A 56,289-nucleotide genomic window follows, 5' to 3' on the forward strand; every position below is an offset into this window, starting at 1 on the left:
CCTGCGGCGCGCAGGATGCTCGTTCGCTCAGCGCGACCCCTCATCCGTCAGCCTGCGGCTGACACCCCGGATCAAGTCCGGGGCAGGCTCTTCTCCCGCAAGGGGAGAAGGACGCACAGCGACCAGAACGCGGAAGATGGATCCGCCCTAGCCCAGCCGGAACGGGACCGTGCGGCGCTCGTGCTCGGGCACGTTCAGCCGCCGGTCCACGGGCGGGAAGGCGCGCTGGGCGCAGTCGTCGCGCTCGCAGATGCGGCAGCTCACGCCGATCGGCGCGGCGGGGCCCTTCAGGTCCACGCCCTCCGAGTAGACCAGCTCGTGCGCATGGTCGATCTCGCAGCCGAAGCCCAGGACGTAGCGCCGGTCGGGCCGCAGATAGGCCTCCGACCGCTTCACCACCGCCCGCGCCACGCAGAGGTAGCGCGTCCCGTCCGGCATCGCGGCCACCTGCACCAGGAAGCGGTCCGAGGCCGCCGCCGCGTCGTGGACGTTCCACAGCGGGCAGGCCCCGCCGAACCGCGCGAACTGGAAGCGCGTGGCGCTGTGGCGCTTGGTGATGTTGCCGGCGTAGTCGAGGCGGACGAAGTAGATCGGCGTCCCGCGCTGGCCCGGCCGCTGCAGCGTCGAGAGCCGGTGGCAGACCTGCTCCAGGCTGGCGCTGAAGTGCAGGGCGAGCTGTTCCACGTCGTAGCGCCGCTCGCGCGCGAAGGTCGCGAACCGGCGGTAGGGCATGATCAGCGCGCCGGCCGCATAGTTGCCCAGCCCCACGCGGCAGACGTCCACGGCTTCCCGGCTGCGGAACCGCGCCCCGGCCAGCTCGGTGTCGATCTCCCCGGAGAGGTTCGCCACGGCCACGTGGTAGGCGAGCTGGAACACCCGCGTGGCCGGCGGCTGCGCCACGTTCAGCCAGAGCACGTTGGCCGCCGGATCGAACCGGCGCATCACGTCGTCCATCGCCGCGTAGCGGACGTCGACCCCCATCCGCTCGCGCACGTACATCTCGAGCAGCATGTCGGCGGGCCCCGGCTGGTCGAGGCCGATCTCGCGCGCCAGGTCCTCGGCCGCGCGGTCGAGGCTGTCGACGTAGTTGTCCTTGAAGTGGAAGAAGTCGCGCACCTCCTCGTAGGGCAGCAGCGAACTGGCGGCCGTCGCCTCGTCCAGGGCCACGGCCTCCTCGGTCAGCTTCAGCCGCTCCGACAGGCGGTGGTTCGCGCGGTGCAGGTCGAGGAAGCGCCGCGCCAGGCCCGGCGACTGCAATGCCACGTGGCGCAGCTCGCTGAGCGGGATCGCATCGCCCATCCCGGCGCTCTCGGCCACCGCCTCGCGCAGGTCGGCGATCAGGCGCTGGTCGTTGTCGGCCTCGAACAGTTCGGCGGGGGCGTGGAAGGTCGCCATCAGGCCCGCCAGCACCCGGTCGGTCACCGGCCGCTGGTTCGCCTCGATCTGCGACAGATAGCTGACCGAGATGCCCAGGTGCTGCGCGCAAGTCTCGAGCCGCCAGCCGCGCTGAGCGCGCAGCGCGCGCACCTTGGGGCCGACGAACAGCTTGTAGCGCATTTCACAATTTCACAAATCGAGCGGCGTGGGCGGCCAATTCTTCGCACGATCTCGGTTGAAACCCAATGGTCCGTAACGGCACCTTGGCCCCCGCACAGACCTCAACGGGTATCGGCCGGCCTCCGCAATCTTGTGGAATGGTGTGGCCATGGGATGCGAGACATGATGGACGACAACCTCCGCCACCTGCCGCGCCTGGGCATCGCCGGCGCGATGCGCCTCTACGGCATGACCGCCCGCGCGCTCCGCTTCTACGAGGAGCGCGGGCTGATCGAGGCCCGCCGCGACCGCCAGAACGCGCGCTTCTACGACCCGGCCGCGCGGCGGCGGCTGGAGTGGATCTCGCGCCTGCGCCGCGCCGGCGTGGGGCTGCCCGAGATCGAGGCCGTGCTGGAGACCGAGGGCGAGGCCGAGGCCCGCGCCCTGGCCGTCGACACCCTGGCGGCCCGCCGCGCGAAGCTGGCGGCCGAGATGGCGGCCCTCGACGAGGTCATCGGCGACCTCGGGCGCCCGGAAACGCCCCGCCGCCTCGCCGCCTATAGCTGATCCGCGCGCACCGGCCCCCGTTGGCCGCAGCCTGACGGATGAGGGTTGGGCTGAGCTGGCGAGCGTCCTGCGCGCCGCAGGCGCCGTCATTTGGAACCACGAACGAACACGAAGACACACGAACGCGTCGGGGACGATCTGAGCGCCCCGCCGCGATCATCTGCGGCCTGTTCGTGTGCCTTCGTGTTCGTTCGTGGTTGAATCCAAGCGGCGCTGACGCGCCCCCGGAGCCGAAAGGCTCGCGCCACCTTAGTGGCGGAACACGCGCACGCCGGTGAACACCATGGCGACGCCCCGCTCGTCCGCGGCGTCGATCACGGCCTGGTCGCCGATGGAGCCGCCCGGCTGGATCACCGCCGTGCAGCCCGCGTCCGCGGCCTGGAGCAGGCCGTCCGGGAACGGGAAGAACGCCTCCGACGCGCAGGCCGAGCCCTTCAGGTCCAGGCCGAAGTCGGCGGCGCGCAGGGCGGCGATCCGGGCCGAATCCTTGCGATTCATCTGCCCCGCGCCGATGCCCAGCGTCTGGCCGGCCTTGGCGTAGACGATGGCGTTCGACTTCACGTGCTTGGCCACGGTGAAGGCGAACAGCATGTCGCGCACCTCCTCGTCCGTCGGCGCGCGCCGGGTGACCACCTTCAGGTCGGCCGGCGTCAGGCGCGCCGTGTCGCGGCCCTGCACCAGGAAGCCGCCGGCGACCGACTTGAAGGTCTTGCCCGCCCGGTTCGGGTCGGGCAGGCCGCCGGTGACCAGCAGGCGCACGTTCTTCTTCTTGCGGAAGAGGGCGACCGCGTCGTCGTCCGCCTCGGGCGCGATCACCACCTCGGTAAAGATCTCCAGAACCTGCGCCGCGGTGGCGGCGTCCAGCCGCCCGTTCAGCGCCACGATGCCGCCGAAAGCGCTCGTCGGGTCACAGGCCAGCGCGCGCCGGTAGGCGTCCAGCATCGTGCCGCCGGTGGCGAGGCCGCAGGGGTTGGCGTGCTTGATGATCGCGCAGGCCGGGCCGGCGGCCGGATCGAACTCCGACACCAGCTCGAACGCCGCGTCGGTGTCGTTGATGTTGTTGTAGCTGAGTTCCTTGCCCTGGAGCTGGGTCGCCGTGGCCACCCCCACCGTCGGGTTGGGGAAGCGGTAGAAGGCGGCGTCCTGGTGCGGGTTCTCGCCATAGCGCATCGTCTGCGCGAGCTGGCCGCCGACGGCGAGCCGCGCCGGGGCGAACTCGCCCAGCTCGGCCGCGAACCACGAGGCGATGGCGGCGTCATAGGTGGCCGTGCGCGCATAGGCCCGCGCCGCCAGCGTCCTGCGCAGGCCCAGGCTGGTCGCCCCGTCCGCCGCGAACTCGGCCAGCACCGCCTCGACGTCGCCGATCTCGGTGCAGACGGCCACGTAGCCGTGGTTCTTGGCCGCCGAGCGGATCATCGCCGGCCCGCCGATGTCGATGTTCTCGACGCAGGTCTCGAAGTCTGCGCCCGCCGCCACCGTCTGCTCGAACGGGTAGAGGTTCACGTAGACGAGGTCGATGCCGCCGATCCCGTGCGCGTCCATCGCCTGCTTGTGCGCCGGCGCGTCGCGCACGCCCAGCAGGCCGCCATGGACGATGGGGTGCAGCGTCTTCACGCGGCCGTCCATCATCTCGGGGAAGCCGGTGAGCTCGGAGATGTCCTTCACCGGCAGGCCGGCGTCGGCGATGGCCTTGCGGGTGCCGCCGGTGGAGACGAGCTCGACCCTCTTGGCGGCAAGCGCCTTGGCGGCGTCGATCAGGCCGGTCTTGTCCGAGACGCTGATCAGCGCACGGCGCAGCGGCACGCGGTCGGGAGCAGGCGGGAAATCGGGCGCAGCAGGCACGGCATTCTCCTCAACGGTTCAAAGGGAATGCCCAGGCGCGCGGCGGAATATGGTCGCCGCGCTCCCCGGTGGTCGCCCACCTCCAGTCGCCAGTCACGCGGGATGGGCGCGGGTTACGCCGCGGCGGGCGGCGGGTCAACGGCCCGAGCCTTTCCCGGCGGGAAAGGCTCACACTTTTGCTTAGCTAGCTTCCCGCCTCGGCGGGAAGCTGCCGCGCAGGCGCGAGCTTCCACCGCACGCGGGCGCCGGAATCCGCCCGCCGCTGGCCGCGCAGCACCAGTTGGGCGCCGCCGCCGGCGCGGGGCTCCAGGGCGATGTCGAGGGCGTCGTTGCGCAGGATCCAGCCGTCGGCCTCGCCCTCCAGCCGCAGCAGCACGCTGCGCCTGTCCTGCGAGACCAGGGCGCGCACCCCCGCGTGCAGCGGGAAACGCAGCGCATAGGGGATGAAGTGGCGCCCGTCCGGCCCCTGGGCGCGGGCCGTGGGCGTGAGCCGATCCTCGCCGCGCAGCTCGCCGGCCAGGGTGTCCAGGTAGAGGCGGCGCTGGTGCATCGTGCCGTAGCGCGCCATCCAGCCGTGGTGGGCGAGGTCGAGCCAGAGCGCGCCGGGCGCCTCGTGCCGCTGGACGTCCACGACCACCTCGGCGTCGACCAGCCGCGGGCCGAGCACCGAACCCGGCGCGCCGGCCAGGACGCGCGCGGGCAGCTCGCCCGCCTCGACGGTCGCGGCGGCGCCGAGCCCGCGGCCCGCCGTGGCGTCGATCAGGCGGCGGCCGTGGACCAGCACCGACAGCGCCAGCGGCGCGACGCCCGCGCTCCGCGACCAGGCGCCGGCCGGCGGGGCGGCGACGTCGGCCGCCACCTGTATGTGGCGCGCATCGAGGCGCTGGTAGCCGCCCAGGCTGGCGGCGGTGGGCCGGTCGGCCGCCTCGTCCTGCGCCCGGGCGGCGGCGACGTAGGGCGCGCTCAGGGGCTGGCCCCCCTGGAACGCCGCGAGCCGGCCGTCGTCGAGGGTGAAGAACCGCACCGCGCCGGCCAGCCGGTCGATGGCGCGCTGCACGGCGTCGGGCGCGGCCATCCCGCGCTGGACCATCGCCTCGTCCAGGGTCTGTAGGTCGAACAGCAGCTCCAGCGCCAGGTCGGGCCGGCGCGTGGCGTGGCCGCCCTCGGCGTCCACGGTCTGCCCCAGCGCGCGGCCGAGCTTCGCCAGCGCCCGGTCCAGGAGCCTGCGTCCGCCCACGCCCCTCAGGGCCGCCCCGGCCACCGCCGCGCACGCCGCCCGCTCGGCTGCGTCGGCGACGTCGCCGGCGCCCAGCAGGTCGCGGGCCTGCCGCGCCAGGTCGGCGGCGAGCTGCGAGACCTCGGCCTCGGACGCCCGCGCCGCCAGCGCCGGGCCCGCGCAGGCCAGGTTGTAGACGCGGCGCGCCATCACCTCCGGCGCCCAGGCGAACCCGTTCCAGCGCCCGAAGCGCCGCCGCCACTCCAGCACCAGCCGCAGGCCCTCGCCCGCGCCCTCGGGCCCGGCGGCGATCAGCCCCGGCAGCCAGTCGAAGCGGTGCAGCGCCTCGGCGAAGGCGCGGCTGGGGCTGGGCCGGTCCCACGGGTCGCCGCGCACGCCGGTCGCCAGGGTCTGGCCCGCCAGCACGAAGGCGCCCGCCAGCACCGCACGGCCGGCCTCGACGTCGGGCGGGCGGAAGTCGCGCGGCGCGACGCCGAACCCGTCGGGCCGCGGCCGCGAGGTCGCCCAGCGGTGCAGGCCCGACGCGCGCCATTCCTCGGAGAGCGCGCGGCCCGCGCCCACGCAGAGCGCCAGGGCCAGGTGGCGGCCGGGGATGCGGGGGGCGCCGGCCAAGGCCGGGGGCGCCTAGCCGCGCAGGGCGGCGATGTTGGCGGCGTAGGCGGATGGGCCGCCGCGGAACACCGCGGTCCCCGCCACCAACGCGGTCGCCCCCGCCGCGATGCAGAGTTTCGCCGTCTCCGGCGTGACGCCCCCGTCGACCTCCAGCGGGATGTCGCGCCCCTCGGCGTCTATCATCCCGCGGAGCGCCTCGATCTTGCGAAGCTGGGAGTGCATGAAGGTCTGGCCGCCGAACCCCGGGTTGATCGACATGACGAGGATAAGGTCGATCTCGTCCATCATCCACCGGATCACACTGGGATCGGTCGACGGGTTGAACACCACGCCGGCCTTGGCGCCCGCCTTGCGGATCAGCTTCAGCGTCCGGTTCAGGTGCGGCCCGGCCTCCGGATGCACCGAGATGTAGTCGGCCCCGGCCTCGCGGAACGCCTCGATGTACGGGTCCGCCGGCGAGATCATCAGGTGGCAGTCGAAGGGCAGCTTCGAATGCGGCCGCAGCGCCTTCACCACGTCGGGGCCGATGGTGATGTTGGGGACGAAGTGGCCGTCCATGACGTCGACATGCACCCAGTCGGCGCCGGCCGCCTCGATGGCGGCGACTTCCTCGCCCAGCCGCGCGAAGTCGCTCGCCAGGATCGAGGGCGCGATGATCACGTCAGGCTTGGCCATGCGTCCCGCTTAACGTGATGCGCGCCGCCACACCACCTCCCGATGCTTCACCCCCGCTTGTCATCACCCAACAGCCGTCATCCCCCAAAAAGCTGTCATCCCGGTTTCGCGAAGCGAAGACCGGGACCCAACCATCAGGTGTATCGATGGTCGGAGGACGGCCCTGGCGGTCGGGGCCAGAGCACCAGCTCAGAGCACCCGACGGTTGGGTCCCGGTCTTGGGCTGCGCCCAAACCGGGATGACAAACGGTGGGGTCAGTTCTTCCGCAGGCGGGCCATGTAGAAGCCGTCGGTTCCGCCCTCGCGGTGGTGGGGCAGGATGCGCAGCGCGCCGTCGTCGCGCAGGCTGGCGGCGGGCGCGCCGCCCTCCCCCTCGGCGATCGGGTCGAGCGCGAAGCCGGGCGTGCGCGCGAGGAAGGCCGCGACCTGGCCCTCGCCCTCCTCGGGCTCCAGCGAGCAGACGCAGTAGACCAGCCGGCCGCCCGGCTTCACGCGCCGCGCGGCCGAGTCCAGCAGCCGCGCCTGGACGGCGGCGAGCTTGGGGATGTCGGCGGGGCTCGCGACCCACAGAACGTCGGGGTGGCGGCGGAAGGTGCCCGTGGCCGAGCACGGCGCGTCGAGCAGCACGGCGTCGAACGTGCGGCCGTCCTTCCACTCGGCCGCGTCGGCGACCACGACCTCGGCCCCCAGGCCGGTCCGCGCCAGGTTCTCGCTCACCCGCCTGATGCGGCCCGCCGAGCGGTCGAGCGCCGTCACCTTCGCGCCCGCGGCGGCGAGCTGCAGCGTCTTGCCGCCGGGCGCCGCGCACATGTCGAGGGCCGTCTCGCCGGGCTTCACGCCCAGCAGGCGCGCGGGCACGGCGGCCGAGGCGTCCTGCACCCACCACGCGCCGTCCGGGAAGCCCTCCCAGGCGGAGACGTCGCCCTTCCGGTCGCTGCGCTCGGTGGCGCCGGTGGCCTGGATCGTCAGGTCCGTCGCGGGCTCCAGCGGCACGACGGTGGCGATCGCGCGGGCGTCGGCCTCGCCGTAGGCCGCGCGCCAGCGGGCCGCGAGCCAGGTCGGCAGCATCAGGTCGGGATCGTCGAGGGCCGGCGGCTCGCGCGTCAGCCCCCGCAGCACCGCATTGACCAGGCCCTTGAACGCCTGGCCGCCCTTCTGCGCGGCGACGAGGTCGACCGTCGCGCCGACGGCGGCGTGCGCCGGCGTCTTCAGCACGAAGAGCTGCGCCACGCCCAGGCGCAGCGCATGCACGATCCGCTCGGGCGGCGGCTTCTTCAGCCGCGACTGCAAGGCGGCGTCGATGGCGCCCAGGTGGCGCAGCGTCGCCATCACCACCGCCCGGGCGAAAGCCCGGTCGCGCGGCGCGAGCGCGGCCAGGGCGGGGTGGCTCAGCCCTTCGTCCAGCCCGGCGCGGCGCGCGAGCGCGGTCGCCAGCAGATCGAGGGCGGCGGCGCGGGCGGGCAGGCCTGCGGTCTGGTCGTTGGCGTCGGGGGTGTCGTTCACGGCGCGCGGCGTGTGCCCGCTTGGAGGTCCGCGCGCAAGCGCTTAAGTCAGGGGCATGGACGACGCCCCGCCCAACGCCGCGCCCGGCAAGGCGCTCCCGCCCGCCGCCCGCCGCGCCCTGGAAGAGGCCGAGGCCCGCCGCCGGGCCGAGCGCCCGGCCGCCGACCGGCCGCACGAGGACGGCGGCCCGAGAGGCCCCGAACCCACCCGCTTCGGCGACTGGGAACGCAAGGGCATCGCGGTCGATTTCTGAAGGTCGCACCCGGGAACAGGCCCGCCTCACGGCCGCCCCAAACAAGCGTTTGATGTTGCGCTAGGGAGCGCGTAGCGTACCCGACATACGAAAAAGCCGCCCCCCTTCCGAACCGGGGCGGGCGGCGGCTGGGAGGCGCGGCCATGGCGTGGGATTTCGAGACCGATCCCGAGTTCCAGAAGAAGCTGGACTGGATCGAGGACCTCATGCGCGAGGAGATCGAGCCGCTCAGCCACTTGGGGATGGCGGCCTACTCCACCGAGGGCCGCAAGCGGTTCATCAAGCCCCTGCAAGAGCGCGTGAAGGCCGAGGGCCTGTGGGCCTGCCACCTGGGCCCCGAGCTGGGCGGCCAGGGCTACGGCCAGCTCAAGCTGGCGCTGATGAACGAGAAGCTCGGGCGCAACAACCTGGCCCCCAGCGTCTTCGGCTGCCAGGCGCCGGACTCGGGCAACGCCGAGATCATCGCGCACTACGGGACCGAGGCGCAGAAGGAGAAGTACCTCTGGCCGCTGCTGAACGGCGAGATCCGCTCGGCCTTCTCGATGAGCGAGCCCACCGGCGGCTCGGACCCGCTGACCTTCAGGACCCGCGCGGTGCTGGACGGCGACGAGTGGGTGATCAACGGCGAGAAGTGGTTCTCGACCAACGCCCAGTATTCGAAGGTGCTGGTGCTCTATGCGGTGACCGACCCCGACGCCAGGGACCCCTACCGGCGCACCTCGATCTTCCTCGTGCCCACCGACACCCCCGGGGTGGAGATCATCCGCAACGTGGCCGTGGGCGCGGGCGGGCAGATCGGCGGCGGCAACGAGGGGTATGTCCGCTACAACGACGTGCGCCTGCCCTACGACGCCCTGCTGGGCGACCGCGGCGCGGCGTTCATGATCGCCCAGGTGCGGTTGGGCGGCGGGCGCGTCCATCACGCCATGCGCACCGTGGGCGCGTGCCGGCATGCGCTGGACCTGATGTGCCGGCGCGCGGTGTCGCGGACCACGCGGGACGGGCGGCTCTCGGACCTGCAGATGGTGCAGGAGCAGATCGCCGATTCGTGGATCGCGGTGGAGAGCTTCCGGCTCCTGGTGCTGCGCACCGCCTGGCTGATCGACAAGCACAAGGACTACCAGAAGGTCCGCAAGGACATCGCGGCCATCAAGGTGGCGATGCCGCAGGTCTACCACGACGTGGCGACCAAGGCGGCGCACCTGCACGGGGCGCTGGGCGTCTCCAACGAGATGCCCTTCATGCACATGGTCAATTCGGCCCTGGTCATGGGCATCGCCGACGGGCCGACCGAGGTCCACAAGGTGACCCTCGCCAGGCAGGTGCTGAAGGACTACCAGCCCGACAACGACCTTTTCCCCAGCTACCACATCCCGAAACTCCGCGAGGAAGCCGAGAAGCGCTTCGCCAGCGACCTGGACGAGATCAAGGCGGCGTATGCGGGGCGGCGGCGGGAGAACGCGTAGCGCTCCTACCTCTCTCACGTCATCCCGCGGCTTGTCCGCGGGACCCAAGATCGCGGAGGGTCGTGGCGACCCTCGGCGTCGCCGCCCGGGCCTCTCCTGCGCCTCGGAGTTCATGGGTCCCGCGGACAAGCCGCGGGATGACGTTTTGAGTGTGAGGGGCTGGATGCGGATTGCCTGCCGCAAGGTCGGGCGTGTCACCGGCTGGGTGGCGGAATTGCGTGCTGAAGAGGTTGAACCCCGTGACCGATCCCAAGCCCTGGCCCGTGATGTCGATCGACGAAGCGCATGCGCGCCTCACCGCGCCGGGGGCGCCGTTCGAGATCGAGGAGCAGGTGATCCGCGGGGTGCGGACGAAGACGTGGAAGAACGCGCCGCCGACCCTGCGCGACGTGTTCGTGAACGGCCAGCGGTTCAGGGACCGCGAGTTCCTCGTCTACGAGGGCGACCGCGCCACGTTCGGGAGCTTCGGCCGGGCCACGATCGCGCTGGCGCACCGGCTGCTGGCCGACGGGGTGCGCAAGGGCGACCGGGTCGCGGTGATCATGCGCAACCTGCCGGAGTGGGCGGTCGCCTTCTGGGCCGGGCAGCTCGTGGGCGCCATCGTCACGCCGCTGAACGCGTGGTGGACGGGGCCGGAGCTGGAATACGGGCTGGCGGACTCCGGGACGAAGGTGGCGTTCGTGGACGACGAGCGGCTGGGGCGGATCGCCGAGTCGCTGGGCGCGCTGCCGGGCCTCGAGAAGATCTACGTCGCCCGCCTGCCCGGCGCGATCGAGACCCCGCGGACCGAGCGGCTGGAAGACGTGATCGGCGCCGTGAACGACTGGGGGAAGCTGCCGGAGCTGGCGTTGCCGCAGGTCGAGCTGGGGCCGGAGGACGACGCGACGATCCTCTACACCTCGGGCACGACCGGCCGGCCGAAGGGCGCGCTGGGCACGCACCGCAACATGACGTCCAACATCGGCGCGGGCGGCATCTCGGGGGCGCGGAACTTCCTGCGGGCCGGCGAGCCGCTGCCGGAGATGGATCCCCTGAAGCTGCCGCAGCGGGTGAGCCTCCTGGTGGTGCCGATGTTCCACGCGACGGGGCTCTCGGCGACGCTCGGCCCCTCGATGAACGCGGGCGGCAAGGTCGTGCTGATGCGCCGCTGGGACGCCGAGCCGGCGATGAAGCTCATCCAGGACGAGAAGGTGAGCTCCACCGGCGGCGTGCCGACCATCGCCTGGCAGCTCATCGAGCATCCGGCGCGGGCGAAGTACGACCTGAGCTCCCTGGTGGCCGTCGCCTATGGCGGCGCGCCGTCCGCGCCCGAGCTGGTGCGCCGGATCGTCGAGGTGTTCCCGGGCAGCCAGCCGGGCAACGGCTGGGGCATGACCGAGACCACGGCCACCTTCACCTCCCACATGGGCGCCGACTATTCGAACCGCCCCGACAGCGCCGGCCCCGCCGCGCCGGTGGGCGAGATGCACGTGCGCGACCCCGCCGACGGCAAGACGATCCTGCCCGCGGGCAGCGTCGGCGAGCTGTGGGTGAAGGGCCCGCAGGTGGTGAAGCTCTACTGGAACAAGCCCGAGGCCACGGCCGAGACCTTCCAGGATGGCTGGCTGCGCACCGGCGACCTGGCGCGGATCGACGAGGAGGGCTTCCTCTTCATCATCGACCGGGCCAAGGACATGCTGATCCGCGGCGGCGAGAACATCTACTGCGTCGAGGTGGAGAACGTCCTCTACGACCATCCCGCGGTGATGGACGCCGCCATCGTGGCCATCCCGCACAAGACATTGGGCGAGGAGCCGGGCGCCGTCGTGCATCTGAAGCCCGGCGGGACGGCCACCGAACAGGAGTTGCGCGATTTCGTCCGCGCGCGGCTCGCGGCGTTCAAGGTTCCGGTGAAGGTGGCCTTCTGGCCCGAGACCCTGCCGCGCAACGCCAACGGCAAGATTCTGAAGACCGAGCTGAAGAAGGTGTTCGCGCCGGAGTCCGAAGTCGCGTGACTCCCGCTAGGTCGCCGCGCTAGCGCTACGCCATGACCCGGAAACCCGTCATCGTCGGCCTGGGCGGCACCGTCCGCGACGGCTCGTCCACCGAGAAGGCCCTGATCTGTGCGCTCCGGCGCGCCGAGGCGCTGGGGGCCGAGACACGGCTCCTGGGCGGGGCGTTCCTGGGGACGCTGCCGATCTTCGATCCGCGCCCGGGCGACGCGCACGAGGCGCAGGCGGCGCTGGCCGAGGCGATCCGCGGCGCCGACGCGGTGATCGTGGCCAGCCCCGGCTACCACGGCTCGATCTCGGGCGTGGTGAAGAACGCGCTCGACACCCTGGAGCTGACCGGCAAGGACCCGCGGCCCTACCTGAGCGGCAAGGCGGTCGGGACGATCATCACCGCGGCCGGCGGACAGGCGGGCGGCACGGCCTTGATGGCGCTGCGCGGGGTCATACATGCGTTGCGGGGCTGGCCGACGCCGTTCGGCGCCGCGCTCAACTCCGCCGCCGACCTGTTCGATGCCGGCGGCGCGTGCCGGGACGACCGGGACGCCTGGCAGCTCGACACCGTCGCCGAGCAGGTCGTGGAGTTCGCGAAGATGAAGGCAGCAAGCCCATGAAGCGCCCCTACCTCGTCCCGCCGGGCGCGACGCCCGATCCCGACAGCGTCTCGGGCGCGATCAGCCCGATCGAGGACATCATCGAGGACGCCCGCAACGGGCGGCCCTACATCCTGGTCGACGCCGAGGACCGGGAGAACGAGGGCGACGTCATCATCCCGGCCCAGTTCGCCACGCCCGAGCAGATCAACTTCATGGCCAAGCACGCGCGCGGCCTGATCTGCCTCTCGATCACCGGCGAGCGGGCCCGCGCGCTCCGCCTGCCGCCGATGGCCGCCGAGAACGCCTCGGGCCACGGCACCGCCTTCACGGTCTCCATCGAGGCGCGCGAGGGGGTGACGACGGGCATCTCGGCGCACGACCGGGCGCACACCATCGCCGTCGCCGTCGACCCCACCAAGGGACCGGACGAGATCGTCTCGCCGGGGCACGTCTTCCCGCTGGTGGCCCGGGACGGCGGCGTGCTGGTCCGCGCCGGCCACACCGAGGCCGCCGTCGACATCAGCCGCATGGCCGGGCTGAACCCCGCCGGGGTGATCTGCGAGATCATGAAGGACGACGGGTCGATGGCCCGCCTGCCCGACCTCGTCGCCTTTGCGCAACTGCACGGCCTGAAGATCGGCACGATCGCCGACCTCATCGCCTACCGCCGGCGCACCGAGCGGCAGGTGGAGCGGGTGCTGGAGACGCCGTTCGACAGCGCCTACGGCGGCCGCTTCCGGCTGGTGATCTACAGGAACTCCATCGACCAGACCGAGCACGCGGTTCTGACCAAGGGCCGGATCGACGCCGACAAGCCCACCCTGGTGCGCATGCACCGCGTCGACCTGGCCACCGACATGCTGGGCGCGGTGGAGGCGCGGCGCGAGTATGTGCCGAACGCCCTGAAGGCGATGGCGGAGTACGACGGGGCGGCGGTGGCGGTGTTCATCCGCGACTCCAACCCCCACTGGCTCTCGGAACGCTACGGCCAGCCGCAGGCCGACCACTCGTCGAACATCCTGCGCGACTACGGCATCGGCGCGCAGATCCTCCTCGACCTCGGCGTGCGCGACATGATGCTGCTGACCAGCTCGCAGACCGTGCTGCCGGGTTCGGCGGGCTACGGCCTCAAGATCGTCGGGCGCATGCCGCTCGATTGAGGCCCGGCTGGGCGCGAACGCCTAGCGGCTCTGCGGAAAACCGGGCATTTTGATCCAATCCGGTTCGAGGGACCCGGCGTAGTTGTCTATGCGCGTGAATGTCGCGCGGTCCGTGTTCACCTATTCCCTTAAGGAAAATAAGGGGATGGGCGAAGGTAGATTGAGGCGATGCCGGAAGCCGGTCCCGAAGCCCTGTCCGAGTCCGACCTGAGCCAGCGCCTGTTCGCCGGCGCGCCGGGCGCCTGCACATGCCCGGTGTGCATGGGCCAGGTCGTGACGCTGGACGCCGTGGCGCTGACCGGCGGCGATCCCGTCGCCTACCTGAACGCCGACGAGCGCGCGGGCGCGACCGTCAACGGCAAGCAGAGCTTCACCATCGACCGCGCCGGCCTCCAGATGACCGGCTTCGATCCGGCCACCATGGCCCCCTATGCCGGCTGGGGCGGCGTGGCGGGGAACGCCTTCACCGTGACCTACGCCTTCCGGTCCACCGCGCCCGAGCGGATGCCCAGCGACACCTCCGGCTTCTCGCGCTTCAACGCCCAGCAGATCTACGCCGCCGAACAGGCGATGCTGGCGTGGTCGGACGTGGCGCGGATCACCTTCGTGCGCGTGGGCTCGGGCGACAGCGGCGAGGAGGCCTATTCGAACCAGGCCGCGATCCTGCTCGGCAACTATTCCTCCGGCGAGTCGGGCTCGGCCGCGTTCGCCAACTACCCGGGCAGCACCAGCCCGAACAGCAGCGCCGGCGACGTCTGGGTCAACATCGGCTCGGGCACCAACGCGATCCCGAGCCCGGGCAACTACGGCTACGTCACCCTGCTGCACGAGATCGGCCATGCGATCGGGCTGGCCCACCCGGGCGAGTACAACGCCTCGGACAGCGGCGGGGCCATCAGCTACGCGAACGACGCCGAGTATTACGAGGACAGCCGCCAGTACACGGTGATGAGCTACTTCTCGGAGACCAACACGGGCGCCAGCTACAACGGCCGCTACGCGGCGGCGCCCCAGCTCGACGACATCCGCGCCGCCCAGATCGAGTACGGCGCCAACATGACGACGCGGACGGGCGACACCGTCTACGGCTTCAACTCGAACGCCGGGCGCGACTGGTTCATGGCGACCAACTCGTCCAGCCGGCTGATCTTCGCGGTCTGGGACGCGGGCGGCAACGACACCTTCGACTTCTCGGGCTACTCGCAGAACCAGTTGATCGACCTGCGCGAGGGCTTCTTCTCGAACGTGGGCTCGATGGTGGGCAACGTGGCCGTCGCCCAGGGCGCGCAGATCGAGAACGCCATCGGCGGCTTCGGCGCCGACACCATCAACGGCAACGCGCTGAACAACGTCCTGTCGGGCAACGCGGGCGCCGACCGCATCTTCGGCGGCGCCGGCGCCGACACCATCGACGGCGGCTCCGGTACGAACTACCTGCGCGGCGACGAGGGCGACGATTCGATCGTCGGCGGCTCCGGCTTCGACGACATCAACGGCAACATGGGCAACGACACCGCCTATGGCGGCGCCGGCGACGACTGGGTGGTGGGGGGCAAGGACAACGACCTGCTGTTCGGCGAGGCCGGGGACGACATCGTCTACGGCAACCTGGGCGACGACACCTGCCACGGCGGCGCGGGGAACGACATCGTGCGCGGCGGCCAGGGCGACGACTCGCTCACCGGCGGCGCGGGGAACGACTACGTCTCGGGCGACCGCGGCGACGACACCATGACCGGCGGCGCGGGCGCGGACACGTTCCACACCTCGGCCGACGCGGGCATCGACCGCGTCCTCGACTTCAACGCCGCCGAGGGCGACCGCGTGCTGCTGGATCCGGGCACCCCCTACAGCGTGGCCCAGGTGGGCGCCGACGTCGTCATCACGCTGGGCTCCCCGGCCGACCGGATGATCCTGGTCAACGTCCAGCTCTCGACCTTGCCCGACGGCTGGATCTTCGGGGCGTAGTTTCCCGTTTTCAGACCGCGATATCCGGCCTATATGGAAAAGCTCACCGCCCGGCCGAAAGGCCGGGCGCCGTTGTTTCGAGCCAAGAAAATCGGGCGATAAGAAAATGACCCAGATCCTGATGCCCAAGGCGACCGCCGTCTGGCTGGTCGACAACACCTCGCTCACCTTCGACCAGATCGCGGACTTCTGCGAGCTGCACCCGCTGGAGGTGAAGGGCATCGCCGACGGCGAGGTGGCGCGCGACATCCGCGGCGCCGACCCGATCGCCAACGGCCAGCTCAGCCGTGACGAGCTGGATGCGGCCGAGAAGAACGAGAAGTACCGCATGAAGGCCCAGAAGAGCCGGCACGCGGAGCTGCTGAAGCCGGTGAAGAAGGCCCCGCGCTACACGCCCGTGTCGCGCCGCCAGGACCGTCCGGACGCCATCGCCTGGTTCGTGCGCAACCACCCGGAAGTGCCCGACAGCCAGGTCGCGCGCCTGCTGGGCACCACCAAGGCCACCATCGACCAGGTGCGCAACCGCCAGCACTGGAACTCGGCCCAGATCAAGCCGGTCGACCCGGTGACGCTCGGCCTCGCCACCCAGCTCGAGCTGGACGCCGTGGTGAAGAAGGCCGCCGACAAGAAGGCCAGGGACGACGCGCGCAAGGGCATCGTCGAGCCGGAAGGCGCGACCCTGCGCCCCGCCTCCGAGACCGGCGTGGTCGAGGACGAGCCGGAACACGAGCCGGAAGTCGAACACACCGCCGAGTCGGTCTTCGCCGACGATCACGACGACGACGGCGACGAGGATTGAGCCGGAAAATCCCTCCCCTTCAGGGGAGGGACAGACCGCCTTGGCGGTCAGGGTGGGGAACAGGGGTGCGAGACCCAAGGCGCGGAGAGTGGTCCACACATCCCCACCCGTCTCGCTTCGCTCGCCACCCTCCCCTGAAGGGGAGGGATTGCGGGGGCGTTAGTGCACCTGGCCCCTGAGGGTCTCGATCTCTTCCTTCAGCCTGAGCTTCTGTCGCTTGAGTTCCTTGAGTCTGAGGTCGTCGGCGTAGGGCCTGCGCATCTCGTCCTGGATCGCTTGTTCCAGGGACTGGTGGCGGGATCCGAGCTCACGGATCCGGGCATCTAGCGCCATGGCGAAGAGCCTCCTCTCAGTTCATGCGGCTAGCGATTGAACACCTGCTTCCGCCGGCTGTCAGATCACATATGGTTGCACGCGGGGGCTGGAACCGAGGCTCCGGAGTCGGGGACGCGTACGCATGGCCAAGCCGGAAAAGCCGCGCCTGATCGTGGGGGTCTCGGGGGCGTCCGGGATCGCCTACGGCCTGCGCGCGCTGGACGCCTGCGCCGAACTCGGGATCGAGAGCCACCTGGTCATGAGCCGCTCGTCGGCGCTGACGCTGGCGCAGGAGACGGGGCTGACGCTCGCCGACGCCCAGGCCAGGGCCGCCGTGGTCCACAGGGCCGCCGACGTGGGCGCGTCGATCGCCTCGGGCTCGTTCCAGACGCTGGGGATGATCGTCGCGCCCTGCTCGGTGCGCACGATGAGCGAGATCGCCACCGGCGTGACCGCGTCGCTGCTGACGCGGGCGGCCGACGTCACCCTGAAGGAACGCCGCCCGCTGGTGCTGATGGTGCGCGAGACCCCGCTGCACCTGGGACACCTGCGCACCATGGTGCGCCTGGCCGAGATGGGCGCGGTGATCGCCCCGCCGCTGCCGGCGTTCTACGCCCGGCCGCAGTCGATCGCCGAGATGGTCGACCAGTCGGTGGGCCGCGCGCTCGACCTCTTCGGGCTGTCGTGGGCGCCGGTGAAGCGCTGGGGCGAGGACCTCGCTCCGCTGAAGGGCGAGGGCTGACCGTGGCGATCTGGGAATGGGTGCTGGAGGCGTACGGCCGGCCGGGCGTGCCGGAGGCGGCGCTGAAGCTGCAGGACGAGCACGGGCAGAACACGTCGTTCCTGCTGTGGGCGGTCTACGCCGAGGCCGGCGACGCCGGACTGCTGGCGCGCGGCGCGGCGGCGGCCAGGGCGTGGGATGCGGCGGCGCTGAAGCCCCTGCGCCAGGTGCGGCGCGACCTGAAGCCGGCGCTGCCGCCATTCGACGACGGCGCGCGGCTGGCGTTCCGCAAGGAGGTCAACCGGCTGGAGCTCGAGGCCGAACGGCTTCTGATGGAGACGCTGGCGGGGCTGTCCGACGGCCGCGGCGGCGCCGGGACGCTGGAAGCCCTTGAGGCCGCGAGCGCGGCGTGGGAGAGGCCGGCGCCGGCCGCGGCGCTCGCCGCGCTCGCTGCGGCGCTGGGGTAGGATCGGCGGACGATGATCGACTATTCGACCTTCACCGAGGAGGCGCTGGAGGCCCGGCTGAAGGACCTGCGCCAGGACCACGCCGACCTCGACGCCGCCACGACGGCGCTGGCGGCGGCCGCGGTGCCGGACCTGATCGTGATCGGCCGCCTGAAGCGCAAGAAGCTCGCCCTCAAGGACGAGATGGCCAGGATCGAGGACTTCCTGAACCCCGACATCATCGCCTGACGCCCTGCCTCTCCCGCTCGCGGGAGAGGGGGACCGCACGCCGAGCCCGGCGCATGCCGGGCGTAGAGCGGGGGGTGGAGAGGGAAAGCCTCCCCCACGATACCGACAACAGCCTGGTCGATCCGCCCTGCCGGCCGCTTGCCCTTTCCACCACTCGCTCTTCGGCGAGCGGTCCCCCTTTCCCGCAAGCGGGAAAGGAAGGGCCTACGCGATCTTGCGGAGGCGCTTGGCGGCGAACATGGCGGCGTCGGCTTCGGCGACGAGGGCTTCGGTGTCGGAGTCGGCGGCGATCTCGCGGACCCCGTAGCTGAGGCGGATCTGGGCGGTCTGGCCCGCGACGGTGATCGGGTCGCGTTCCAGCGCGTCGGCCAGCGAGGCGGCCTTGGCCTCGCCGACGGCCTGGTCGGCCTGCACCAGGATCACCGCGAACTCGTCGCCGCCCATGCGGCCCACCACGTCGCTCTCGCGGACGCTGGCGACCAGGCGCTCGGCGACCGCCTTCAGGACGGTGTCGCCCGCGGCGTGGCCCAGCCGGTCGTTGACCGCCTTGAAGCCGTCGAGGTCGAAGTAGACGAGGCTGGCGGGCGCGCCGTAGCGCTCGGCGAAGGTGCGGACGCGGGCCAGCTCGCGCACGAAGGCGCGGCGGTTCAGCAGCGGGGTCAGCGCATCGCGGTCGGCCAGGTCCTCGGCCTGCGTCAGCCGGGCCTTCAGGCGCCCGACCTCCTGGCGCAGGTCGTCGAGCTCGCCCAGCAACTGGCGGATGGCCGCCTGCACCGCCGGCGTCATCTCCGGCTCGGGGATGCCCAGCACCTGGACCGTGTCGCCCGTCCGCGCCGTGGCCGCCGTCGGGGCCGCGCCGGGCGCGCCTGGGCGCCGCCGCAGGGGCGAAAGGGGTTCGTTGCGCGCGCCGCCGACCTTCATGCGTGTCCCGTCAGATGGTTAACGGCATTCGAACCCGCCGCGGTTAACCAAATCTAACGGTCGCGGTTGTATGCGCATAGCCGGTGCGATACTTCGCCCGCTTCCGGGATTGGGGATTCCTCGAAAACGCCATGAGCGCGCCCGTCGCCATCATCATGGGAAGCCGGTCGGACTGGCCGGTCCTGCGCCATGCCGCCGAGATGCTGGACGCCCTGGGGGTCGCCTACGAGGCCAAGGTGGTCTCGGCGCACCGCACCCCGAAGCGCATGTTCGACTTCGCGACCGGGGCCAAGGCGGCCGGGGTGCAGGTGATCATCGCCGGGGCGGGCGGCGCGGCGCACCTGCCGGGCATGACCGCCTCGCTGACCGACCTGCCGGTGCTGGGCGTGCCGATCGAATCCAAGGCGCTGAAGGGCATGGACAGCCTGCTCTCCATCGTCCAGATGCCGGGCGGCATCCCCGTGGGCACGCTGGCGATCGGCGAGGCCGGGGCCAAGAACGCCGGCCTGATGGCGGCGCGCATCCTGGCGCTGTCGGACGAGGCGCTGGCCGCCCGCGTGGCCGAGTTCGCGGCCAGGCAGACCGCGAGCGTCTCCGAGGCGGTGGAATAGTGGCCGACTTCCCGCTCGCGCCCGGTTCGACCATCGGCATCCTCGGCGGCGGACAGCTTGGCCGGATGCTGGCGCAGGCGGCGACGCGGCTGGGCTTCGACGTGGCCGTGCTGGAGCGCGACGCCGACAGCCCTGCGGGCCGGGTCGCCACCCACTGCATCGTCGGCGCCTACGGCGACACTGCGGCGCTGGAGCAGCTCGCCAGGCTGGCCGCCGTGGTCACCTACGAGTTCGAGAACGTGCCGGCGCAGGCGGTGACGACCCTCCAGGCGCTGGGCGTCGAGTGCGCGCCGGGCCCGGAAGCCCTGGCCGTCGCGCAGGACCGCGTGGCCGAGAAGCAGTTCCTGAACGCGAGCGGCGTGGCGACCGTCGCCTTCGCCTCGGCCGACAGCGCCGCGGAGGCCGTGGCCGAGGCCACCGCCATGGGCGCGCCGCTGCTGATGAAGACCCGGCGCGAGGGCTACGACGGCAAGGGCCAGCGCTGGGTCGAGCATGCGGCCGACGCCGCGGCGGCCTTCACCGAGCTGGGCGGCGTGCCGGTGATCCTGGAGGCGCCGGCCGATTTCGTGCGCGAGCTGTCGGTGATCGCCGCGCGCGGCCGCGACGGCTCCACCGCGATCTACCCGCTGGCCGAGAACCACCACGAGCACGGCATCCTGCGCCGCACGCTGGCGCCGGCGAACGTGACGCCGAACGTGGCCTTCGAAGCCGAGAAGATCGCGGCGCGGGTGCTGAAGGGCCTGAACTACGTGGGCGTGATCGGCATCGAGTTCTTCGAGATGCGCGACGGCCGCCTGCTGGTGAACGAGTTCGCGCCGCGGGTCCACAACAGCGGGCACTGGACGCAGGACGGCTGCGCGGTCGACCAGTTCGAGCAGCAGATCCGCGCCGTGGCCGGCTGGCCGCTGGGGCCGACCCAGCCGCACGCCCGGGTCGAGATGCTGAACCTCCTGGGCGACGAGGCCGACACCTGGCGCAAGCTGGCCGGCGAGCCCGACAGCCGCATCCACCTCTACGGCAAGCGCGACGCCAAGCCCGGCCGCAAGATGGGCCACGTCAACAAGGTCAAGGCGCTGTAACCCCCTTCCTTTCCCGCTTGCGGGAAAGGGGGACCGCTCGCCGAGGCCGGCGCCAGCCGGCTGTAGAGCGAGTGGTGGAAAGGGAAAGCGGCCGGCAGGTCGGGGTGGACCGGGCTGTTGCCGATATCGTGGAGGAGGCTTTCCCTCTCCACCCCCCTCTCCCGCGAGCGGGAGAGGCAGGGCGTCAGGCGAGCAGGGTGGGGCAGTGCGGGACCGGAACACCTGCGTTTCGGGGTTGGCCAATCCCTCCGCTCTCAAGCCTGGGTCACGCTTCCCCACCCTGACCGCTGCGCGGTCTGTCCCTCCCCATCAAGGGAGGGAAGACACCTCCGGAATCGGCGTGCGATAGTCCGGGTCTCCGAGGGGGAGTCGCATGGCGTCTGGCGGCCTGCAGGGCGCGGTGAAGGGGCGGTCGGCGCCTGGCCAGCGCGGGCGCAAGCTCGGCCTGGCGATGGTCGTGCTGGCGGTGCTCAGCCTGATCTGCGGGCCGTTCTTCGTCGACGCCCTGGATCGTTCCGCGCCGGAAGTGCGCGACGGGGCCGTGAGCTACGCGGCCTACGGCCCGCTGACCGCGCCGGTGGCGCTGAAGGGCGAGTGGCGGGCGACCTGGCTTTCGGCCCCGGGCGGGACGCCGGTCGATTTCAGGATCGCCTCGCCCGGCGAGTGGAAGGGCGTCGAGACGCCCGCCGGCCCCGTGCCCATGGGCGCGGCGGTCAGCTACCGGCTGCACGTCGGCGGCCTGGAGCCCGGGCGCTACACCCTGTTCGTCCCCAAGATCTACGCCGGCCAGCGCGTCTACGCCGACGGGCGGCTGCTCTCGCGGAGCGGGACGTTCGGCCTGACGCCCGAGACGACCCGCTACCTCGGCCGCGTGCAGGAGGTGGTGATCGACGTCGCCGGGCGTGACCTCGACCTGCGGCTCGACATGGCGGCCTTCCACCACCGCGAGAACGGCATGCCCGAGCCGCCGGTGTTCGGGCTGAGCGAGCCGATGAGCTACTGGATCCTGCTGGACTGGATCCGCAGCCTGCTGCTGATCGGCTCGCTGCTGCTGCTGGCGTGCCTGGCGTCGGTGATCTTCGTGTTCCGGCCCGACGACCGGGTGGCGATGTACCTGGCGCTGGGCTCGATGAGCCTGCTGCCGCTGGCGGCGACGCTCAGCCACGACAACCTCCTGGCCATCGCCATGCCGGGCGTCCCGTTCGGCGCGATGATCTCGTTGCAGATCCTGGCCACGACGGCGGCCCTGTCGGCGGCGCTGGCCTACGCCAACGAGCTGTTCCCCAGGGAGAGCCCGAGGTGGCCCTACCGCATCCTCCAGGGGCTGAACGGCGCGCGCTTCCTGGTGTTCGCGGGCCTGGCCGTCACCGGCCACGTGATCCTGCTCTCCGAGGCCTCGGCGGCGGTCTACCTCTTCCGGATCGTCACCCTGGTCTACATCCTGGGCGTCGTGATCTGGGCCACGGTGCGACGGCGCGACGGCGCGGTGCTGTTCCTGATCGGCCTGGGCGCGATGCTGGCCAGCATCATCTACTCGGACCTGACCATCAACGCCGGCGTGCCGCGGCTGCTCAGCCTGAACCTGCTGCCGGCCGGCATGCTGATGCTGCTGTTCACCCAGCTCGTGCTGCTGGCCGAGCGCTGGAGCCTGGCGATCGGGTCGGAGGCCAGGACCAACGACGACCTGCGCCGCCTGCTGGACGTGAACATCGCCATCACCAGCGAGATGCGGCTGGAGGCCCTGCTGGCCAAGATGGTGCAGGTCGCCTCGACGGTCACCCAGGCCGACCGCAGCTCGCTGTTCCTGTTCGACGAGAAGGCCGGCGAGCTCTGGAGCGTGGTGGCCGAAGGGCTGGAGGAGCGGCCGATCCGCTTCCCGTGCGACCAGGGGCTGGCGGGCTGGGTCTTCACCCATGGCGAGCTGGTGAACCTCTCCGACGCCTACGCCGACCCGCGGTTCAACAAGGCCATCGACGAGGACACCGGCTATCACACCACCAGCCTGCTGACGGTCCCGGTGATCACCCGCGACGGCCGGCGTCTCGGCGTCATGCAGGCGATGAACAGCCAGGAGCACCCCGGCTTCGACGCCGCCGACGAGGCGCGGATGGCCGCCTTCGCCGCCCAGGCCGCCGTCGCCATCGACAACGCCCGGCTCTTCGCCGACGTGGCCGCCGAGCGGAACTACAACGAGAGCATCCTGCGCTCGATGTCGACCGGGGTGGTGACGCTGGACCGCGACGTCCGCAGCGCCAAGCTGAACCCCGCGGCCGCCGACATCCTGGAGATCGGCCCCGACCGGCTGGAGGGCGCCGACGTGCGCGCCTGGCTCCAGGCGTCGAACCCGCGGATCCTCGCCGAGATCGACGCGGTGGCCGCGAGCGGCCGGCCGCGTTCGCTGCTGGACGCCGACGTGAGGACGGCGAGCGGCGAGACCATCTCGGCCAACCTGTCGATCGTGCCGCTGGTGGGCGAGCTGGGCGGCCTCGTGATCCTGGTCGAGGACATCAGCGAGGAGAAGCGCATGGAGTCGGCCATGCGCCGCTTCATGAGCCAGAAGGTGGTCGACCAGATCCTGGAGCACGACGGGGACGACCTGCTGTTCGGCGTGTCGTGCCGCGCCAGCGTGCTCTTCGCCGACATCCGCAACTTCACGGCGCTGGCCGAGAGGTTGCAGCCGCGCGAGACGGTGGACATGCTGAACGAGGTCTTCGCCGACCTCGTCGAGGCGGTCTCGGCCAGCGACGGGGTGCTGGACAAGTTCCTGGGCGACGCGGTGATGGCGGTCTACGGCGCGCCGCTCCCGGCCCCGCGCGACCCGCAGAACGCCGTCGAGAGCGCGGTCAACATGATGGCCATGGTCGCGGCCCTCAACGAACGCCGCCGCGACCGCGGGCGCGAGGAGCTGCGCCTGGGCGTCGGCATCGCCACCGGCGACGTGGTGGCCGGCACCATCGGGTCGCTGAAGCGGATGGACTACACCGTGATCGGCGACAGCGTGAACCTGGCGGCGCGGCTGCAGCAGCTCACCAAGGTCTACCAGGTGGGCGTGATCATCTGCGAGCACACGGCCGCGGCGCTGGACGGGACGATGCCCCTGCGCGAGCTCGATACGCTCCGGGTGCGCGGGCGGCGGCGGTCGGAGAAGGTGTTCCAGGTGCTGACCGGCGATCCGGCCGCGCGCTCGCCGGCGCTCGCCGACTACGGGCGCGGGCGCGAGCTCCTGGCCGGCCGGCGCTGGAAGGAGGCGGTGGCGGCCTTCGAGGCGGCCGTGGCGGCCGATCCCGACGACCGGCCCTCGATCCTGCTGCTGGAGCGGGCCCGCGCGCTGGCCCGCCGCCCGCCGCCCAGCGACTGGGACGGCGTCTGGGGCCTGGCCGACGCCGACGCGGCTTAGGATCGGAGACCGGTCGACTCCCAGGAAACACGAGATACGTCATGGCCCGGACAAGCCGGGGGATGACGATCAGGGGGATGATGGAGGCAGCAGCCTAGCGCCCGTATCGAACGCGGCCCAGCGCGCCGGCGGCCTCGGCGAGCCACTGCTCGGGGCGGAGCTTCGTCGTCGCCTTCCATTTTTCGAAGCGCATGACGTCGTCGATGCGGCGGTCGACGAACGCCAGCGCCACCTTGCGGCCCTGGGTCATGCGGATGGCCATGGCGGACGACAGGATGCCGGCCAGGATCGCGCGCTTGGTGTAGTGGTTCTCGTCGGTGGCGACGTCGCCCGCCCAGCGCCAGAGGCCGTCGGCGCTCTCCCAGGCCAGCCGGCCGGCCAGCGGCAGGTTGGCGGGCAGCGCCAGGAACCCCATCCAGCGCCGCGTGGCCGGCTCGTCCCGGGCGGCGGCGTCGAGGCGGGCCTCCACCGCGCGGCGGATCTTCTCGCGGATCTTGAGGTTCGAGGCGTGGACGTCGCCCAGCGCCGCCAGCGCCCGCTCATCGTGCCGGCGCGACAGCAGGGCCGCGAGATCGGCCGCGCCGTGCGGGACCAGCAGCTCGGCCTCGGCGGGGCTCATGCCCGCCGCCTTCGCCGCCAGCCCCACCGTCCGCCGCGTCCACCCATGCGCGGGGGCCAGCTTCAGCGCCTCGTCGAGCAACTGCTGCTCGGCGGCGGCGGCCCAGTCCTGCGCGGCGGTGGTCATGGCGGATGGTGTAGCGCGGCAAGAGCATCGGCGCACCTCCTCTCCCCTTCCCGGACGTGCTCATCCCGCCTCAACGTCTGCTCCCCTTCCCCCTACTCGGAACGTCATCCCCGGCCTTGTGCCGGGGATCCATGGTTCAGCCGACTTGGCGTCCTGCATTGGGCCGCGCAGCGCGGCCCAACCCTCGGCTCAAGACCCGCGGATGGATGGATCCCCGGCACAAGGCCGGGGATGACGTTCTGAATAGGGATGAATTGGGGAGAGGCCGGTGCAGGCGTAGCGCGGGTCCCATCACAATCGCAGGGGGCGCCGTGGACATGCCCTGCCCGTTCTGCTATCTCGCCGCGCTCTAAACCCGACGGGTGACACCTTCGGGCGATCCATATTTTGTTCGCTCGCCGCCTTTTGCCGGCTGAGGTGGGCGGCAGGCGTGCAAACAGGAGAAGTCCTCTGGTTCAGATTTTCGTCCGCGACAACAACGTCGACCAGGCCCTCAAGGCGCTGAAGAAGAAGATGCAGCGCGAGGGCTCGTTCCGCGAGATGAAGCGGCACGTCCACTACGAGAAGCCGTCCGAGAAGCGCGCCCGCCAGAAGGCGGAAGCCGTGCGCCGGGCCCGCAAGCTCGCCCGCAAGCGCGCCCAGCGCGAAGGCCTGATCGCGGCGCCGAAGAAGCCGTCGCGCTGAGCCGCGGGCTCTAAAAGCTGGCACATTTGATGCTTATGTGAAGGGCTGCGCCACCGGCGCGGCCCTTTTCGCGTATAGGGTCCAGGCGAGACGTCTCGTCGCGCCCGCCTCGCGTTAAGTGGTCTGTCAACGGTGGGCGTCCTATTTTGGGTCTCCTGGCGTCCGCCTTCGTAGGATTGGTCCTCGCATGAACCTCCGCAATCTCGTCATCTGGGGCGTCATCGTCGTCGTCCTGGTCGGGCTCTACAGCATGATGACGCAGGGGACCCGCGGCGGCGCCAACGCCGGCGAGCTCACCTATTCGCAGATGCTCTCCAAGGTGACGGCGGGCGAGGTGAAGACCGCGATCATCCGCGGGCCGACCGTCGAGATCCTCGACCAGTCCAACCGCCGCTACACGGCCACCACGCCGAACAACCAGGACGATCTGGTCCAGCGGCTCGAGAAGAGCGGCGCGAACATCACGGTGAAGTCGGGCGGCGGCGGCTGGATGGGCCTGTTGCTGAACTCGCTGCCGATCCTGCTGCTGATCGGCGTCTGGATCTTCTTCATGCGCCAGATGCAGGGCGGCGCCCGTGGCGCCATGGGCTTCGGCAAGTCGAAGGCCCGCCTGCTGACCGAGAACAAGAACCGCGTCACCTTCGACGACGTCGCCGGCGTGGACGAGGCCAAGGAGGAGCTGACCGAGATCGTCGACTTCCTGAAGGACCCGCAGAAGTTCCAGCGCCTGGGCGGCAAGATCCCCAAGGGCGCCCTGCTGGTGGGTCCGCCCGGCACCGGCAAGACCCTGCTGGCCCGCGCCGTCGCGGGCGAGGCCGGCGTGCCCTTCTTCACCATCTCGGGCTCGGACTTCGTGGAGATGTTCGTGGGCGTGGGCGCAAGCCGCGTGCGCGACATGTTCGAACAGGCCAAGAAGAACGCGCCCTGCATCATCTTCATCGACGAGATCGACGCCGTGGGCCGCCATCGTGGCGCGGGCCTGGGCGGCGGCAACGACGAGCGCGAGCAGACGCTGAACCAGCTCCTGGTCGAGATGGACGGCTTCGAGGCGAACGAGGGGATCATCCTGATCGCCGCCACCAACCGCCCCGACGTGCTGGACCCGGCGCTGCTGCGCCCCGGCCGCTTCGACCGCCAGGTGGTGGTGCCGAACCCCGACATCGTGGGCCGCGAGCGCATCCTGCGCGTCCACATGAAGAACGTGCCGCTGGCCGCCGACGTGGAAGTGCGCACCATCGCGCGCGGCACGCCGGGCTTCTCGGGCGCCGACCTCGCGAACCTGGTGAACGAGGCCGCCCTGATGGCCGCCCGCAAGAACCGCCGCATGGTCACCATGCGCGACTTCGAGGACGCCAAGGACAAGGTCATGATGGGCGCCGAGCGCCGGTCCATGGTCATGACCGACGACGAGAAGAAGCTGACGGCCTACCACGAGGGCGGCCACGCCCTGGTGGCGCTGAACGTCCCGGCCACCGACCCGGTCCACAAGGCCACGATCATCCCCCGCGGCCGCGCGCTCGGCATGGTCATGCAGCTTCCCGAACGCGACAAGTTCTCGATGAGCTACGAGCAGATGACCTCGCGGCTGGCGATCCTGTTCGGCGGCCGCGTCGCCGAGGAGATCATCTTCGGCAAGGACAAGATCACCTCGGGCGCCAGCTCCGACATCAGCCAGGCGACCAAGCTCGCCCGCGCCATGGTGACCAAGTGGGGCTTCTCCGACCGCCTGGGCTCGGTGGAGTACGGCGAGAACCAGGACGAGGTGTTCCTGGGCCACTCGGTCGCCCGCAGCCAGAACGTCTCCGAGGAGACCGCCAAGATCATCGACGAGGAGGTCCGCGGCCTGGTCGAGGGCGGCGAGAAGGAAGCCCGTCGCATCCTGACCGAAAAGCTCGAGGACCTGCACAAGCTGGCCAGGACGCTGCTGGAGTACGAGACCCTGACCGGCGACGAGATCGTGAACGCGCTGAAGGGCGTCATGCCCAACCGCGAGGAGGCCGACGTCAAGAAGCCCACGGGCCCGTCGGTGGCGGTCCCCATCTCGCCCAAGCCCAGCGCCGAGCCGGCGTAAGCTTCGGGACCAGAGCCGAGAGTTGGAGGGCGGTCGCAGCGATGCGGCCGCCCTTTTTCGTCCCTCCCTTTATGGGGAGGGACAGCTCGCCGCAGGCGAGCAGGGTGAGGGAGTCACGTTCCGGGCGCCCGCGCTCCGGGATTGGCCAACCCCCACCCGCCGAGTTCCGGACCACACTACCTCACCCTGGCCGCTGCGCGGCCTGTCCCTCCCCATCAAGGGAGGGAAGGCGAGCTTGACTCCGGCCCCAGGTGTGTATGACTGTATGAGTATATGCATATAATCTCTCAGTCGCTGCTGGACGGCCTGAGCCTCGCGGGGGGCGGGGTGCCGATCTATGTGCAGTTGCGCGACCAGGTCCTGGCGGCGCTGGGCGAGGGGCGGCTGAAGCCGGGCGATCAGATGCCGACGCTCAGGCAGGTGGCGGTGACGCTGAGGATCGACCTCAACACCGTGCGCCACGCCTACGACGAGCTGGAGGCCATGGGCGCGATCCGGCTCGAGCGCGGCCGGGGCAGCTTCGTCAACGCCCCGCCGGCGCCGCCCGACGCGGCGCAGCACGACCGCGACCTCGACGACGCGGCCCGCCAGGCCATCGGCCTCGCCCGGGCGCGCGGCCTCGACCCGAACGACCTCGCCGAGCGCATCTCGGCCCTCACGAAGGAGACTCCCGATGGTTAGCACCATGAAGGGCGCCAACCCGGCGGCGGCCCTGCTGAGCGTTCTGACGGCCCTGGTCGCCACGGCCGTGTTCTGGTGGGCCAGGAGCGCGGGCCAGCCGGCCGGCAACTGGGCGGGCGTCGGGCTTATCCTGATCGCCGTGCTGATCCCCTTCTCGCTGCTGATGGCCAACCAGTGGGAGCGGGCCGTCGTGCTGCGCATGGGCCGGCTGAACGCCGTGCGCGGGCCGGGGCTGTTCGTGGTCATCCCGTTCCTGGACGAGGCGGCCGTCTGGCTCGACCAGCGCATCCAGACCACCGAGTTCAGCGCCGAGCAGGCGCTCTCCAAGGACACGGTGCCGGTCAACATCGACGCGGTCGTCTTCTGGCAGGTCCACGACCCCGAGCGCGCCGCGCTGGAGATCCACGACTACCGCCTGGCGATCGAGCAGGTGGCCCAGACGTCCCTGCGCGAGATGGTGGGCGCCTCGCTGCTCTCCACCCTGCTGGCCGAACGCAAGCAGGGCGACGAGATCCTGCGCGAGGAGATCGGCCGCAAGATCGCCGACTGGGGCGTCTCGGTCATCTCGGTGGAGATCCGCGACATCGGCGTGCCGCCGGCCCTGCAGGACGCCATGAGCCGCCAGGCCCAGGCCGAGCGCGAGCGGCTGGCGCGGATCGCCCTGGGCCAGGCCGAGCAGGAGGTGGCGGCGAAGTTCGTCGAGGCCGCCGAGACCTACGCCAGGAGCCCGGCCGCCCTGCAGCTCCGCGCCATGAACATCATCTACGAGACCGCCAAGGAGCGGGGCACGACCATCCTGATGCCCACATCCATGGTGGACGCCATGAACCCGACGGCCGTGATGGCCGCGATGCGCGACGCCTGACCGGCGCAAGGAGGACCCCGATGCGCAAGTTCGCTTCCCTCACGCTGGCCGCACTCCTCGCCGCCGCGCCGGCCGCCGCCTTCGCCGAGGACGCCGTCGGCGACTGGGTGGGCAAGGTGAAGGTCCCGGCGGGCGTCGAGCTCACCATCGCCGCCCACATCCAGAAGGACGCCGCGGGCAAGCTGATCGGCTTCTCCGAGAGCCCCGACCAGACGGTCACCCAGCTTCCCATGACCGACATCGCCGCGACGCCCGACGCCTTGTCGTTCGCCATCCCGATGGTGAACGCCAGGTATGCGGGCAAGTGGGACCCGGCCGCCAGGGCCTGGGCCGGCGTGCTGACCCAGGCCGGCCTCGACATGCCGCTGTCGCTCGCCCGCGGCGTCGCGCCGCCGCGCCCGGTGGTGGCGGGGCTGGACGGCGACTGGGCGGGCGTGCTCGCCGCGCCGCAGGGCGACCTGCGCCTGCGGCTGCACGTGAAGACCGGCGCCGACGGCACCCTGGCGCTCTTCGAGAGCCCCGACCAGAGTCCGATGAAGCTGGTCGCCTTCCTCACCCACGAGGGCGACGCGGTGAAGATCGAGCTCAAGGGCGTCGGCGGCTTCGAGGGCAGGCTCTCGCCCGACGGCCAGACCCTCGAGGGCCAGTGGAAGCAGATGGGCGGCGCCCTCCCCCTGACGCTGAAGAAGTCTTCCCTCCCTTGATGGGGAGGGACAGCTCGCCGGAGGCGAGCAGGGTGGGGAAGTACAGGCCGGAGTGCCGAGTGTCGTGATTGGCTAACCCGCTGGCGCGGAGTTCCGGCCCGGGCTACCCCATGAAGCAGGGCTATCGCATATGGCTTGTGGGCGGCTTGTCCGCCCGATTCATGAACCGCAGAGATCGCGGAGATGCGCAGAGAGGGTCGCGGATCCACGGGAATCCTCTGCGTATCTCCGCGATCTCCGCGGTTTGACTGACGGCCTTTCGGCCATCCGCATCCATATGCGATGGCCCTGCCCATCAAGGGAGGGAAGATCATCCCACGAAGATCCAGTCGCCCGTCAGGGACGAGAGCTGGACGCCGGCGAGCACGACCCGCGCGCCGCCCGTGATGCTGACCACCGTGTCGGCGCCCTCCTGCGCCACGGTGTAGGTGCTGCCGGGGTCGAGGCGGATGCGGTCGCCCTCGGCGCGGTTGAAGTCGGTGATGCGGTCGAGGCCGGCGTCGCCGAAGCTGTTGAAGATGTCGGCGCCCGCCCCGCCGGTGGCCGTGTCGTCGCCGCGGTCGCCCGAGATGAAGTCGTTCCCCGCGCCGCCGAACAGCAGGTCGTCGCCCTGGCCGCCGCGGACCGTGTCGGCCCCCGCGCCCCCGTCGCAGGTGTCGTCGCCGAGGTTGCCGAGCACGATGTCGGCCCCGTCGTCGCCCGACAGCCAGTCCTGGTCCTTGCCGCCGACGACCCAGTCGTCGCCCGCGCCGCCCGAGACCGAGTCGTCGCCCATGTTGCCGTTGATGTCGTCGAACCCGGCCCCGCCCAGGATGGTGTCGTTCCCCTCGTCCCCGCGCAGGTAGTCGCCGCCGTCGCCGGCCGCCGCGCCGAAGTCGAGGCGGTGGACGTCGCCGTCCTGGCCGATGACGTAGAGCCGCCCGCGTCCGTCGACCGCGAACGAGGTGATCTGGTCGAGATCGCCGCCCTGCACCGTGATCTGGCCGTTGCGGTTCAGGAAGTCCTGCGCCTGGCCGTCCACGACGCGGGTCGTCCAGAGGTTGCCCGTGATGTAGTCGGCGAAGACGTAGAGCCCCTGCGCGCCGCCGGGCCCGTGGTAGACGTAGCCGCCGGTCACCGCGAAGCCGCGGTAGAGCGGCGTCACCCGGTCATAGTCGAGGATCGGGTCGGTGAGGCCGGTTTGGTCGGCCGTGCGGACCAGGAACCCCTCCTTCAGCGGCCAGCCGAAGTTGAAGCCCGACTGGCCGGCGGCGACGTAGTCGACCTCCTCGCGGGCGTTCGCCCCCACATCGCCGATGTAGAGGTCGCCGTTGGCGCTGTCGAAGCTGGGCCGCCACGGATTGCGCAGGCCGTAGACCCAGATCTCGTCGGCGCCCGGCGTGGCGCCCGCGAACGGGTTGCCGGCCGGGATGGCGTAGTTCCTCATGAAGTCGAACGGGAAGTCGTCGCGGTCGACGTCGATGCGCAGGATCTTGCCCAGCAGCGTGTCCGTGTCCTGCGCCGCCAGCGTGATGCCGGTGGCCGAGGAGTGACCGTCGCCGGAGGCGATGTAGAGGTAGCCGTCCGGCCCGAAGCCCATCCAGCCGCCGACGTGGTTGGGGCTGCCGGCCCGGGGGATGGTCATGATCACGTCGGTGAGCGCGCCGGCCTTGGTGGGGCTCTGGCGGACGTACGCCTGCACCTCGGTGTCGCCCGCGGTGTTGGTCAGGTAGATGTAGAAGAGGCCGTTCTGCTGGTAGTTCGGGTGGAAGGCGAGGCCGAGCAGGCCCTGTTCGGTCCCCGTGGCGAGCACGCCGTTGGGCAGGTCGAGGAACGGGTCGGACTGCACGGAGCCGGAGTTCAGGTCGAGGATCCGGATGCGGCCGGTGTATTGCTCCACGAGGAACAGCTTGTCCGGCTCGCCGGGCGGCGAGACCCCGAAGACCGGCCGCGAGAGACCGGAGGCGACGCGCACGGCGGTGATGCCGGCGTCGTCCGAGGCGGAGTGGCCGTAGACGAGGTCGTCGCCGGCGCCTGCCGCGATGCTGTCCGACCCGTCCTGGCCCGACAGCGTGTCGGCCCCCGCCGTGCCGACGATCGTGTCCCGCGCCCCGCTCCCGACGATCTCAGGCATCTATGCCGGCCCCCGCTTGCCACCGGCCGACGTTAGAGCGGGATCGGCGCCCCCTCCACCCCTTCGTGGTTCCCCCGCCCCCGCTGCGCAGGCAGGGCCATCGCATATGGCATGTGGGCGGCTCGTCCGCCCGAGTCATGAACCGCAGAGATCGCGGAGATCGCAGAGAGCTCTCCCACGATTGTCATCCCGGTTTCGCCGCAGGCGAAGACCGGGACCCAACCGTCCGGTGCTCTGAGGTTGTTATCTGCCCCCGCTCGCCAGGGGCCGGCCCCCAACCATCGACGCACCGGAGGGTTGGGTCCCGGTCTTGGGCTGCGCCCAAACCGGGATGACAAACGGGGAAAGCCTCTGCGTATCTCCGCGATCTCTGCGGTTTGACTGACGGCCTTTCGGCCGCCCGCATCCATATGCGATGGCCCTGGCTGCGCAGGGGAGGTTCGCGTTTTCCAGTACCTCCCCCATTCATGGGGGAGGGGGACCCGAAGGGTGGAGGGGGCGCTGCAACTCGCAGGGCCTGTCCGGCGAGGATCCCGTCGCCGGTCAGGATGACCCGGGCGCGTCCTCCCGGATCGCGGCTTCGCTTGCAGCGCGGACACGACTATGACGGCGATGAGGCCCGATGAGCTCCGAACCGCCACCGTCGATGCGCCGCCCGCGGGTGATGGGGATCGTCAACGCGACGCCCGACAGCTTCTCCGACGGCGGCCGGTTCCTCGCGCCCGAGGCGGCGCTCGGCCATGCGCGGCGGCTGGTCGCCGAGGGAGCGGACATGGTCGACGTGGGCGCGGAATCGACACGGCCCGGGGCCGGGCCGGTGAGCGCCGCGGTCGAGATCGGGCGCCTGGTCCCGCTGGTCGCGGCGCTGCGGGCCGGACATCCGGCGGTCGCGATCTCGGTCGACACCATGAAGCCGGACGTGGCGCGCGCGGCGGTGGCCGCCGGCGCCACGATGTGGAACGACGTCACCGCGCTGCGCCACGCGCCGCACAGCCTGGAGACCGCCGCGGCGCTGGGCTGCGACGTGGTGCTGATGCACATGCGGGGCGAGCCGCGGACCATGCAGGCCGCGCCGGACTACGACGACGTGGTGGGCGAGGTGGCGGCGTTCCTGGCCGAGCGGGCCGAGGCGGCGATGGCGGCGGGCGTGGCGCGCGGGCGCATCTGGCTCGATCCCGGCATCGGCTTCGGCAAGCACATGACGCGCCACAACCTGCCGCTGCTCGCGGGCCTCGACCGGATCGTGGGCCTGGGTTTCCCGGTGCTGCTGGGGGCCAGCCGCAAGGCGTTCATCGGGCGGCTGAGCGGCGACGCCCCGGCCGACCGGCGGCTGGGCGGCTCGATCGCCGCGGCGCTGGCCGGCGCGGCGGCGGGGGTCGCGGCCGTGCGCGTCCACGACGTCTTCGAGACCGTCCAGGCGCTCACGCTCGACGCCGCGATCCGCCACGCCGCGCCGTAGCCCGGTAGCCCCGGCCCGGGGCGCCAGCCGCGAGCTTCCTGCGCGCCGCAGGCGCCGTCATCTGGAACCACGAACGAACACGAAGTCACACGAACAGGCCGCAGAGGATCGCGGCGGCGCGCTCAGATCATCCCCGACGTGTTCGTGTGTCTTCGTGTCCGTTCGTGGTCGAATCAAACGGTGTTGTGACGCGCCCTCGAAGCCGAAGACCTCGCACGACCCCTTCCGCCCCGCTTCAGGGTTGGCCCCAAAATAGCCCGTCATCCCGGCCGCAGCGCAGCGGAGAGCCGGGACCCGGGAGGACCCGGTGTTTTGGGGCGACTCTATCGAGTCCGGACCCTAGCCCCGGAGCTTGGCGATGATCTCGGTCACCTGGGCTCGCGCGTGCTCCAGGCCGCGGCCGGTGTCCACCGTGTAGTGGGCGCGGGCCCGCTTCTCCGCGTCCGCCACCTGCTGCGCCAGGATGGCGTCCAGCCGGTCCGGGGTCATGCCCGGGCGGGCCAGTACGCGTTCGCGCTGCATCTCCGGCGGCGCGGACACCACGATCACCGCCGCGACGTTGGCGTCGCCGCCGGTCTCGTAGAGCAGGGGCACGTCCAGGATCACCATGTCGGCGCCGCTCTCCTCGGCGGCCTTGAAGAAGCCGACGCGGTCGCGGCCCACCAGCGGATGGACGATGGCGTTCAGGCGCTTCAGCTCGTCGGGATGGCCCAGCACGCGCTCGCGCAACGCCTCGCGGTCGACGCGGCCGTCCTTCACCACCCCGGGGAACGCCTCGCCCACGGGGCCCACCGCCGCGCCGCCCTCGTCGTAGAGGTCATGCACCGCCGCGTCGGCGTCGTAGACGGGGATGCCGGCGTCGCGGAACATCGCCGCGGTCGTCGACTTGCCCATGCCGATGGAGCCGGTCAGCCCGATCACCTTCATCAGCCGGCCATCCTCATCTCAACTGCTCCAGCGCCAGTTCGCGGACGTCGACCTCCGCGGGGGGATACTCGCCGTAGAAGGCCTCGAACGACGGCTCGGCCTGGCGGACCAGCATCTCCAGCCCGTCGACCGTCGTGCGCCCCAGGTCCTGCGCCTGTTGCAGGAAGGGCGTGACCAGCGGCTTGTAGACCATGTCCATCACCACGCAGGCGGGCTGCGTCGTCTCGAGCGGCGCGTCCAGCGTCGGCGCGCCGCTCATCCCGGCCGACGTCGCGTTGATCACCGCCGTCGAGAGGCGGAACGCGCCCACCGCGTGGTTCAGGGGCAGGGACGAGACCTTCGGGCCGAGCGCGCGGGCGAGGGTCTCGGCCTTCTCCACCGTGCGGTTGACGACGAAGACCTTCGGCGCGCCGGCCAGGAGCAGCGCCGCGACCGCGCCCCGCGCCGCGCCGCCGGCGCCCAGCACCGTCACCGGTCCCAGGCCCGCATCCCACCTCGGCGCCTGGGCGGCGAAGGCGCGCAGCAGGCCGAACCCGTCGGTGTTGTCGGCCACGATCCGGCCGTCGGGCTCGAACACCAGCAGGTTCGCCGCGCCGGCGAGCCGCGCGGCCTCGCTGGCCCTGTCGGCCGCGGCCAGCGCGTCGGCCTTGAAGGGGAGGGTGACGTTCACCCCGCGCACCGCACCGCCGCGGAAGCCTTCGACCAGCCGCCGGAACCCGTGCGCATCGGGCGCGAACGGCACGTAGACGCCGTCGATCCCCGCGGCCGCCAGCCAGGCGTTGTGCAGGGTCGGCGACATCGACTGGGCCACCGGATGGCCCACGACGCCGGCGACGATCGTCCGCCCCGTGATCATGTCGCCAGGACCCCGTGCCGGCGCATCAGGTCGAGCAGGCCCATGAGCGGCAGGCCCAGGATGGCGAAATAGTCGCCCTCGATCCTGGAGAAAAGCTGCGCTCCCAGCCCTTCCAGCCGGTAGCAGCCCACCGACCCCAGCGCCTGTTCGCCCTCGTCGGCCAGGTAGCGCTCCAGGAAGGCGTCGGAGAAGTCGCGCATGGTCAGCGTCGCCGTCGCCACCTCGCGCCAGATCGGCGCGCCGTCCTTCGCCACGACCACCGCCGAGTGCAGCCTGTGCGCCCGGCCCCGCAGCTCGCGCAGGCGCTCCCGGGCCGCCGCCACGGTGTCGACCTTGTCGTAGAGCCGCCCGTCCAGGTCCAGCGTCTGGTCGGCGCCGATCACGAAGCCGGCGCGGCCCCGCGACACCCGGATCGCCTTCAGCTCGGCCAGGGCGTCGGCCACCTCGCGCGGCCCCTGGCCTTCGGCCAGCAGCGAGGCCTTCGCCGCGTCCTCGTCGACGCCGGCCACGGTCGCCTCGTAGGTCACGCCCGCGCCGTCCAGCACGGCCCGCCGCGCGGCGCTCCTCGACGCCAGCACGATCACCCCAGCACCTCGACCTGGCCGTGGCCACGCGACAGCAGGTTCAGCACCGCCGCCGCCGTCTCCTCCACCGAGCGGCGCGTCACGTCGATGGTCGGCCAGCCGTGGCGCTCGTAGAGCCGGCGCGCCGCGATGATCTCCTCGCGCACCGCCTCCTGGTCGGTGTAGCTGGTGTCGCGGTTCTCCTTCAGGCTCAGCAGCCGGTTGCGGCGGATCTGGATCAGCCGGTCGGGCGAGATCAGCAGGCCCACGATCAGCGCGTTCTTCAGGTTGCCCAGCTTCTCCGGCAGCGGCCGCCCCGGCACCAGCGGCACGTTGGCGGCCCGCACGCCCCGATGCGCCAGGTAGATGCAGGTCGGCGTCTTGCTCGTCCGCGACACGCCCAGCAGCACCACGTCGGCCTGGTCGAGGTCCTGGCCGCCCTGGCCGTCGTCGTGGCCGATGGCGTAGTTCAGGGCGTCCATGCGGTTGAAGTAGTCGTTGTCGAGCCGCAGGTGCGCGCCCACCCGGCTGGTGGTGGCCGCCCCCAGGTAGCGCTGCATCGCCGAGACCAGCGGATCCAGCGCCGGCAGGCAGGGCATGTCCAGCCGGCGGCACCCGTCCTCCAGCGCCGCGCGCAGCTTGTCGTCGACGATGGTGTGCAGGACGATCCCCGGCGACTCCTCGATGTCGCTCAGCGCCCGGTCGAGCTGCCGCTGCGAGCGCACCAGGGCGTAGATGTGCTCGATCGGCAGCACGTTCTCGAAGCGGGCGCACACCGCGCGCGCCATGGCGTTCAGCGTCTCACCGGTCGAGTCCGACACCAGGTGGATGTGGAAGTAGGTGGCGAGGCGGGGCTGGACGGTCATCTGTCGGCGCAAAAACCCTGGGGACGGATCCTGTGGATTCAGTCTTAGCGAAGCTGGACGCCGATGGGGATAGACGCCGTGGCGGAAACCCGTTCGGGCGGCTCCGGTGGAACGGGTGGAGCGATGGGGCCGTTTACGGTGGGTTGATCCTCAGGCCCCGCCGGCTGGGCGCCGTTTCCGGCGTCGGCCCCGGCTGGCCTGTGGTTCCGCGCCGGCGCCCGGCGTTCTCCCCGCAGGTCTTAACGAATCCTTAAGGGCCGTCCGAGGCCGCTGGCCGCCGTCCCCGCAACTCACAGGGCCTGTGGACGGTCCGGCGCGCCTTGGGACGGCCTGGGTGCGGCCAGGGGATTGTCAAAGGATCGTCAAGGTTTTCCACGCGGCCCACCGGCCCAACCGCTCCTTCTCCTGCCCTCATTCAGATTCTTCCTTTTTTGAAGAGAGGACGGGCGGGCAGGGAGAGCTTGAGCCGTGGGGCCGGGCAGGCTTTAAGGCTTCCATGAGCGAGACGCCCCGCCTTCTTCGCGTGCTGTCCGGCGAGACCCTGGATCGCCCGCCCGTGTGGTTCATGCGCCAGGCCGGCCGGTCGCTTCCAGAGTACCGGGCGCTTCGCAGCCGGGCGAAGGACTTCATGGACTTGGCCTTCAATCCCGAGATGGCGGCCGAGGTCACGCTGCAGCCGGTGCGCCGCTTCCCCATGGACGCGGCCATCGTCTTCTCCGACATCCTGGTGATCCCGCTGGCGCTGGGCCAGGACGTCTGGTTCGAGGCCGGCGAGGGGCCGCGCATGGGCGCGCTCCCGCCGATCGAACAGCTCCGCGACGCCGTCGAGGGCTCGACCGCCCGGCTGGCCAACGTCGGCGAGACCCTGGCCCGCGTCCGCGCCGAGCTGGAGCCCGAGCGCGCCCTGATCGGATTCGCCGGCGCGCCGTGGACGGTGGCCACCTACATGCTGGAAGGCCGCGGCTCCCAGCGCGAGGCGGCCCGCGCCTACGCCTACCGGCATCCGGAGAAGCTCGACGCCCTGCTCGACGTGCTGGTCGACGCCACGGCCCGCTACCTCATCATGCAGGCCCGCGCGGGCGCCCAGGTGCTGAAGCTGTTCGAGAGCTGGGCTGAGAACCTGGCCGAGGACGTCTTCGAGCGGATCGTCGTCGGCCCGCACGCCCGCATCATCGCCCAGGTCCGCGCCGCCGGCGTCGACGCCCCCTTCATCGGCTTCCCGCGCGGCTGCGGCGCCCTGGTGGAGAGCTACGCCGCCAGGGTCCCGGTGAACGCCGTCGCCCTCGACACCCAGGCCTCCGCGGCCATGGGCCGGCGGATCCAGGCGGGCGGCCGCGCCATCCAGGGCGCGCTCGACAACCTGCTGCTGGCCACCGGCGGCCCGGCGCTGGACGCCCGCGTGGAGCAACTGCTCGAACAGTGGTCCGGCGGTCCCTACATCTTCAACCTCGGCCACGGCGTCATGCCCGACACGCCCATCGACCACATCGCCCGCGTGGTCGAACGCGTCACCGGCAAGCCCGCGAACGCCCTGGCGGCCGAGTGACGGCGGCCGACCGCGAAGCGGTGGAGGGGGCGCTGCGAGCGGCAAGGCGGATCGTCCGACCCGCGCACGGCCCCGACGCCCCCTCCACCACTTCGTGGTCCCCCTCCCCCGCTGCGCAGGGGAGGTTCGGGAGATGACCCGCCTCGCCGTCGTCCTCTTCAACCTCGGCGGCCCCGACGGCCCCGCGGCCGTGCGGCCGTTCCTGTTCAACCTCTTCCGCGACCCGGCGATCATCCAACTGCCCGCCGTCGCGCGCTATCCCCTGGCCGCCGCCATCGCCGCCGGCCGCACGAAGACCGCCCGGGCCAACTACGCGGTCATGGGCGGCGCCTCGCCCCTGCTGCCCGAGACCCGCGCTCAGGCCGGGGCGCTGGAGGCCAGGCTCCGCGACGCCGGCCACGACGCCCGCGTCTTCGTCGCCATGCGCTACTGGAAGCCCTTCGCCGCCGAGACGGCGCGGGCGGTCGCCGCCTTCACGCCCGACGAGATCGTGCTGCTGCCGCTCTATCCGCAGTATTCGACCACCACGACCGGCTCGTCCCTGAAGGACTGGCGCTCCGTCTACAGGGGCCCCGGCCGCACCCGCGCCGTGGGCTGCTACCCCACCGCCGATGGCCTCATCGAGGCGCACGCCGCCGAGATCCGCCGCCTGTACGAAGCCGCCGGCCGCCCCGCGGACCTGCGCCTGCTCTTCTCCGCCCACGGATTGCCGCAGAAGGTGGTCGACGCCGGCGACCCCTACCAGGCGCAGGTCGAGGCGACCGCCGCCGCCATCGCTGCGCGCCTGCCCGAGCTTCCGGACTGGCAGGTCTGCTACCAGAGCCGCGTCGGCCGCCTCGTCTGGCTGGGGCCTTCGACCGAGGAAGCGATCCACGCCGCGGCGCACGACGGCAAGGGCGTGCTGATCTCGCCCATCGCCTTCGTCTCCGAACACGTCGAGACCCTGGTGGAACTCGACCACGAGTACGCCGCCCTCGCCGCGCGCCTCGGCGTCGCGCCCTACCTGCGCGCCCGCACGCCGGGGACCTCGGGCGACTTCATCGAGGCGCTCGCCGAGGCCGTCGCCGCGGCGCTCGGCGAGGCCGGGACGCATCCCTTCGGCCCCTGGCGGTGTCCGGCGGGTCATGCCAAGTGTGCGTGCCGGGAACGGGAGGGCGCGTGAGATGGGTTGGCCGGATTTCCTCAGCTACGACCTGCTGCGCGGCCTGCACATCATCGCGGTGATCGCCTGGATGGCCGGGATGATGTACCTGCCCCGCCTCTTCGCCTACCACACCGAGACCGCCCCGCCCGGCAGCGCGTTCGACGCCCACTTCAAGGTGTGGGAGGTGAAACTGCTGCGGATCATCATCAATCCGGCGATGGGGCTGACCTGGGCCCTCGGCGTCACCCTCATCCTCTGGCACGTCTACGCCGCGAAGGAGGGCTGGGGCTTCCTCGCCCAGCCGTGGATGGTGGTGAAGCTGGCGGTGGTGATCGCGCTCTCGGGCTGGCACGGCTTCCTGTCGGGCGCGCGCCGCAGGATCGCCGCCGGCGAGCGGCCCCGGACCGCGAGGTTCTGGCGCGCCACCAACGAGATCCCGTTCCTCCTGGCCATCGTCGCCGTCCTCGCCGTCACCCTCCAGTTCGGCCAGCGCTGACCGCCGTCATTCCCTCCTCCCGCGGCGCGATTGTCATCCCGGTTTTGGCGAAGCCAAAGACCGGGACCCAACCGTCCGGTGCGTCGATGGTTGGAGGCCGGCCCCGACCGTCGAGGCCAGGCCGCCACCTCAGAGCACCGGTGGGTTGGGTCCCGGTCTTCGCCTGCGGCGAAACCGGGATGACAGCGCAAACCGGGATGACAGTAGGGGCGAAACCGCGATGACAAACGGAGGAAGGGAGCGAGGAACCCGGACCCCTTGAAGACGCCCCGCGCCAACCCCACGTCTTGACCTCGAGGCGCGGACATGGTTCCCCTCGGCCCACGCGTCGGCCTCCGGCGCGCCCCGCCTTTCACCGGCCCCGCTGGCCCCCGATACCAAGAGATCGGTCGCCCGGACCCGCCGGTTCCCACGAGAAGACCAAAACGGCGCCCCCTTCCTCCTTGAAGGACGTCGGCGCCCACAGACCGACCAGACCGCACCCGGACTCCGTCCCGGGGCGCGAAAATGCAAAGTGAATCCAGATGACTGACGAAACCCAGGACAACACCCCGGCCGAAGACGTCGACGTCGACACCCTCGTCGCCGAAGCCGAGGACGCCGCCGCCGAGGCCGAGGGCGCGGATGTCGCCGCCGAAGCCGAAGACGACGAACCGGAAGAGCCCAGCCAGGCCTCCAAGGCCATCGCCGCCATGGGCCTCACCCGCATGAGCCTGCAGGAGCTCAAGGACAAGTCGCCTGCCGACCTGCTGGCGCTCGCCGAACAGCTCGAAGTCGAATCCGCGAACTCCATGCGCAAGCAGGACATGATGTTCGCGATCCTGAAGACCCTCGCCGAAGAGGGCGTCGAGATCGAGGGCTCGGGCACGCTGGAAGTGGTGCAGGACGGCTTCGGCTTCCTGCGCTCGCCGGAAGCCAACTACCTGCCGGGCCCCGACGACGTCTACGTCTCCCCCTCGCAGATCCGCAAGTTCGGCCTGCGCACCGGCGACACCGTCGTCGGCGCCGTGCGCGCGCCGCGCGAGGGCGAGCGCTACTTCGCCCTCGTCAACGTGCGCCAGATCAACTTCGAGGCGCCCGAGAACGTCCGCCACAAGGTGATGTTCGACAACCTGACACCGCTCTATCCCGACCAGCGCCTGACCATGGAGATCCAGGACCCGACGCTGAAGGACCGCTCGGGCCGCGTCATCGACATCGTCGCCCCGCTCGGCAAGGGCCAGCGCTGCCTGATCACCGCCCCGCCGCGCGTCGGCAAGACGGTGATGCTGCAGAACATCGCCAAGTCGATCGAGACCAACCATCCCGAGATCTACCTGATCGTCCTCCTGATCGACGAGCGCCCGGAGGAAGTCACCGACATGCAGCGCACGGTGAAGGGCGAGGTCATCTCCTCCACCTTCGACGAGCCGGCGACCCGCCACGTGCAGGTGGCCGAGATGGTGATCGAGAAGGCCAAGCGCCTGGTCGAGCACAAGCGCGACGTGGTGATCCTGCTGGACTCGGTCACCCGCCTCGGCCGCGCCTACAACACCGTGGTCCCGTCCTCGGGCAAGGTGCTGACCGGCGGCGTCGACGCCAACGCCCTGCAACGCCCCAAGCGCTTCTTCGGCGCGGCGCGGAACATCGAGGAGGGCGGCTCGCTCACCATCATCGCCACGGCCCTGATCGACACCGGCAGCCGGATGGACGAGGTCATCTTCGAAGAGTTCAAGGGCACGGGGAACTCGGAAATCGTCCTCGACCGCAAGGTCGCCGACAAGCGCATCTACCCGGCCATCGACGTGCTGAAGTCGGGCACCCGCAAGGAAGAGCTGATCACCGACAAGGCCAACCTGCAGAAGACTTACATCCTGCGCCGCATCCTGAACCCCATGGGCGCCCAGGACGCGATCGAGTTCCTGCTCGACAAGCTGCGCCAGTCCAAGAACAACGACGACTTCTTCCAGTCGATGAACACCTGACACCTCCTCTCCACTCGCATACCGGCGTGTCCCCAGCGCCGAAAAAGCCGAACAAAATCAAAGGCCGAAAACCAAATTGCCCCTGTGGCGAATTGCGCGCCGCCGGACGCATACCGCTGCGCCTCCCCGCGCCTGAGACGCCGGCGCGGCAACGCCGCCAGGCCCTACGCCCGGTAGCGCCAGGCCATACCCCCGCTGATGTTTCACGTGAAACACCCCACCCCAAAACCTCGCCATCCCGGTTTCGCCCACGCCCGTCATCCCGATCCAACACCTGTCATCCCGGTTTTCGCCAACGCCTGTCATCCCGGTTTCGCCGTCAGGCGAAGACCGGGACCCAACCTTCCGGTGCTCTGAGCCTGAACTCCGACCCCAGCCGTCCGGGCCGCCCCTCGCCATCGACGCACCCGATGGTTGGGTCCCGGTCTTTGGCCTGTGGCCAAAACCGGGATGACAGCCGTGCTTGAGATGACAGCCGTGGTCGAGATGACAGCGGTGGGATCGTGATGACAGCCGTAGGATCGGTATGACAGCCGCTGGATCGTAGCTACCGCCAGGATGTTTCACGTGAAACACCCCACCCCGCAGCTACCCCGCTCACAGATTGTCATCCTGGTTTCGCCCACGCCTGTCATCCCGGTTTCGCCGTCAGGCGAAGACCGGGACCCAACCTTCCGGTGCTCTGAGCCTGAACTCCGGCCCCGACCGTCCGGGCCGCCCCTCACCATCGACGCACCCGACGGTTGGGTCCCGGTCTTTGGCTTCGCCAAAACCGGGATGACAGCCGTGGTTGAGATGACAGCCGTGGGATCGAGATGACAGTCGTGGGATCGAGATGACAGCCGTGGGATCAAGATGACAGCCGCACGCGAAACCGGGATGACGGCGCGTGGGGCGGCCTACGGGATCAACAAGCTCGCGCCCACCGTCGCGCGGCCCTCCAGCGCCTCATGCGCCTGGCGCGCGTCGGCCAGGGGGAACGTCTGCCCGACCTCGATCCTGATCTTCCCCGACGCCACCATGTCGAACACCGCCGCCGCGCTCTCGGCCAGTTCCTCCGGCGTCGCCACATAGTCGAACAGGGTCGGGCGGGTCAGGTAGAGCGAGCCCCCCGCCGCCAGCCGGGCGGGCGGGAAGGGCGGCACGGGCCCCGACGCGTTGCCGAAGCTCACGAACAGGCCCCGGCGCGCCAGGCTGCCCAGCGTGCCCTCGAAGGTGTCCTTGCCCACCGAGTCGTAGGCCACCGGCACGCCCTTGCCGCCGGTGATCCGCTTCACCTCGGCGGCCACGTCCTGCTCGCGGTAGAGGATGACGTGGTCGGCGCCCAGGGCGCGCGCCCTGGCGGCCTTCGCCTCGGACCCGACGGTGGCGATCACCTCGGCGCCGATCGCCTTCAGCCACTGGGTCATGATCTGGCCCACGCCGCCCACCGCCGCATGCACCAGCACCGTCTCGCCCGCCTTCACCGGATAGGTGCGGCGCACGAAGGCCTCGGTGGTCATGCCCTTCAGCAGGATCGCGGCGGCCGTGCGGCTGTCGATCCCGTCGGGCAGCTTCACCAGCCGGTCGGCCGGCACGCAGTTGGCCTGGGCATAGGCCCCGAAGCCGCCCGAGTAGGCGACGCGGTCGCCGACCTTCACCGCCGTCACGCCCTCGCCGACCGCGTCCACCACGCCCGCCGCCTCGCCGCCCGGGATGCAGGGCAGTTTCACGGGGTAGAGGCCCGTGCGGTGGTAGGTGTCGATGAAGTTGACGCCGGTCGCCTCGTGGCGCACCCGCGCCTGGCCGGGCCTGGGCTCGGGAGCGGGTACGTCGACGACCTCGAGCACCTCGGGGCCGCCGGTCCTGGTGAATTGTACGGCGCGCATCAGCCGATCGTCCTTCCGAAGAATTGCAGGGTGCGGCCGCCCGCCAGCCTGGCGTCGGCCGCGTCATAGTGCTCGCCGCCCTCGCGCGCGAAGGCGTGGTCGCGGCCCGGATAGCTGTGGATCTCCACGCTCGGGTGGTCCTTCAGCGCCTGCCTGATGATCGCCTGGGCCGTCGGGGGCACGAAGCCGTCCGCCTCGGCGATGTGCAGCATCAGGGGCCGGGTCAGCTTCTCGGCCTCGCCCACCACGCTCTCGATGCCCACGCCGTAATAGCCCACGGCCGCGTCCACGTCGGTGCGGGTCGCGGCCAGGAAGGCCAGCCGGCCGCCCAGGCAGAAGCCCACGCAGCCCACCTTGTCGTTGCTCTGCGCGTCGGCGCGGATCTTCGTGATGGTCGCCTGGATGTCCTTCACGCCGGCGTCCACGTCGAAGGCGTTGAACAGCGCGAACGCCTTGTCCCACTCGGCCTTGGACTTGTCGGTGATGTCGACGCCCGGCTCGATCCGCCAGAAGAGGTCGGGGCAGATCGCCAGGTAGCCCTGGGCCGCCAGCCCGTCGGTGATGTCGCGCATCACCTGGTTCACGCCGAAGATCTCCTGGATCACGACCACGGCCGGGGCCTTGTCGGCCTTGGGGCGCGCCACATAGGCGGCGAACGCGCCGTCGGGGGTGGTGATGCTGATGTGTTCGCCCATGTCCGTCCATCCTCTTACGCTTGTCGTGGCCCGCGCCTACTAGCTTACAACGGCGGGGCGCCGCCATATGGGCGTCCACGATAGGGAAGGCCAGACGTCATGAAGATGACCATCGAGGTGGACTGCTCGCCGGAAGAGGCCCGCCGCTTCCTGGGCCTGCCGGACGTGAGCGCGCTGAACGAGCACCTCGTGTCCGAGATGAGCAAGCGGATCGACGCCAACATCAACATGCTCAATCCCGAGGAGTTCATGAAGAACTGGATGAGCTTCGGGACCGGCGCGCAGGAGCAGTTCCGCAGGTTCATGGACGCCGCAACGACCCGGAAATGACCGACACCATCTACGCGCCGGCTACGGCCGCGGGCCGGGCGGCCGTCGCGGTGGTGCGCCTGTCGGGTCCGGCCGTGCGCTCGGCGTTGCGCGAGCTGGCCGGCGCCGTGCCCGAGCCCCGGGTCGCGACGCTGAGGGTGCTGCGCGACCAGGCGGGCGAGCTCATCGACCAGGCCCTGGTCCTCTATTTCCAGGCCCCCAACAGCTACACCGGCGAGGACGTCGCCGAATTGCAGGTCCACGGCGGGCCGGCGGTGATGGGCGCCCTGGTCGCCGCCCTGGCCGAGCTGGACCTGCGCCTCGCCGAGCCCGGCGAGTTCACCCGCCGCGCCTTCCAGCACGGCAAGCTGGACCTCGCCCAGGCCGAGGGCGTCGCCGACCTGGTCGATGCCGAGACCGAGGCCCAGCGCCGTCAGGCCCTGGAGCAGCTCGGCGGCCGGCTCTCCGACGTGCAGGCGCGCTGGAGCGAGGCGCTGATCGAGGCGTTGGCCATGCTGGAGGCCGCGGTCGACTTCCCGGACGAGGAGGTCCCGGCCGACGTCGCCGCCCGCGCCCGGCCCGCGCTGGAGCGCCTCACCGCCGAGCTGGAGCTGGCCGCGGCCGACGCCGAGCGCGGCGAGCGGGTGCGCGAGGGCTACCGGATCGCCCTGATCGGCGCGCCCAACGCCGGCAAGTCGACCCTGCTGAACGCCCTGGCCGGCCGCGACGCCGCCATCGTCACCGCCACCCCGGGGACCACGCGCGACATCATCGAGGTCCCCATGGTGCTGGCCGGCTACAAGGTCCTGCTGGCCGACACGGCGGGCCTGCGCGAGACCGGCGACGAGATCGAGGCCGAGGGGGTGCGCCGCGCCCGCGCCTGGGCCGCCGGCGCCGACCTGCGGCTCTGGCTGGTGGACGGATCGGGCGGCGAGACGACGGGCGCGCCCATGGAGCTGCGTCCCGACGACCTCTGCGTCATCACCAAGCGCGACCTGCCGACGGGCCAGGCGGGCGCCTGGGCCGCGGCGCAGGCGCGGCGGCTCGGCCTGGGCTCGGCCGAGTTCACCGCCCGGGGGCCGGGCGACGTGGCCTGGCTGCGTTCGACCCTGGAGGAGCGCGTGATCGAGGCCCTCGCCGGCGCCGAGCCCCCCGCCGCCACCCGCCTGCGCCACCAGGAACTGCTCGCCGAGGCCGCCGACCGCCTGCGCAGCGCGCTCCGCCACGACGAACACCTGGAGTTGGCCGCCGAGGACGTCCGCCTCGCCGCCCGCGCGCTCGACCGCATCACCGGCCGCATCGACCCCGAGGATGTCCTGGGCCGCATCTTCTCCACCTTCTGCATCGGCAAGTGAAATCCCTCCCCTTCATGGGGAGGGACAGGCCGCGAAGCGGCCAGGGTGGGGAAGTGTGGTGCGTGAACCCTGAGGTCGGGGATGACCCAGGTCTCCCCACCCGTCTCGCTTCGCTCGCCACCCTCCCCATGAAGGGGAGGGATGTGCGCCACTGTTTCACGTGAAACATCGCGCCTTTTCCCCTATATGCCGCCGACCATGTGGGACGTGATCGTCATCGGCGGAGGGCACGCGGGCTGCGAGGCGGCCGCCGCGTCGGCGCGCTTCGGCGCGCGCACCCTGCTGCTCACCCACAAGCTCGAGACGATCGGCGAGATGAGCTGCAACCCGGCCATCGGCGGCCTGGGCAAGGGCCACCTGGTCCGCGAGATCGACGCGCTGGACGGCGTCATGGGCCGCCTGGCCGACGTGGCCGGCATCCAGTTCCGGATGCTGAACCGCTCGAAGGGCGCCGCCGTGCGCGGACCCCGCAGCCAGATCGACCGCAAGCTCTACCGCGAGGCCATGCAGGCCGAGCTGGCCGCCACCCCGAACCTGACCCTCAAGGCCGAGGCGGTCGAGGACCTCCTGGTAGACGAGGCTCATGTCGTGGGCGTCGTGGGCGCCAGCGGCGAGGCCTACGCCGCCGGCCGCGTCGTCCTGACCACGGGCACCTTCCTGAAGGGCGTCATCCACCAGGGCGAGGCGCGCATCCCCGCCGGCCGGATCGGCGACGCGCCCGCGATCGGCCTCTCGGACCGCCTCTATGCCCTCGGCCTGAAGATGGGCCGCCTGAAGACCGGCACGCCCGCCCGCCTCGTCGGCTCCACCATCGCCTGGGACCGCCTGGAGATGCAGGCCGCCGACGCCGAGCCGATCCCGTTCTCCTTCCTGACCGACCGCATCACGACGCCTCAGGTCGAGTGCGGCATCACCTGGACGACCGAGGAGACCCACCGGATCATCGCCGAGCGCCTCGGCGAGAGCGCCGTCTACGGCGGCCGCGTCTCGGGCCGCGGCCCGCGCTACTGCCCCTCCATCGAGGACAAGGTGGTCCGCTTCCGCGACAAGGCCAGCCACCAGATCTTCCTCGAACCCGAGGGCCTGGACGACGACACCGTCTACCCCAACGGCGTCTCCACCTCCGTCTCGGCCGAGACGCAGGACCTGTTCCTGCGCACCATCCCCGGCCTGGAAGCCGTGCAGGTGCGCCGCCACGGCTACGCCATCGAGTACGACTATGTCGACCCGCGCGAGCTCTACCCGACGCTGGAGGCCAAGCGCCTGCCGGGCCTCTACCTCGCCGGCCAGATCAACGGCACGACCGGCTACGAGGAGGCGGGCGCGCAGGGGCTCGTCGCCGGCCTGAACGCCGCCCGCGCCGCTTCGGGCGCCGATCCGGCCCAGTTCGCCCGCGACGAGGGCTACATCGGCGTCCTGATCGACGACCTCGTCACGCGCGGCGTCACCGAGCCCTATCGGATGTTCACCAGCCGGGCCGAGTTCCGCCTGACCCTCCGCGCCGACAACGCCGACCAGCGCCTCACCGGCCGCGGTATCGACCTCGGCGTCGTGGGCGCCCGGCGCGCCGGGGTGTTCCACGTGAAGCGCGACGCGCTGGCGGCGGCCCGCGAGGCGGCCCGCGCGCTGACGCTGACGCCGGCCGAGGCGCAGAAGCAGGGCCTCCCCGTGAAGGCCGACGGCCAGCGCCGCACCCTGACCGAGCTGCTGGCCTACCCGACCATCGGCTTCGACGACCTCGCCCGCATCTGGCCGCAGATCGGCGCGTGGGACGCGGCCGTCCGCGAGCAGGTGGAGATCGACGCCGCCTACGCGGGCTACCTCGACCGCCAGGCCGCCGACGCCGAGGCCATGCGCCGCGACGAGGACCTGCGCCTGCCGGCCGGGCTGGACTACGCCGCCATCGGCGGCCTCTCCAACGAGGTGCGGGAGAAGCTGGCCGCCGTGCGCCCACTCACCCTGGGCCAGGCCGCCCGCATCGAGGGCGTGACCCCCGGCGCGCTCACCGCGCTCCTGGCCCACGTCCGCCGCCGCGCCGCATGACCCGCCGCCCTGCCGCAGGCAGCGCCCCCTCCACCGTGAACGGGGGAGGTTCTCTGAGCGTCGCCGCCCCGAACCTCCCCTGCGAAGCAGGGGAGGGTGACCGCGAAGCGGTGGAGGGAACGTCCAGGCGCGTCGTCGACGCCGCCTCGTTCGCCGCAGCCGCGCGCGCCACCGAGCAGCAGGTCGCCGACCTCCGACGCTTCCTGGAGCTGCTGACGGCCGGCAACGCGGTCATGAACCTCGTCGGCCCCGCCACCATCCCCGACTTCTGGAACCGCCACGCCTGGGATTCGGCCCAGCTCCTCCGCCTCGCGCCCGAGGCCCGAACCTGGGCGGACCTCGGCGCCGGCGCCGGCTTCCCGGGCCTCGTCCTGGCCATCCTCGCCAAGGGCCAGGCCGGCGCGCACGTCCACCTCGTCGAGAGCATGGCCAAGCGCTGCCGCTTCCTCGACAGCGTCGTCGCCGGGCTCGGCCTGCCGGCCACCGTCCACCACACCCGCGCGGAGAACCTCACGCTCTCTGTGGACATCGTCACCGCCAGGGCTTGTGCGCCGCTTCACCGCCTGTTGGGGTATGCCCGGCCATACCTGTCGGCAGGCGCTGTCGGCCTGTTCCTCAAGGGGCAAGATGCAGTAGAGGACATGCGTGAGGCCGCTAGATATTGGGAGTATGAGGCGGACGTCATCCCGTCTCTGAGCGACGGCAGGGGGCGCATCGTGCGCGTGAGGAGGCTGGGACGTGCCCGCAAGGTCTGACCGGGGCTTACGCGTGCTGGTCGTCGCCAACCAGAAAGGCGGCGTGGGCAAGACCACCACGGCCATCAACCTGGGCACCGCGCTCGCCGCCGTCGGCGAGAAGGTGCTGCTGATCGACTCTGATCCCCAGGGCAACGCCTCGACGGGCCTCGGCGTCGGCCGGGCGCTGCGCAAGCACACCCTCTACGACGTGCTGATGGGCGAGAAGCCCGTGGCCCAGGCGGTGGTGAAGACCTCCGTGCCCGGCCTCGACCTCGTGCCCTCCGACCCCGACCTCTCCGGCGTGGAGCTGGAGCTGGGCCAGCAGGCGCGCCGCTCGTTCAAGCTGCGCGATGCGCTCGCGCCCCTGCGGTCCGCCGCCGGCTACACCTACGTCCTGATCGACTGCCCGCCGTCGCTGAACCTGCTCACGGTCAACGCCATGGCGGCGGCCGACGCCGTGCTGGTGCCGCTGCAGTGCGAGTTCTTCGCGCTGGAGGGGCTGACGCAGCTCATGCGCACCATCGACCTGGTCCGCGGCAGCCTGAACCCGGCCCTGGAGCTGCAGGGCGTGGTGCTGACCATGTACGACCGCCGCAATTCGCTCTCGGAGCAGGTGGCCAGCGACGTGCGCGGCCACTTCGGCGAGACGGTCTACCAGACGGTGATCCCGCGGAACGTCCGCGTCTCCGAGGCGCCGTCGTTCGGCAAGCCTGCGCTGGTCTACGACCTGAAGTGCGCCGGCAGCCAGGCCTATCTGAAGCTCGCGCGCGAGGTCGTGCTGCGCGAGCGCAAGCGCCGTGCGGCGCAGCAGTTGGAAGTGAGCTGAGATGGCGGAGAACCGCAGAGGACTGGGCCGCGGGCTCTCGGCGCTGCTGGGCGAGGCCGAGGAGATCAGCCACGCCGTCGATCCGGCCGAAGGCGTGCGCGAGATCCCCATCGAGCTGATCCGCCGCAACCCGGGCCAGCCGCGCGTCCACTTCGACGAGGCCGAACTGGCGGAACTGGCCGGGTCCATCCGCGACAAGGGCGTGCTCCAGCCGATCCTGGTGCGGCCGTCCGCCACGTCGCCGGGCGAATACGAGATCGTCGCCGGCGAGCGCCGCTGGCGTGCGGCCCAGAAGGCGGGGCTGACCGCGATCCCGGCGCTGGTGCGCCAACTGGCCGACGACGAGGCGTTCGAGATCGCCGTCATCGAGAACATCCAGCGCGCCGACCTGAACCCGATCGAAGAGGCGCGCGCCTACGCCTCGCTGATGGCCCGCCTCGCCATCGGCCAGGAGGAGGCCGCCCGGCGCCTGGGCAAGAGCCGCAGCCACGTGGCCAACACGCTTCGCCTCACGGCCCTGCCCGAGAGCGTGCAAGCCCACCTCATCGCGGGCCGCCTGACGGCCGGCCATGCGCGCGCGCTGTTGACGTCGGACAACGCCGAGGCGCTGGCCGAGCAGGTCCTGGCCCGCGGCCTGTCGGTGCGCGACACCGAGGCGCTTGCCCGCGGGGCATCGCCCGGCGAGCCCCGGAAGAAGGCCTCCGGCCCGCGCAAGACCAAGGACGCCGACACCGCCGCGCTTGAGGTCGACCTCGAGGAGGCGCTGGGCATGAGCGTCGACGTCGCCGACCGCGGCGGCGTGGGCGAGGTCCGGATCAAGTACGCCAGCCTCGAGCAGCTCGACGAGATCTGCCGCCGACTGACGCGCGGCTAGCGCCTGGCGCGGACGGCGGCCACCACTTCGTTCACGGCGTCGATCACCGCGTCGGGCTTCGTCGCCCAGATGTAGTGGCCGGCGTCGACGTGGCGGTTCTCGCCCCGCGTCGAGAGGGCGGCGGCCTCGTCGTGCATCTCGCTCCACAGGCGCGCCATGGCTTCGGCCTCCTCGGGCGGACCGCCGAAGGCGCGCGCCGTGCCGTCGGCGGTGAGCACGATCCAGGGCAGGTTCCCCAGCTTGCGCCGGCTCTTCTCGACTTCGGCCGAGCTGGCCTCGGGCATCGAGTCGACCTCGGAGAACAGGTTCGCGATCCGCGCCGGGTCGGTCCGCCGTGCGATCAGGTTGGCGCGGTAGGCCTCGGGCAGGCTTGCGACCGGCGGGGGAAAGCACGTGGCGTAGTCGGCGTCGCCCGCCTTCAGCGCGCCGTCCAGCAGGCGCTGGCTGCAGGCGCGCTGGGCGGCGAAGCGCTTGTCGTCGGCCGCGGCCGAGACGGGCGCGGCGGCGGCGAACCGCTGCTTCTGGCGGGGGTTCGACGGATCGACCAGCACCGCGCCGGCCACCTCCTTCGGATACTTCGAGGCGTAGAGGCGCACGTGCAGCCCCGCCATCGAGTGGCCGACCAGGACGTAGGGGCCCTTGACGCCCGCCGCCTTCAACATCGCGCGCTCGTCCTCGACGACGGCGCCGGCGGTGCGGGGCAGGGGTCCCGGGTCGCTGAACTCGTTGCCCGCGCGGTCGTAGGCGCAGACCCGGGTGGTCTCGGCCAGGGTCGCGTGGATGCGGCGCCAGGTGCTGGCGCCCGAGCCGTAGCCGGCGTCGAGCACGACGGTGGGTGCGCCTTCGCCCAGGCAGAAGAGGTTCATCCGCCGCCCGTCGGGCAGCGTCACCAGCCGGTGCGGCCCGTAGTAGGTCTCCACGGGCAGCGGCGTCGCGGCCTGGGCGGCCGAGGCAAAGGTGATCGCGACCGCGACAACAGTTCTGAGCATGGACGCCTCCCGCCAGGAACGTAGCGCCTCACCTTCAACAGACAATCCCGGTCTTGGGCTGCGCCCAAACCGGGATGACAATTGGGGGTGGGAAGGCGCTACAGGCGTTCGCCGATGTAGTCGGCGACCTTGGTCAGGACGAGCTTCCAGGTGGCGTCGGACCAGTTGCGGTGGCCTTCGCCCTTGAGTTCGATGAGGTCGCAGGTCTTGCCGGCGGCGCGCAGCGCCTTGGCCATCATGCGCGACTGGCGCGGGTCGACGATGGTGTCCTCGGTCCCGTGGATCAGCAGCACCGGCGCCTCGATCTCGGCGGCGCGCCGGGCGGGCGAGAAGCGGATCAGCAGGGCCTCGTCGGCCTTCGGGTCGCCGATGGTCGCGCGCCAGTAGGCGTAGGTGGGCGAATCCGCGCCGTCCTCGCGGCGGGAGAAGGCCAGCGTCTCCAAGAGGTCGGCGTCGCCGGCGATCGAGACCGCGACCCTGTAGGCCCCGGGCGTCTTCACCGCGCCCATCAGCGCCGCGTAGCCGCCGTAGCTGGCCCCGAAGATGGCGAGGCGCCTGGGGTCGGCGCGGCCGGACCGGACGACGTGGGCGACGGCGTCCTCGACGTCGTCCTGCATCAGGTCGCCCCAGCGGCGGCGGCCCTGGTCGGCGAACGCCTTGCCGTAGCCGCCCGAGCCGCGGAAGTTCGGCTGCAGCACCAGCCAGCCGCGCGCCGCCAGCGCCTGCACGGTCAGGTCCCAGTCGAGGTAGTCGCGCAGCTCGGGCCCGCCGTGCGGCATCACCACCATCGGCAGCGGGTCCTTCCCCGCGCCGATCGGCGTCGTGAGGTAGGCGGTGATCCCGGCGCCGTCGCGGGTGGTCACGCGCAGCGGTTCGGTGTCGGCCAGCCGGTCGGGCGTGAGCCAGGGCTTGCAGTGGCCCACGTATTCCAGCGCGCGCCTGTCGCGGTCGTAGACCTGGAAGGCGCCCGCCTCCCGCGGCCCGGTGACCTTCAGCAGCATCCGCCGGTGGGCGAGGTCGATGTCGTAGAGCGCCACGTTGCAGGCGTTCTTCAGAGCCGTGTTCACCGCCTTGAAGTGGGCGTTCAGGCCGGGATCGGTGAACTGGTAGCTCAGCCGGTCGTCCCAGTAGAGGCTGCCGACCAGCTTCAGGGCCTCGTCGACGAAGGCGGTCTCGTACTCGCGCCCCGGCGCGTCGGCCACGACGTCGCCGAAGGTCAGGGTGGCGAGGTCGAACGTACGGATCACGTTGGTGTCGCGGCCCGCGATCCGCTGGCAGACGAGGAACACGCCGGCCTGCGGCGTCGCGCCCACCACGTCGAAGTCGGGCACCTTCCTCAGCTCGTTCAGCCGCGACTTGCGGACCAGCTTCCAGCCGCGCTCGCCCGGCGCGCGGCCGTAGACCCAGCGCACGGTGCCGCGGGCGTTGGAGTCCATGCGGAGCATGGGCACCCCGCCCTGGGTGAGCCAGAAGTCGGTGGCCGGCACGCCCTGCTCCACGAGCTGCGCTTCGCCCGAATAGACGTCGACGTGGTAGAGGCCGTAGGCGTTCTTGGCCTCGTTCCAGGCCTGCATGAGGATGCGGCGGTCGTCGCCCTGCATCAGGTCGACCACCTGGCTGGCGTCGAAGCCGCGGCGCAGCACCGCCTTCGAGCCGGCGAACATGACGACGGGGTTCTCGCCCTTCAGGTCCACCGACAGCACCCGGCGGACAGGGATCGCCATGAACTCGTCGCCGAACCCCATGCCGTAGGGCCGGCCCTTGTCGTCGTTGTAGAAGGTGATCCAGATCAGCAGGCGCTCGTTGTTGGCCCACTCGACCTGGCGGACCCTGTGCTCGCCCAGCAGGGCCACGGCGGGCCTGGCCGTGAGGTCGGCCATCTGCGAGAGGGTGACGAAGGCGACGGTCTTCCCGCCCCGGAGCTGGGTCCGCAGGATCGCGAGCTGCTCGCCGTCGGGCGAGATGGCGGCGTCGTGGACCGCGGGCTCGCGCATCAGCTCGTCGAGGGTCGGCGGGACGGGCGGCTGGCCCTGGGCGCGCGCCAGGGCCGGCGCCACGGCGGGGGCGGCGCCCGCAGCAGCCAGCATCGTCCGGCGCGTCAGCATCGAGGTCCGCGGTAACCCGAGATGTTACATCTGCGACAGTGCTTTAGCGGCGTTGCGGGCGTCAACGCCACACTCACCGCCCATCGGCTACAGCATCTGCGGCAGGACGCGGTCGGGCGGGCGGTGGCCGTCCATCCAGGTCTTGATGTTGATGATCACCTTCTCGCCCATGTCGACGCGGGCCTCGACGGTGGCCGAGCCCATGTGCGGCAGGAGCACGGCGTTGGGCAGTTTCAGGAGCTTGGGGTTGATCCGCGGCTCCTGCTCGAAGACGTCGAGGCCGGCGCCGGCGATCTTGCCCTCGGCCAGGAGGTCGGCCAGCGCCTGCTCGTCGATGATCGAGCCGCGGGCGGTGTTGATCACCACGGCGTGCGGCTGCAGCAGCTTCAGGCGGCGCGCGGAGAGAAGGTGGTAGCTGGCCGGATTGGCCGGGGCGTGGACGGAGACGATGTCCACGCGGGCCAGCATCTGGTCGAGGCTGTCCCAGTAGGTCGCCTCCAGCTCGTCGGCCACCACGTGACTGACGGGCTTGCGGTTATGGTAGTGGATCTGCAGGCCGAAGGCCTTGGCGCGGCGCGCCACCGCGGCGCCGATCCGGCCCATGCCGATGATGCCCAGGCGCTTGCCGCCGAGCCGGCGCCCCAGCATCCAGGTGGGCGCCCAGCCGGTGAACTCGCCCGCCTGCACGGCGTTCGCGCCCTCGATCAGCCGGCGCAGCGTGGCCATGATCAGCGTCATGGTCAGGTCGGCCGTGTCGTCGGTCAGCACGCCCGGCGTGTTGGTGACGATGATCCCCTTCGCGTTGGCCGCGGCCACGTCGATGTGGTCGACCCCGGCGCCGAAGTTGGCGATCAGCTTCAGGCGCTCTCCGGCCTTCTCGATCAGGCTGGCGTCGATCTTGTCGGTGATGGTGGATGACAGCACGTCGCAACGGCCGACGGCGTCGATGAGCTGCTTGCGCGACATCGGCTCGTCCGCGACGTTCAGCTCGGTGTCGAACAGCTCGCGCATCCGCGTCTCGACGGGGTCGGGCAGTTTTCGGGTGACGATGACTTTCGGCTTGCGGGACGCCATGGGCCTACGGGAAAAAGGGACGTTTCCTGCGCCGCCCACGTTTTGGACGGGGGGCGCGATTTGCGGAACCCTTAGCAGGGGGGCCCGCCACGGCCAAGGCGAGGCGAACGGTTGAGAGGTCTGGAGCGTAGGGCGCTCAGGTTCGCGGCGCTCGCGGCGGCCGCGCTGGGCCTGGCGGCGGCGGCGCCGGAAGAGAAGCGCCAGACGCCCTCCGGCTACGACGTGCCGCGCTACGTGGTCCTGAAATTCGGCAAGGTGAACGCCCGCGCGGGCCCCGGCGACGACCACCGGCTCCTCTGGGTCTACCGCACCAAGGGCCTGCCGCTGCAGGTGGTGGCCGAGACGGCGGAGTGGCGGCGCGTCTGCGATCCCGAGGGCGGCGTCGCCTGGGTCCACAAGCGCACGATCGACGGGCGCCGCGCGGTGATCAACACGAGGAAGCAGCCGCAGCCGCTGTACCGGCATCCGAAACCCGGGGCGGAACCGGGGGCCTATCTCAACGTTCGCGCCATGGCCGGCCTCGTCCGCTGCGAGAAGGGCTGGTGCAAGGTGAAGGCCGACGGCGCGTCCGGATGGGTGCGCGAAGGCGCCCTTTGGGGTACGTCCGAGGCCCTGCAATGTCGTTGAGGCCACCCTGCGCGACGTGTTAGGCGCAGGCCCTTCGATCCAAGAGGGCGATTTCCCGATGAACGACGTGCCGATCCGGCCCTCGAAATTCAGCTACGAGGAACTGCTGGCCTGCGGCCGCGGCGAGATGTTCGGGCCCGGGAACGCCCAGCTTCCCGTCCCGCCGATGCTGATGTTCGACCGGATCGTCGAGATCAACTCGACCGGCGGCGGGCACGGCAAGGGCTACATCGAGGCCGAGCTCGACATCAATCCGGACCTCTGGTTCTTCGCCTGCCACTTCGTCGGCGATCCCGTCATGCCCGGCTGCCTGGGCCTGGACGCCATGTGGCAGCTCGTGGGCTTCTTCCTGGGCTGGAGCGGCGCGCCGGGCAGCGGCCGCGCGGTCGGCTGCGGCGAAGTCCGCTTCGCCGGCGAGGTGACGCCCGACATCAGGAAGGTGACCTACAAGATCGAGATGAAGCGGGTGATCCTGCGCCGTCTGGTCATGGGTATCGGCGACGGGATCCTCCTGGCCGACGGCAAACCCATCTATGAGGCCAGGGACCTGCGCGTCGGCCTCTTCCAGAACGACAAGCAGGCTTAGGGAGGACTGGGATCGATGCGCCGTGTGGTCGTCACCGGGATGGGGATCGTCTCGTCCATCGGCAACAACACGAACGAGGTCCTGGCCTCGCTGCGGGAGGCCAGGTCGGGCGTCGCCGCCGCGCCGGAATACGCCGAGCTCGGCTTCCGCTGCCAGGTGCATGCGCCGCCGCGCATCGACTGGGAGTCGATGGTCGACCGCCGCGCCGCGCGCTTCCTCGCCCAGGGCACGGCCTTCGGCCACATCGCCATGGAGCAGGCGATCGCCGACTCCGGGCTCACCGACGCCGAGGTCAGCCACGAGAAGACCGGCCTGATCGTGGGGGCGGGCGGCCCGTCCACCCGCGCCATCGTCGAGGCGGCCGAGGTCGCGCGGACCAGGGGTCCCAAGCGCGTGGGGCCGTTCGCGGTGCCCAAGGCGATGAGCTCGGGGCCGTCGGCGACGCTCGCCACCTGGTTCAGGATCAAGGGCCTGAACTTCTCGATCAGCTCGGCCTGCGCCACCTCCACCCACTGCATCGGCTCGGGCTACGAGCAGATCGCCATGGGCAAGCAGGACGTGGTGTTCGCCGGCGGG

51 protein-coding genes and 1 riboswitch (1 of these 52 only partly in view) are annotated in these 56,289 nt (G+C 71.3%); of the genes, 33 read left to right on the forward strand and 18 right to left on the reverse strand.

Translation table 11 applies throughout. From position 1 onward, the window contains the following. Positions 1-147: 147 nt before the first annotated feature. Positions 148-1,557 carry a short-chain fatty acyl-CoA regulator family protein gene (locus KF737_RS17240; RefSeq protein ID WP_296457697.1) on the reverse strand — a complete coding sequence of 470 codons (1,410 nt, stop codon included), beginning with the start codon at positions 1,555-1,557 and terminating at the stop codon, positions 148-150. Positions 1,558-1,719: 162 nt separating this feature from the next. Between KF737_RS17240 and KF737_RS17245 the strand changes: the two genes are divergently transcribed. Continuing rightward, a complete protein-coding gene (locus KF737_RS17245) occupies positions 1,720-2,103 on the forward strand; it encodes a MerR family transcriptional regulator (RefSeq protein WP_296457699.1) in 384 nt (127 codons plus the stop codon). A gap of 249 nt (positions 2,104-2,352) precedes the next feature. Here the strand turns inward: KF737_RS17245 and purH are convergent, their stop codons facing one another. The 4 genes from purH to KF737_RS17265 all read right to left on the reverse strand — a co-directional run bounded on the left by purH (position 2,353) and on the right by KF737_RS17265 (position 7,972). Continuing rightward, the gene (gene purH / locus KF737_RS17250) at positions 2,353-3,945 is read right to left on the reverse strand and encodes a bifunctional phosphoribosylaminoimidazolecarboxamide formyltransferase/IMP cyclohydrolase (protein WP_296457701.1); all 1,593 of its coding nucleotides are present in this window, start codon (positions 3,943-3,945) and stop codon (positions 2,353-2,355) included. A gap of 22 nt (positions 3,946-3,967) precedes the next feature. Continuing rightward, a riboswitch (ZMP/ZTP riboswitch) is annotated at positions 3,968-4,052 on the reverse strand. Between the two features lie 77 nt (positions 4,053-4,129). After that, positions 4,130-5,794, reverse strand: coding sequence for a heparinase II/III family protein (locus KF737_RS17255; RefSeq protein ID WP_296457704.1), 1,665 nt, complete (start codon positions 5,792-5,794; stop codon positions 4,130-4,132). A 12-nt stretch (positions 5,795-5,806) separates the two neighbouring features. Beyond that, positions 5,807-6,469: a ribulose-phosphate 3-epimerase gene (gene rpe / locus KF737_RS17260; protein ID WP_296457706.1), complete on the reverse strand. Its 663-nt coding sequence runs from the start codon at positions 6,467-6,469 to the stop codon at positions 5,807-5,809. A 255-nt stretch (positions 6,470-6,724) separates the two neighbouring features. Further along, entirely contained in the window at positions 6,725-7,972 is a 1,248-nt protein-coding gene (locus KF737_RS17265; RefSeq protein WP_296457709.1) for a transcription antitermination factor NusB, read from the reverse strand. A 55-nt stretch (positions 7,973-8,027) separates the two neighbouring features. On the opposite strand from KF737_RS17265, the gene KF737_RS17270 reads away from it, so the two are divergent. From KF737_RS17270 to KF737_RS17300, 7 genes are all read left to right on the forward strand, one after another. After that, positions 8,028-8,225, forward strand: coding sequence for a DUF1674 domain-containing protein (locus KF737_RS17270; RefSeq protein ID WP_296457712.1), 198 nt, complete (start codon positions 8,028-8,030; stop codon positions 8,223-8,225). Positions 8,226-8,368: 143 nt separating this feature from the next. Beyond that, entirely contained in the window at positions 8,369-9,691 is a 1,323-nt protein-coding gene (locus KF737_RS17275; protein WP_296457715.1) for an acyl-CoA dehydrogenase family protein, read from the forward strand. A 266-nt stretch (positions 9,692-9,957) separates the two neighbouring features. Next, complete coding sequence (locus KF737_RS17280; protein ID WP_296457883.1) at positions 9,958-11,685, forward strand: class I adenylate-forming enzyme family protein; 1,728 nt, start codon at positions 9,958-9,960, stop codon at positions 11,683-11,685. Between the two features lie 32 nt (positions 11,686-11,717). Further along, positions 11,718-12,293 carry an NADPH-dependent FMN reductase gene (locus KF737_RS17285; protein ID WP_296457718.1) on the forward strand — a complete coding sequence of 192 codons (576 nt, stop codon included), beginning with the start codon at positions 11,718-11,720 and terminating at the stop codon, positions 12,291-12,293. Next, complete coding sequence (gene ribB / locus KF737_RS17290) at positions 12,290-13,435, forward strand: 3,4-dihydroxy-2-butanone-4-phosphate synthase (RefSeq protein WP_296457721.1); 1,146 nt, start codon at positions 12,290-12,292, stop codon at positions 13,433-13,435. The genes KF737_RS17285 and ribB overlap by 4 nt, the downstream gene beginning before the upstream one ends. Positions 13,436-13,603: 168 nt before the next feature. Next, positions 13,604-15,403 carry a M10 family metallopeptidase C-terminal domain-containing protein gene (locus KF737_RS17295; protein WP_296457723.1) on the forward strand — a complete coding sequence of 600 codons (1,800 nt, stop codon included), beginning with the start codon at positions 13,604-13,606 and terminating at the stop codon, positions 15,401-15,403. A 106-nt stretch (positions 15,404-15,509) separates the two neighbouring features. Next, positions 15,510-16,202, forward strand: a complete 693-nt coding sequence (locus KF737_RS17300) for a DUF1013 domain-containing protein (protein ID WP_296457725.1) — start codon at positions 15,510-15,512, stop codon at positions 16,200-16,202. Positions 16,203-16,361: 159 nt separating this feature from the next. Here the strand turns inward: KF737_RS17300 and KF737_RS17305 are convergent, their stop codons facing one another. Beyond that, positions 16,362-16,535 (reverse strand): DUF465 domain-containing protein, encoded by a 174-nt coding sequence (locus KF737_RS17305; protein WP_296457727.1) that lies wholly within the window; start codon positions 16,533-16,535, stop codon positions 16,362-16,364. 124 nt (positions 16,536-16,659) lie between these two features. Here KF737_RS17305 and KF737_RS17310 point away from each other — a divergent pair, with 124 nt between their 5' ends. From KF737_RS17310 to KF737_RS17320, 3 genes are read left to right on the forward strand one after another with little or no spacing between them, the layout of a single operon-like run. After that, the gene (locus KF737_RS17310) at positions 16,660-17,259 is read left to right on the forward strand and encodes a UbiX family flavin prenyltransferase (protein WP_296457730.1); all 600 of its coding nucleotides are present in this window, start codon (positions 16,660-16,662) and stop codon (positions 17,257-17,259) included. 2 nt (positions 17,260-17,261) lie between these two features. Further along, entirely contained in the window at positions 17,262-17,705 is a 444-nt protein-coding gene (locus KF737_RS17315) for a TIGR02444 family protein (RefSeq protein ID WP_296457733.1), read from the forward strand. Between the two features lie 12 nt (positions 17,706-17,717). Next, positions 17,718-17,933: a DUF465 domain-containing protein gene (locus KF737_RS17320; protein ID WP_296457736.1), complete on the forward strand. Its 216-nt coding sequence runs from the start codon at positions 17,718-17,720 to the stop codon at positions 17,931-17,933. Positions 17,934-18,137: 204 nt separating this feature from the next. Here the strand turns inward: KF737_RS17320 and KF737_RS17325 are convergent, their stop codons facing one another. Beyond that, complete coding sequence (locus tag KF737_RS17325; protein WP_296457739.1) at positions 18,138-18,854, reverse strand: GGDEF domain-containing protein; 717 nt, start codon at positions 18,852-18,854, stop codon at positions 18,138-18,140. Positions 18,855-18,985: 131 nt separating this feature from the next. On the opposite strand from KF737_RS17325, the gene purE reads away from it, so the two are divergent. The 3 genes from purE (at position 18,986) to KF737_RS17340 (ending at position 23,941) form a co-directional block, all read left to right on the forward strand. Then, positions 18,986-19,465, forward strand: coding sequence for a 5-(carboxyamino)imidazole ribonucleotide mutase (gene purE / locus KF737_RS17330; RefSeq protein ID WP_296457742.1), 480 nt, complete (start codon positions 18,986-18,988; stop codon positions 19,463-19,465). Next, positions 19,465-20,544 carry a 5-(carboxyamino)imidazole ribonucleotide synthase gene (locus KF737_RS17335; protein ID WP_296457745.1) on the forward strand — a complete coding sequence of 360 codons (1,080 nt, stop codon included), beginning with the start codon at positions 19,465-19,467 and terminating at the stop codon, positions 20,542-20,544. Before purE ends, KF737_RS17335 begins: the two co-directional genes overlap by 1 nt. A 373-nt stretch (positions 20,545-20,917) precedes the next feature. Next, on the forward strand, positions 20,918-23,941 hold the full coding sequence (locus KF737_RS17340) for an adenylate/guanylate cyclase domain-containing protein (protein ID WP_296457748.1): 3,024 nt from the start codon (positions 20,918-20,920) through the stop codon (positions 23,939-23,941). 94 nt (positions 23,942-24,035) lie between these two features. Here KF737_RS17340 and KF737_RS17345 read toward each other — a convergent pair whose 3' ends face one another. Next, positions 24,036-24,686 (reverse strand): COQ9 family protein, encoded by a 651-nt coding sequence (locus KF737_RS17345; protein ID WP_296457751.1) that lies wholly within the window; start codon positions 24,684-24,686, stop codon positions 24,036-24,038. Positions 24,687-25,136: 450 nt separating this feature from the next. Here KF737_RS17345 and rpsU point away from each other — a divergent pair, with 450 nt between their 5' ends. From rpsU to KF737_RS17370, 5 genes are all read left to right on the forward strand, one after another. Beyond that, positions 25,137-25,370 carry a 30S ribosomal protein S21 gene (rpsU, locus tag KF737_RS17350; protein ID WP_111275467.1) on the forward strand — a complete coding sequence of 78 codons (234 nt, stop codon included), beginning with the start codon at positions 25,137-25,139 and terminating at the stop codon, positions 25,368-25,370. Between the two features lie 187 nt (positions 25,371-25,557). Beyond that, entirely contained in the window at positions 25,558-27,441 is a 1,884-nt protein-coding gene (ftsH, locus tag KF737_RS17355; protein WP_296457755.1) for an ATP-dependent zinc metalloprotease FtsH, read from the forward strand. Positions 27,442-27,714: 273 nt separating this feature from the next. Continuing rightward, a complete protein-coding gene (locus KF737_RS17360) occupies positions 27,715-28,122 on the forward strand; it encodes a GntR family transcriptional regulator (RefSeq protein WP_296457759.1) in 408 nt (135 codons plus the stop codon). After that, positions 28,115-28,987 (forward strand): slipin family protein, encoded by an 873-nt coding sequence (locus KF737_RS17365; RefSeq protein ID WP_296457763.1) that lies wholly within the window; start codon positions 28,115-28,117, stop codon positions 28,985-28,987. The genes KF737_RS17360 and KF737_RS17365 overlap by 8 nt, the downstream gene beginning before the upstream one ends. A 20-nt stretch (positions 28,988-29,007) precedes the next feature. Next, entirely contained in the window at positions 29,008-29,691 is a 684-nt protein-coding gene (locus KF737_RS17370) for a hypothetical protein (RefSeq protein ID WP_296457766.1), read from the forward strand. 310 nt (positions 29,692-30,001) lie between these two features. On the opposite strand, the gene KF737_RS17375 is transcribed toward KF737_RS17370, so the two are convergent. Next, the gene (locus tag KF737_RS17375; protein WP_296457768.1) at positions 30,002-31,804 is read right to left on the reverse strand and encodes a PQQ-dependent sugar dehydrogenase; all 1,803 of its coding nucleotides are present in this window, start codon (positions 31,802-31,804) and stop codon (positions 30,002-30,004) included. Positions 31,805-32,426: 622 nt separating this feature from the next. On the opposite strand from KF737_RS17375, the gene folP reads away from it, so the two are divergent. After that, positions 32,427-33,263, forward strand: coding sequence for a dihydropteroate synthase (gene folP / locus KF737_RS17380; protein WP_296457771.1), 837 nt, complete (start codon positions 32,427-32,429; stop codon positions 33,261-33,263). Positions 33,264-33,602: 339 nt separating this feature from the next. Here the strand turns inward: folP and coaE are convergent, their stop codons facing one another. The 4 genes from coaE to KF737_RS17400 are packed head-to-tail and all read right to left on the reverse strand — an operon-like array spanning position 33,603 to position 36,475. Further along, positions 33,603-34,190 carry a dephospho-CoA kinase gene (gene coaE, locus KF737_RS17385; RefSeq protein ID WP_296457774.1) on the reverse strand — a complete coding sequence of 196 codons (588 nt, stop codon included), beginning with the start codon at positions 34,188-34,190 and terminating at the stop codon, positions 33,603-33,605. A gap of 13 nt (positions 34,191-34,203) precedes the next feature. Continuing rightward, positions 34,204-35,046 carry a shikimate dehydrogenase gene (gene aroE / locus KF737_RS17390; RefSeq protein ID WP_296457777.1) on the reverse strand — a complete coding sequence of 281 codons (843 nt, stop codon included), beginning with the start codon at positions 35,044-35,046 and terminating at the stop codon, positions 34,204-34,206. Beyond that, positions 35,043-35,630 (reverse strand): Maf family protein, encoded by a 588-nt coding sequence (locus KF737_RS17395; protein ID WP_296457779.1) that lies wholly within the window; start codon positions 35,628-35,630, stop codon positions 35,043-35,045. The genes aroE and KF737_RS17395 overlap by 4 nt, the downstream gene beginning before the upstream one ends. Next, a complete protein-coding gene (locus tag KF737_RS17400) occupies positions 35,627-36,475 on the reverse strand; it encodes a pyruvate, water dikinase regulatory protein (protein ID WP_296457782.1) in 849 nt (282 codons plus the stop codon). Before KF737_RS17400 ends, KF737_RS17395 begins: the two co-directional genes overlap by 4 nt. A 496-nt stretch (positions 36,476-36,971) precedes the next feature. Here KF737_RS17400 and hemE point away from each other — a divergent pair, with 496 nt between their 5' ends. From hemE to rho, 4 genes are all read left to right on the forward strand, one after another. After that, positions 36,972-38,021, forward strand: coding sequence for a uroporphyrinogen decarboxylase (hemE, locus tag KF737_RS17405; protein WP_296457784.1), 1,050 nt, complete (start codon positions 36,972-36,974; stop codon positions 38,019-38,021). Positions 38,022-38,154: 133 nt separating this feature from the next. After that, positions 38,155-39,183 (forward strand): ferrochelatase, encoded by a 1,029-nt coding sequence (gene hemH, locus KF737_RS17410; protein WP_296457787.1) that lies wholly within the window; start codon positions 38,155-38,157, stop codon positions 39,181-39,183. A 1-nt stretch (position 39,184) separates the two neighbouring features. Beyond that, positions 39,185-39,661, forward strand: a complete 477-nt coding sequence (locus KF737_RS17415) for a CopD family protein (RefSeq protein WP_296457790.1) — start codon at positions 39,185-39,187, stop codon at positions 39,659-39,661. A gap of 524 nt (positions 39,662-40,185) precedes the next feature. Next, positions 40,186-41,625, forward strand: a complete 1,440-nt coding sequence (gene rho / locus KF737_RS17420; protein ID WP_296457793.1) for a transcription termination factor Rho — start codon at positions 40,186-40,188, stop codon at positions 41,623-41,625. An 899-nt stretch (positions 41,626-42,524) separates the two neighbouring features. Here rho and KF737_RS17425 read toward each other — a convergent pair. Together KF737_RS17425 and KF737_RS17430 are read right to left on the reverse strand one after the other, a co-directional pair. Beyond that, entirely contained in the window at positions 42,525-43,493 is a 969-nt protein-coding gene (locus KF737_RS17425; protein WP_296457797.1) for a quinone oxidoreductase, read from the reverse strand. Beyond that, a complete protein-coding gene (locus KF737_RS17430) occupies positions 43,493-44,188 on the reverse strand; it encodes a dienelactone hydrolase family protein (RefSeq protein ID WP_296457802.1) in 696 nt (231 codons plus the stop codon). Before KF737_RS17430 ends, KF737_RS17425 begins: the two co-directional genes overlap by 1 nt. 99 nt (positions 44,189-44,287) lie before the next feature. Here KF737_RS17430 and KF737_RS17435 point away from each other — a divergent pair, with 99 nt between their 5' ends. From KF737_RS17435 to KF737_RS17460, 6 genes are all read left to right on the forward strand, one after another. Continuing rightward, on the forward strand, positions 44,288-44,518 hold the full coding sequence (locus KF737_RS17435) for a DUF6489 family protein (protein WP_293472583.1): 231 nt from the start codon (positions 44,288-44,290) through the stop codon (positions 44,516-44,518). Beyond that, a complete protein-coding gene (mnmE, locus tag KF737_RS17440) occupies positions 44,515-45,852 on the forward strand; it encodes a tRNA uridine-5-carboxymethylaminomethyl(34) synthesis GTPase MnmE (RefSeq protein WP_296457807.1) in 1,338 nt (445 codons plus the stop codon). The genes KF737_RS17435 and mnmE overlap by 4 nt, the downstream gene beginning before the upstream one ends. Before the next feature lie 198 nt (positions 45,853-46,050). Beyond that, on the forward strand, positions 46,051-47,895 hold the full coding sequence (gene mnmG, locus KF737_RS17445) for a tRNA uridine-5-carboxymethylaminomethyl(34) synthesis enzyme MnmG (protein WP_296457810.1): 1,845 nt from the start codon (positions 46,051-46,053) through the stop codon (positions 47,893-47,895). After that, positions 47,892-48,650 carry a 16S rRNA (guanine(527)-N(7))-methyltransferase RsmG gene (gene rsmG / locus KF737_RS17450; RefSeq protein WP_296457813.1) on the forward strand — a complete coding sequence of 253 codons (759 nt, stop codon included), beginning with the start codon at positions 47,892-47,894 and terminating at the stop codon, positions 48,648-48,650. Before mnmG ends, rsmG begins: the two co-directional genes overlap by 4 nt. Continuing rightward, positions 48,634-49,458, forward strand: a complete 825-nt coding sequence (locus tag KF737_RS17455) for a ParA family protein (RefSeq protein ID WP_296457815.1) — start codon at positions 48,634-48,636, stop codon at positions 49,456-49,458. Before rsmG ends, KF737_RS17455 begins: the two co-directional genes overlap by 17 nt. Before the next feature lies 1 nt (position 49,459). Continuing rightward, positions 49,460-50,332, forward strand: a complete 873-nt coding sequence (locus KF737_RS17460) for a ParB/RepB/Spo0J family partition protein (RefSeq protein WP_296457818.1) — start codon at positions 49,460-49,462, stop codon at positions 50,330-50,332. On the opposite strand, the gene KF737_RS17465 is transcribed toward KF737_RS17460, so the two are convergent. From KF737_RS17465 to KF737_RS17475, 3 genes are all read right to left on the reverse strand, one after another. After that, the gene (locus tag KF737_RS17465; protein WP_296457820.1) at positions 50,329-51,321 is read right to left on the reverse strand and encodes an alpha/beta hydrolase; all 993 of its coding nucleotides are present in this window, start codon (positions 51,319-51,321) and stop codon (positions 50,329-50,331) included. The two genes, KF737_RS17460 and KF737_RS17465, sit on opposite strands and share 4 nt — an antisense overlap. Before the next feature lie 98 nt (positions 51,322-51,419). Further along, complete coding sequence (locus KF737_RS17470; RefSeq protein ID WP_296457823.1) at positions 51,420-53,426, reverse strand: S9 family peptidase; 2,007 nt, start codon at positions 53,424-53,426, stop codon at positions 51,420-51,422. 87 nt (positions 53,427-53,513) lie between these two features. Next, positions 53,514-54,500, reverse strand: a complete 987-nt coding sequence (locus tag KF737_RS17475; RefSeq protein WP_296457826.1) for a D-glycerate dehydrogenase — start codon at positions 54,498-54,500, stop codon at positions 53,514-53,516. A gap of 111 nt (positions 54,501-54,611) precedes the next feature. Here KF737_RS17475 and KF737_RS17480 point away from each other — a divergent pair, with 111 nt between their 5' ends. The 3 genes from KF737_RS17480 to fabB form a co-directional block, all read left to right on the forward strand. Further along, a complete protein-coding gene (locus KF737_RS17480; protein ID WP_296457829.1) occupies positions 54,612-55,127 on the forward strand; it encodes an SH3 domain-containing protein in 516 nt (171 codons plus the stop codon). Positions 55,128-55,200: 73 nt separating this feature from the next. Beyond that, positions 55,201-55,713 (forward strand): 3-hydroxyacyl-[acyl-carrier-protein] dehydratase FabA, encoded by a 513-nt coding sequence (fabA, locus tag KF737_RS17485; protein WP_296457885.1) that lies wholly within the window; start codon positions 55,201-55,203, stop codon positions 55,711-55,713. Between the two features lie 15 nt (positions 55,714-55,728). Beyond that, positions 55,729-56,289: the start of a beta-ketoacyl-ACP synthase I gene (gene fabB / locus KF737_RS17490; protein WP_296457833.1), read on the forward strand. It continues 648 nt past the right edge of the window; the window shows 561 of its 1,209 coding nt (coding positions 1-561); its start codon is at positions 55,729-55,731; its stop codon lies off the right edge, out of view.

It is taken from the genome of Phenylobacterium sp., assembly GCF_019636135.1.
In the GTDB taxonomy this organism is placed as follows: domain Bacteria; phylum Pseudomonadota; class Alphaproteobacteria; order Caulobacterales; family Caulobacteraceae; genus Phenylobacterium.

Excerpts from the sequence above, each read along its gene's own strand:
- KF737_RS17240 (WP_296457697.1), bottom strand. The coding sequence starts at position 1,557 with ATGCGCTACAAGCTGTTCGTCGGCCCCAAGGTGCGCGCGCTGCGCGCT.
- KF737_RS17245 (WP_296457699.1), top strand. The coding sequence starts at position 1,720 with ATGATGGACGACAACCTCCGCCACCTGCCGCGCCTGGGCATCGCCGGC.
- rpe (WP_296457706.1), bottom strand. The coding sequence starts at position 6,469 with ATGGCCAAGCCTGACGTGATCATCGCGCCCTCGATCCTGGCGAGCGAC.
- KF737_RS17270 (WP_296457712.1), top strand. The coding sequence starts at position 8,028 with ATGGACGACGCCCCGCCCAACGCCGCGCCCGGCAAGGCGCTCCCGCCC.
- KF737_RS17275 (WP_296457715.1), top strand. The coding sequence starts at position 8,369 with ATGGCGTGGGATTTCGAGACCGATCCCGAGTTCCAGAAGAAGCTGGAC.
- KF737_RS17280 (WP_296457883.1), top strand. The coding sequence starts at position 9,958 with ATGTCGATCGACGAAGCGCATGCGCGCCTCACCGCGCCGGGGGCGCCG.
- KF737_RS17285 (WP_296457718.1), top strand. The coding sequence starts at position 11,718 with ATGACCCGGAAACCCGTCATCGTCGGCCTGGGCGGCACCGTCCGCGAC.
- ribB (WP_296457721.1), top strand. The coding sequence starts at position 12,290 with ATGAAGCGCCCCTACCTCGTCCCGCCGGGCGCGACGCCCGATCCCGAC.
- KF737_RS17295 (WP_296457723.1), top strand. The coding sequence starts at position 13,604 with ATGCCGGAAGCCGGTCCCGAAGCCCTGTCCGAGTCCGACCTGAGCCAG.
- KF737_RS17300 (WP_296457725.1), top strand. The coding sequence starts at position 15,510 with ATGACCCAGATCCTGATGCCCAAGGCGACCGCCGTCTGGCTGGTCGAC.
- KF737_RS17305 (WP_296457727.1), bottom strand. The coding sequence starts at position 16,535 with ATGGCGCTAGATGCCCGGATCCGTGAGCTCGGATCCCGCCACCAGTCC.
- KF737_RS17310 (WP_296457730.1), top strand. The coding sequence starts at position 16,660 with ATGGCCAAGCCGGAAAAGCCGCGCCTGATCGTGGGGGTCTCGGGGGCG.
- KF737_RS17320 (WP_296457736.1), top strand. The coding sequence starts at position 17,718 with ATGATCGACTATTCGACCTTCACCGAGGAGGCGCTGGAGGCCCGGCTG.
- KF737_RS17325 (WP_296457739.1), bottom strand. The coding sequence starts at position 18,854 with ATGAAGGTCGGCGGCGCGCGCAACGAACCCCTTTCGCCCCTGCGGCGG.
- purE (WP_296457742.1), top strand. The coding sequence starts at position 18,986 with ATGAGCGCGCCCGTCGCCATCATCATGGGAAGCCGGTCGGACTGGCCG.
- KF737_RS17340 (WP_296457748.1), top strand. The coding sequence starts at position 20,918 with ATGGCGTCTGGCGGCCTGCAGGGCGCGGTGAAGGGGCGGTCGGCGCCT.
- KF737_RS17345 (WP_296457751.1), bottom strand. The coding sequence starts at position 24,686 with ATGACCACCGCCGCGCAGGACTGGGCCGCCGCCGCCGAGCAGCAGTTG.
- ftsH (WP_296457755.1), top strand. The coding sequence starts at position 25,558 with ATGAACCTCCGCAATCTCGTCATCTGGGGCGTCATCGTCGTCGTCCTG.
- KF737_RS17360 (WP_296457759.1), top strand. The coding sequence starts at position 27,715 with ATGCATATAATCTCTCAGTCGCTGCTGGACGGCCTGAGCCTCGCGGGG.
- KF737_RS17365 (WP_296457763.1), top strand. The coding sequence starts at position 28,115 with ATGGTTAGCACCATGAAGGGCGCCAACCCGGCGGCGGCCCTGCTGAGC.
- KF737_RS17370 (WP_296457766.1), top strand. The coding sequence starts at position 29,008 with ATGCGCAAGTTCGCTTCCCTCACGCTGGCCGCACTCCTCGCCGCCGCG.
- KF737_RS17375 (WP_296457768.1), bottom strand. The coding sequence starts at position 31,804 with ATGCCTGAGATCGTCGGGAGCGGGGCGCGGGACACGATCGTCGGCACG.
- folP (WP_296457771.1), top strand. The coding sequence starts at position 32,427 with ATGAGCTCCGAACCGCCACCGTCGATGCGCCGCCCGCGGGTGATGGGG.
- coaE (WP_296457774.1), bottom strand. The coding sequence starts at position 34,190 with ATGAAGGTGATCGGGCTGACCGGCTCCATCGGCATGGGCAAGTCGACG.
- aroE (WP_296457777.1), bottom strand. The coding sequence starts at position 35,046 with ATGATCACGGGGCGGACGATCGTCGCCGGCGTCGTGGGCCATCCGGTG.
- KF737_RS17400 (WP_296457782.1), bottom strand. The coding sequence starts at position 36,475 with ATGACCGTCCAGCCCCGCCTCGCCACCTACTTCCACATCCACCTGGTG.
- hemE (WP_296457784.1), top strand. The coding sequence starts at position 36,972 with ATGAGCGAGACGCCCCGCCTTCTTCGCGTGCTGTCCGGCGAGACCCTG.
- hemH (WP_296457787.1), top strand. The coding sequence starts at position 38,155 with ATGACCCGCCTCGCCGTCGTCCTCTTCAACCTCGGCGGCCCCGACGGC.
- KF737_RS17415 (WP_296457790.1), top strand. The coding sequence starts at position 39,185 with ATGGGTTGGCCGGATTTCCTCAGCTACGACCTGCTGCGCGGCCTGCAC.
- rho (WP_296457793.1), top strand. The coding sequence starts at position 40,186 with ATGACTGACGAAACCCAGGACAACACCCCGGCCGAAGACGTCGACGTC.
- KF737_RS17425 (WP_296457797.1), bottom strand. The coding sequence starts at position 43,493 with ATGCGCGCCGTACAATTCACCAGGACCGGCGGCCCCGAGGTGCTCGAG.
- KF737_RS17430 (WP_296457802.1), bottom strand. The coding sequence starts at position 44,188 with ATGGGCGAACACATCAGCATCACCACCCCCGACGGCGCGTTCGCCGCC.
- KF737_RS17435 (WP_293472583.1), top strand. The coding sequence starts at position 44,288 with ATGAAGATGACCATCGAGGTGGACTGCTCGCCGGAAGAGGCCCGCCGC.
- mnmE (WP_296457807.1), top strand. The coding sequence starts at position 44,515 with ATGACCGACACCATCTACGCGCCGGCTACGGCCGCGGGCCGGGCGGCC.
- mnmG (WP_296457810.1), top strand. The coding sequence starts at position 46,051 with ATGTGGGACGTGATCGTCATCGGCGGAGGGCACGCGGGCTGCGAGGCG.
- rsmG (WP_296457813.1), top strand. The coding sequence starts at position 47,892 with ATGACCCGCCGCCCTGCCGCAGGCAGCGCCCCCTCCACCGTGAACGGG.
- KF737_RS17460 (WP_296457818.1), top strand. The coding sequence starts at position 49,460 with ATGGCGGAGAACCGCAGAGGACTGGGCCGCGGGCTCTCGGCGCTGCTG.
- KF737_RS17465 (WP_296457820.1), bottom strand. The coding sequence starts at position 51,321 with ATGCTCAGAACTGTTGTCGCGGTCGCGATCACCTTTGCCTCGGCCGCC.
- KF737_RS17470 (WP_296457823.1), bottom strand. The coding sequence starts at position 53,426 with ATGCTGACGCGCCGGACGATGCTGGCTGCTGCGGGCGCCGCCCCCGCC.
- KF737_RS17475 (WP_296457826.1), bottom strand. The coding sequence starts at position 54,500 with ATGGCGTCCCGCAAGCCGAAAGTCATCGTCACCCGAAAACTGCCCGAC.